This window comes from Streptacidiphilus melanogenes, from assembly GCF_000787835.1.
In the GTDB taxonomy this organism is placed as follows: Bacteria; Actinomycetota; Actinomycetes; order Streptomycetales; family Streptomycetaceae; genus Streptacidiphilus; species Streptacidiphilus melanogenes.
The window spans coordinates 120,158-162,225 of sequence record NZ_BBPP01000015.1 but is presented as its reverse complement, the minus strand read 5'-3'; the positions used below and the strand labels follow the sequence as shown (position 1 = coordinate 162,225).

Sequence of the window (42,068 nt, the reverse complement as noted above, 5' to 3'; positions counted from 1 at the left end):
GGCAGGACGCTCCTCATTCCACAACAACGTTCGGGTGCCAGGTCGCGAGCACCGTCCCGACCTGTTTGAGCGCGCGCAGCGCGCGAATACCGTGCGTGAGCGTGGCCGGGCGGACCAGCTCGTACTCGGGTGTGTCCACGACGACGCGGACGGACAGCACGGGCACGCCCGGCGCGGCGCGGCAGACGGCGGCGGTCTCCATGTCCACGCAGGTGATGCCCGCCTCGGCGAGGCGGGTGCGCTCGGCTCCGCGCACCACGTGGTCGCTGGAGTGGAGCACCCCCTGGTGCACGCTCAGCCCGGCCTCCACGAGCGACTGTTCGAGCAGCTTGGGGGTGCTTTCCGCGACCACGCCACGATCGTCGCGCACCTCGGTGGCGATCACGACGTCCCCTGGACGGATTCCCGTGACGACGGACGCACCGAGGCCCGCGAAGACCAGCGCGGAGGGCGCGTGCGCCCGCGCACGCAGTGTCTCCCGCATGGCGCGCTCCGCGCGCGCCGGTCCCATTCCGGTCCTGACCGGCCGCGCCTCTCGCAGCGCGAGCGCCTCGATCCCGAGTGCGCACGCCACAAGAGGCGCGGATCTATCGCCGGTCATCGAAGTCGCCTGCCCGCCAGGGAGGGCAGCAGCCGCCTGGGGGCCGGGGCGTCCGAGGCACCGCCGGTCGGGGCCGGGACGTTGCGCAGGGCATCGTGGTCCAGCTCGCTCGGCGTCAGGTGCGGTGTTCCGTACAGGTAGCGGCCCAGGGCCGTGACCGGGAAGACGAGCCGGTAGAGGTTGTAGTTGATGCTGAAGTCCCACGGGAAGCCCGTCCCGGTGAACTCCGGCTCGTCCCACGTGCCCTCGGGCAGCTGCGTCTCGGCCAGCCACCGCACGCCCCGGTCCACGACCTCGCCGGTCTCGCCGGCGGCCAGCAGCGCCATCAGCGCCCACGCCGTCTGCGAGGCCGTCGACGTGCCGCGGCCGGCCCAGGACTTGTCCTGGTACGAGCGCATGTCCTCGCCCCAGCCGCCGTCGGCGTTCTGCTTCTCCGTGAGCCACGCCACGGCCCGCCGGACGGAGCGGTGCTCCGTCGGCAGGCCCGCCGCCACCAGCGCCGGGACGACCGAACCCACGCCGTAGACGTAGTTGGTGCCCCAGCGGCCGAACCAGGAGCCGTCCTCCTCCTGCTCCTTCAGCAGCCAGTCGATGCCGCGGCGGGTGCGCGGGTCCCCGGCCTTGCCGTCGGCGGCGAGCATCTCGACGACGTGCGCGGTGACGTCCGCGCTCGGCGGGTCGACGACCTCGCCGAAGTCGCAGAAGGGCAGCTTGTTCGGCAGCGTCGAGGTGTTGTCGACGTCGAACGCCGCCCAGGCGCCGTTCTTGGACTGCATCCCCAGCACCCAGTCGATGCCGCGGCGGGTCGCCCCGGCGACCTTGCCCGGCTCGGGGTGGGCGACGCGGCGCAGCGCGAGGACGACCTCGGCGGTGTCGTCGATGTCGGGGTAGTTGTCGTTGTCGAACTCGAACGCCCAACCGCCGGCCGGGAGGTCGGGCCGCTGCACGGCCCAGTCGCCGCGGCGCAGCACCTCCTCGCCGAGCAGCCAGTCGGTGGCCCGCACGAGCGCCTCGTGGTCGGCCGGGAGGCCCGCGTCGGCGAGCGCGATCAGCGCCAGGCAGGTGTCCCAGACCGGCGACTGGCAGGCCTCGATCCAGCGGTGGCCCTCGTCCGTGTGGACGGTGAAGCGGTCGAAGGCGGCAAGGCCGGCCTTCATGACCGGGTGGTCCATGTCGTAGCCGAGCAGGTGCAGGGCGATCAGCGAGTAGACGGCCGGAGGCTGGATGCCGCCCCAGCAGCCGTCGGCCTCCTGCCGCTCGACGATCCACCGCGCGGCCTGCTGCAACGCCAGTCGGCGCAGCGACTTGACCGGCATCTTGTGGTAGTAGTGCAGCGCCTTGTCGAGGCGGTGGAAGAAGCCGTCCCAGGTGTAGGCGGGCGCGATCGGGCGGCTGCGGTACGGATTGGCCGGGTCGGTGTGCAGCTCGTCGAGGCCGAACGGCGCGGGCCGCACCGGGCGGTGTGCGGAGACGACCGTCAGCGGCACGATGGTCTGCCGGGCCCAGCAGCCGAACGAGTAGATGTTGAGCGGGAAGTTGCGCGGCAGGAAGATGACCTCCGGCGGCAGCTCCGGCAGCCGCTCCCAGGGCCACCAGCCGAACAGCGCCAGCCAGATCCGGGTGAAGACCCGGGTGGCGGCGATACCCCCCTGCTCGCGGATCCAGCGCGAGGCCCGCTTCATGTGCGGCGCCTCCGGGTCGTCACCGGCGAGCTTCAGCGCGACGTACGCCTCGACCGTCGTGGACAGCTCCGACGGGCCGCCGTAGAAGGTGGCCCAGGTGCCGTCCTCCCCCTGCTGCGAGCGGATCCAGTCCGCGGTCGCGCGCGTCTGCTCCTCCGTGCGGATCCCGAGGAACTGACGGAGCAGCAGGTCCTCGGCGTCCATGGTGACGTTGGTCTCCAGGTTGCCCTTCCACCAGCCGGTCCCGTCCTGGAGGCCGAGTAGGTGGGTGGTGGCCCTGGCGAGCGTCTCGCGCGCCAGGCGGGTCGTCTCCGACTCCGTGGTGGTGCCCTCCGCGGCCGGCTCTGCTTCGTACTGTGGGTCGAGCCGGCCGTCCGGGGATGCTGTCATCTCGTCACCTCTCCCTGACAACAACGAACTCCGCGAGTGCCGCGAACTGCGCGCGCACCTCCGTCGGCATCGCGACCTCGTCGAGGGCAGCCAGCGCCGTGCTGTGCTGCCGGCGGGCCTCCTCCGCCGTCCAGGCGCGGCCGCCCGCCTCCTCGATCAGCGCCGCGCGCACTGCGAGTTGTTCCTCGTCCTCGTCACCGCGGCCCTCCGGGTCGGCCAGCACCTCGGCCAGACGGCGCGAGGCCTTGCCGCCCTCGGCCAGCGCGGCGGAGACCGGCAGGGACTTCTTGCGGGCGCGCAGGTCGCCGAAGTTGGGCTTGCCGGTGACCTCGGTGTCGCCCCAGATGCCGAGCAGGTCGTCGACAGCCTGGAAGGCGAGCCCGAGGTGGTAGCCGTAGCGCTCCAGCGCGTCGGCGCCCTGGTCGTCCATGCCGGCCAGGACGGCGCCGATGGAGGCCGAGACGGCGAGCAGCGCGCCGGTCTTGTTGCCCTCCATCTCCAGGCACTCCTCCACGCTGACGCGGTCGCGGTGCTCGAAGGAGAGGTCCTGGGCCTGGCCGTCGATCAGCTTACGGGTGGCGACGGTCAGGCGGTGGACGGCGCGCCCGGCGTCGACGGCGGAGGCGGTGCCCTGGCCGGGGGCCTCCAGCAGGATCTCGCCTGCGAGCGCGAACATCGCGTCGCCGACCAGGATCGCCTGGGCGGGGCCGAACACCGTCCAGACGGTGGCGCGGTGGCGGCGGGTCTCGTCCCGGTCCATCAGGTCGTCGTGGAGCAGCGAGAAGTTGTGCACCAGCTCGACGGCCACTCCGCCGGGGACGCCGACGGAGGCCGGGGCGCCGGCCGCGCGGGCGGAGAGCAGCGCCAGGGCCGGGCGGACCGCCTTGCCGCTGTCGGCGTTGGTCGGGTTGCCCTCGGCGTCGGTCCAGCCGAAGTGGTAGGCGGAGACGGCGTCCATGGGCGCGGCGAGCCGGGAGACGGCCTCCCGGAGCACGGGGGTGCACAAGGTCCGGCCGTGGTCCAGCAGGGCGGGCACGTCTTCCGCCCGGGCCGTCGGTGCCTGATCGGGGCGCGCTACCACGCTCGTTCCCTCTCCGTTCGCTCGGCTGTATCTCGTGTCACTCGTGTCAGCGGTCTTGATGTCGGTCATCGCAGCTCCCTCAGGACGTTCCGGGCCGCTGCGGTCCCACTGCGCACGGCGCTCTCCATGGTGGCGGGCCACCCCGTGGCGGTCCACGCGCCGGCCAGGTGCACGCCGGGGGTGCCCGTGGCCGGGCCCGGCCGCAGCGCACCGTTGCCGGGCGTGGGCGCGAAGGTGGCGGTGCGCTCGCGGGTCACGAAGAACTCGGTGACCTCGGCCTCGCGGGCGCGCGGCAGCAGCCGCTCCAGGGCGGGCAGGTAACGCTGCCGCAGCACGGCCACGGGCTCGTCGATCTCGGTCCGGACGGCGGACTGGGACAGCGCCAGGTACTGGCCGGGCCCGCGCAGCCCGGAGTGCGCGGTGCGGTCGAAGACCCACTGGATCGGCGAGCCGAGCGCAGCCAGGAACGGCCCGTCGAGCACCGGTCGGTCGTAGACCACGTGCACGTTGAGGATCGGGGCGTAGCCGATCTTGAGCAGCGCCTCGGGCTCGTCCAGGCTGCCGGGGGGCAGCAGGTCGTGCGCGGCGTCCTGCGGGACGGCCAGCACGACGGCGTCGAGGTCGCGCAGGGTCTCGGCGCCGCCGTCGAGGCGCTCCCCTTCGAGCTGGACCTCGTGCCGGGCGTCCGGGCCCGGCGTGATCTGCGCCGCGCGGGTGCGCAGCAGGACCCGCACGCCGGCGCGGTTGAGCGCGGCGCGGGCCATGTCGTCGTGGATGCGGCCGAGCGGGACCTTGGCGAAGCCGATGTCGGAGGCGCCCGGATCGGTGAGCAGGCCGGTCTTGAAGACCATCGCGGCCAGCGCCAGCGAGGACTCCTCGGCGGTGGCGTTCAGGGTGGCGACGCCGACGAGGTCCCACAGCGCCTCGACGGCGCGGGCGGACTGGCCGTGCTCGCGCAGCCAGTCGGCGAAGGAGCGGCGGTCCAGTGCCGGGTCGGCCAGGTCGAGCCGCTTGAGCGCCAGCGCCGCGCGCCCGGTGGCGGCGCGCTCGGCGAGGCTGAGGTGCGGGTAGCGGAGCAGGCCGCGGCCCAGGTGCAGCGGGACGGGCAGCGGGTCGCGGCTGATGCTGCCCTCGCGGCCGGTGTTGACGTCGCGGACGGGCACGTCCAGGCGGGGCTGGATCATCACCTCGTCACGGACGCCGAGCCGCTGCAGCAGGCCGCGGTAGGCGGTGCAGCAGCGCAGGAAGACGTGCTGGCCGTTGTCGACGGTCAGCACGCCGCGCTGGAAGGAGAAGGCGAGGCCGCCGAGGCGCGGCCTGGCCTCGGCCAGGGTGACCTTGAGACCGGCGTCGGCCAGCCGCAGAGCGGCGGTGATGCCCGCGAGCCCACCGCCGATCACCAGGGCTCTGCCCTGACGCGTCCCGTTCATCGGAGCCATCCCCCCTTCCGGTCTCCTGTGGGCCGCGACGCGGCACGGCGTCGTGTGGTTCCCCGCCGGGTCGGGCGGGCAAACGGGTTCGACACGAACGGACGGTCCTTCAAGAGGAACGCCCTCCCACCAGCCCGGAGAGTGCTACGTAGGCCTTCTCCCAGCCGGGCAGCGAGACGCGGCCGCGCAGCACCGCCTCCGGCTCGGCGATGATCCGCTCGAGGACCCGGTGGTAGATGCCGGCCATGGCGCCGACGCAGGCGCGGCTGCGGCGGTCGAGCATCGGCAGCAGCCGCAGGCCCTCGTCGAAATAGCCCTGGGCGCGGCGGGCCTCGAAGAGGATCAGGCCGCGGAAGTCCTCGCCGGAGGCCGGGGAATCGGGCGCAGCCTGTCCCCCGGGCTGGACGGCGAGGCCGAAGCCCTCCGGCTTGCAGCCGAAGGTGGCCAGGTCCTCGGCCGGGAGGTAGATCCGGCCGTTGCCGGCGTCCTCGCGGACGTCGCGCAGGATGTTGGTGAGCTGGAGGGCGAGGCCGAGGGTGTCGGCGTACTCGGCGCCGCGCTTGGGGTCGGTGCAGCCGAAGACGGACAGCGACAGCATGCCGATGGTGCCGGCCACGCAGCGGCAGTAGTGGCGCAGCTCCTCGAAGGTGGCGTACCGCGCGCCGCGGACGTCCATCTCCATGCCGTCGATCAGCTCGTCGAAGCAGTCGAGCGGGATCGGGAACAGCGAGCAGGCGTGGGCCAGCGCGACCTTGACCGGGTCGGTGTCCTCGGGCTCGACCTTGCCCTCGCGGATCTCGTCCAGCAGCGCGCGGGTGCGGCCGAGCTCCGCGAACTTGCGCTCGTCCGACCAGCCGCCGTCGCCGATGTCGTCGATACGCCGGGCCAGGGCGTAGATCGCGGACATGGCGCGGCGCTTGGGCGCGGGCAGCAGCCGGATGCCGTACGAGAAGTTCTTGGCCTGGCTGCCCGTCACCGCCTCGCAGTACTGGTAGGCGGCCGCCACCTGCGGTGACGGTGCCTGCGCGGCCGTGCCGGACCCGATGCTCTGCGGACTCACCTCATGCCTTTCGAACGACTACCACGTGTGGCGGCGCGGCGGCCGCCGAGCGCCAGGGCGACGGCCGCCTCGCGGGCGAGGCGGCCCTTGCCGGCCTTGGGCGCGCCGGCCAGGACGTCGTAACCGGCGGCGGAGATCGCGCCGAGGGCGGCGTAGCCGCCCGCCGAGAAGCCGGTCAGCAGTACCCGCAGCCGCCCGCCGACGGAGTCGAGCAGTGGCGAGCCCTCGTCCAGCAACGCGCGGGCGCGCTCCGACTCGAACAACACCAGGCCGCGCAGGGGCGTCCCGGCGCGGGCCGCATCGAGGTCCCGCTCCGTCACCCCGAAGCGCCTCATGTCCTGCGCGGGCAGGTAGACGCGGTCGCGGGCGCGGTCCTCCGCGACGTCCTGCAGGTGCTCGACGACCTGCAGCGCGCTGCACACGGCGTCGGACCAGCGCACCCGTTCGGGCGTGGCCAGACCCGCGAGCTGGAGCACGAGCCGGCCCACCGGGTTGGCGGACAGCTCGCAGTAGGCCATCAGGTCGTCGAAGGTCTCGTAGCGGGAGACCCGCTGGTCCATCCGGTTGGCCTCGATCAGGCCGCGGAACGGCTCGACGGTGAGCCCGTGCCGCGCGATGACCGGGACCAGCGCGGCGATCAGCGGATGCCGCGGACCCCGCGCGCCGGGGGTGCCGAGGACGGCCTCGAAGGCGGCGTCCACGTCGGCGTCGAGGGCGTCCAGCAGCGCGAGCCGGAAAGCGGTGTCCTCCTCGCTGCCGGCCTGAGCCTCGACTGGCTCGACGCCGAGGAGTTCGGCGGTGCCGCGCGGGTCGGGGAGATCGCCGTCGCCCGCGTCGTCGACGAGGCGGGCGAACCCGTAGACGGCCATCAGGCCCGCACGCATGGCCGGCGGCAGGAAGAAGGGGGCGACGGGGAAGTTCTCCCGCGCCGCCTTGTCCAGAACCGCCCCCGATGATCCCCCATCGGACATCAGTTCACCCGACTGCTGCTCGCGCACCGCCATGACCGCCACCCCCCCGTTCTACACCGATCTTGACAGGCTGCCCACAGGGGACACGCCTGGGCACCCCGGGCTCCCTGACCCGCCGTACACACGATCTTGTTCATACCCTATGCCCGCAGCCTACGTCCCCGCACGGACAGCCGCCGGGGCGGGTGGCCCCGGCGGCTGCCGGATCGTTATGGACGGTGTGCGCACGGCTTCGGCAAGCGGGTGAAACCGGTCTGCGCCGGGCCCCCGGCTACTTCTTGTTGGTCCAGTCCTCGTACTCCTTGACGACGTCCTCGGTGGGACCGTCGGCGCGGATCAGACCGTGCTCCAGCCAGATGGTGCGGTTGCAGGTCTCGCGGATCGTCGAGTTGCTGTGCGAGACGAGGAAGACCGTTCCGGCCTCCTTGCGCAGCTCGCGGATGCGCTCCTCGCTGCGCTTGCGGAAGGCCATGTCACCGGTGGACAGCGCCTCGTCGATCATCAGCACGTCGTGGCTGCGGGCCGCGGAGATCGCGAAGCGCAGCCGCGCGCCCATGCCGGAGGAGTACGTGCGCATGGGCAGCGAGATGAAGTCGCCCTTGTCGTTGATGCCGGAGAAGTCGACGATGTCCTGGTACTTCTCGCGCACCTCGGCGTAGGTCATGCCCATCGCGAGGCAGCCGAGGACGACGTTGCGCTCGCCGGTGAGGTCGTTCATCAGCGCGGCGTTGACGCCCAGCAGCGCCGGCTGGCCGTCGGTGTAGACGGCGCCCTGGGCCGGCGGCAGCAGGCCGGCGATGGCGGCCAGCGTCGTGGACTTGCCACTGCCGTTGGAGCCGATCAGGCCGACCGCCTCGCCCTTGTAGGCGGTGAAGCTGATGCCCTTGACGGCGTGCACCTCGGTCAGCGCCGGGGAGGACTTGCGCCGGACGATCCGCGACAGCGCGGAGGTCGCGCTGCCCTTGCCCGCGCCGGCGCCGTAGACCTTGTACACGATGTGCATGTTGTCCACGATCACCGTGGGGATCTTCTCGGTGGGCGGCGGCGGGGGCCCCTCGGGCTCCAGCACGCTGTCCATCATCTCCTGGTCATCCACGGCCGTACTCCTCCTCTGCCTTCCAGAAGAAGACATAACCACCGAAGCCGCCAATCACGGCCCAGGCCGCGGCCATGATCCACACGTGGTGCGGCAGGCTGCTCGCGGGAACCGAGTCCATGAGCGAGTAGCGCATGAGCTCGATGTAGATCAATGCGGGGTTCGCCTCGATCAGCGTGCCGGCCCAGTGCGGCAGCTTCGCGGTGACGCTGTTGACGGCCCAGAACACGCCGGACAGGTACATCCAGGTGCGGATGATGAACGGCATCAGCTGGGCCATGTCGCTGGTCTTGGCGCCGATGCGGGCCATGAACATCGCCAGGCCCGCGTTGAAGGTCGACTGCAGCAGCAGGACCGGGATCATCAGCAGCCAGTTCATCGTCACCGGCAGACCGCTGACCAGGACGATCACGCCGAGGACGCCCATCGACACGATCAGCTGCTGGAGCTGGTTGACCGTGAAGGCGATCGGCAGCGAGGCGCGGGGGAAGTGCAGCGCCCGGATCAGGCCCAGGTTGTCGGAGATCGACCGGGTGCCGGAGAGCACAGCGGCCTGGGTGAACTGGAAGACGAAGACACCCGTGCACAGGTACGGGATGTAGTCCGGGATGCCCTTGCTGACGTGCAGCAGCAGGTCGAAGATCAGGTAGTAGACGGCCGCGTTGAGCAGCGGCGTCAGCACCTGCCAGACCTGGCCCAGCTTCGAGGAGGAGTACTGGACCATGAGCTTGGCGGTCGCGTACGCGCCGATGAAGAAGCGCCGCTGCCACACCTGCCGGGTGTACTCGGCCAGGCTGGGCCGGCGCCCGCTGATGGTCAGGCCGTACTTGGCGGCCAGTTCCGCGGGACTGAGGCCCGCGTCCGGGTCGGCCACGTCGGCCGCCCGCTGCTCAAACACCGTGGACACGCTACTCCCAAGCTTCGCCCCACTGGACAGGACGGAACGGTATCGTCTCATCCTGTGTAGGACGCTAACGGTGGCGACTGACGAAACGCAAGCGTTGCGTCGAAACGCTGGCGTATCGTCGGATCCGACAGGAGCCGCCGCACGCGCGCACCAATGCTGACAGGGGAGCATATGGGAACACAGTCCGGGCAGGCCGCCGTTGCCGAAACCCAGGTGGAGACGCCTGCGGGATCGGCCGCGCAGGCCGAGGGCAAACGCCCGCCCACGGGGGCCGCCCTGCTGCGCGACGATGTGACGGAGGCCATCCGCGCGGCCGTCTTCGAGGAGCTGGCCACCACCGGATACGCCCGCCTGTCGATCGAGGCCGTGGCCCGGCGCGCGGGCGTCGGCAAGACCGCCGTCTACCGCCGCTGGCGCTCCAAGCTGCCGATGGTGATCGATGTCGTCTCGGAGATCGTCAGCGCCGGGATCCTGCTGCCGGACACCGGCTCGCTCCACGAGGACCTGCGCCTGCTCATCCAGGTCGTCTACCGGCTGCTGCGCCACCCGCTGGCCGCGCAGATCGTGCCGGACCTGCTGGCCGAGGCCGCCCGCAACCCCGACATCGCCGGAACGCTGGCCCTGGCCCTGCGCGAGACGCAACGCGAGAGCAGCGCGGCGCTGGTGCGCCGCGCCGTCGCCCGCGGGGAGCTGCCCGCCTCCACCGACCCGGACCTCGCGCTGGACCTGATCGCCGGTCCCCTCTACTGGCACCTGCTCGTGACCCGTGAGCCGGTGACCCGCGACTACCTGGAGCGGCTGGCCCGCTCCACCGCCGCCGCCCTGGGCGCCTCGTGAGCGGGACGGGCGGCCCGACCGGGCCGACCGTCCGGGCGCTGCTGTTCGGCGTGCCGATGCTCGCGGGCGAACTGCCGGGCTTCGACGCGGAGGCGGCGCCCGAAGAACCGTTCCCGCTCTTCCTCGCCTGGCTGACCGAGGCCCTGGTCGCGGGCGTGCGCGAACCGCACGCCATGACGCTCGCCACCGTCGACGCGGACGGCTGTCCGGACCTGCGCGTCGTGGCCCTGCGGGACGCGACCGAGGCCGGCTGGACCTTCGCCACGAACGCGGACAGCCCCAAGGGCCGCCAGCTCGCCGGGCAGCCGCAGGCCGCCGTCCTCTTCCACTGGCGCGAGCAGGGCCGCCAGATCCGCGTCCGGGGCCCCGTCGTCCGGGCGGACGCGGAGACGACCACCCGGGACTTCCTCGACCGCCTGCCGGGATCACGGGCGGCCAGCCTGGTCGGGCGCCAGAGCGAGGTGCTCACGGATCCGGCCGCGCTCCCCCGTGCCTTCGAGGACGCCCTCGCCCGGGTCGAGGCCGACCCGGGCACGGTGGACCCGCTGCACGCGCTGTTCACGCTCAGCCCGCGCTCGGTGGAGTTCTGGCAGGGCGTGCCCGGTCGCGGGCACATCCGGCTGCGGTACCGCGCGGATCGGGCCGGCGGGCCGTGGCTGCGCGAGCGGCTCTGGCCGTAGTGACCGCAGCTCTCCGGCCGTCGTTATCGGATCGTCATCCGACGACGCCGACTGGAGAGCCCCATGCCCTCGCGCCACCGCTCCGCCCGACGCCTGACCGCTGCGGCGCTCGCCGCGGTCGCCCTGGCCGGACCGGGCGTGGCGGCACCGACGGCCACGGCCTCGCCCCTGGCGGACGTCGCCGCGGCCGCCCCGACCCTGCGGTTCGTCGACATCCCGGGCGCGGGCGGCGTCAGGCTCGAGGCGAACGTGATCGCACCGAGCGACGGCGCCGTGCGGCACCCCCTGGTCGTCATGCCGGCCAGCTGGGCCCTCGACGACCTCGAGTACCTGGTCCCGGCAGAGCAGTTGGCCGCCTCCGGCTACGTCGTCGTCAGCTACACCCCGCGCGGCTTCTGGGGCTCCGGCGGCACGATCGACGTCGCCGGCCCGCAGTCGAGGGCGGACCTGTCGAAGGTCATCGACTGGTCGCTCGTCCACACCGACGCCGATCCGGAGCACATCGGCACCGCGGGCATCTCCTACGGCGCGGGCATCGGGCTGCTGGGCTCGGCCTTCGACCCGCGGATCAAGGCCGTCGTCGCCATGAGCGGCTGGGCCGACCTCGTCGGCTCCCTCTACGGCGACGAGACCCAGCACCTGCAGAGCACGGCCGTGCTCGCCCTCCTCGGTGGCCTGACCGGGCGTCCGTCGAGCGGGTTCCGGCAGGTCCTGTCGGAGTTCTTCGGCAGCGACCGGCCGGCCGAACAGGCCGTCAAAGCGTGGGCGCGCGAACGTTCGCCACAGACGTACCTCGACCGGATCAACGCCAACCACCCCGCGGTCATGCTGGCCAACGCCTGGGGCGACAGCATCTTCCCGCCGAACCAGCTGATCCCGTTCTTCCAGCGGTTGCAGGGCCCCAAGCGTCTGGAGCTGCGCCCCGGCGACCATGCGACCGCCGAGCTGACGGGCCTGCTCGGCCTGCCGAACACCACCTGGTCCTCGGCGCGGGCCTGGCTGGACCACTACCTCAAGGGCGCGGACAACGGCGTCACGGGCGAGCCGCAGGTGCGGCTCCAGCCGCAACTGCAGGACTACACCGAGTCCTTCCCCAGCTGGTCGGCCGTCGGCTCGCACCCCACGACGCTGCACCCGGGCCCGGCCGACCGGTGGGGCACCGGCTCCCTGGGCCCGGCGCCCGCCGCCGGCTGGTCGAGGACCTTCGGCACCTGGGCCGACTCCGGTGCGGACGGCGGCATGGTCGTCGTCAGCGGGCTCTCCGAGCAGGTCCTGAAGCTACCGCCGCTCGTCTCGGTGCCGCTGCTCCCCCGCGCTCTCTGCGACGTGTGGCAGACCGGCCCGGAGCCCGTGGGGCAGCGAATCCGCGGCGAGGTGCGGCTGAGCCTGCGGCTCCGGTCGAACCGGGGCACGGGCAGCTTCGTCGCCTACCTGTACGACGTCGACCCGCTGGGGGTGGGCAGGCTGGTCACCCAGGCCCCGTACACCTTCCTGGACCGGACGCCGGGACAGGTCTTCGACGCGGACCTCGCCCTGCAGGCCACCGCCTACGACGTCCCGGCCGGCCACCGCCTCGCCCTGGTGGTCGACGGGGTCGACCCGCTCTACCTCACCCACGACAGCGCGGGCGAGCAGCTGACCTTCGAGGGCCCGTCGGCGGTCACCGTGCCGCTGGAGTAGGCGTCGACGTCACTGCACCGTCCAGCGGTTACGGCCGTCCGAGCCCGCCTTGCAGACCAGCTTCGCGCCGCCGCTCCCGGTCGCCGTCGCACCGGACGGGGAGCAGAACTGCCCGGCGGCCGCGCTCGCGGACGGGTTGGCCGCCGGGGTCCAGCGGTCCTTGCCCGCGGAGTCCTTCTTGCAGGTCATCGCCACACCGGCGCTGGTGGCACCCGATGCGCCGTCCGGCGCGCAGTAGGCGCCCTGTGTCACGTTCTTCTGCACCGCCCCGGCCGAGACGCTCGCCAGCACGCTCGCGGCCGCGCTGGACGCCTGCGCCGAGACGCTGGCCAGCGCGCTGGCGGCCGCGCTGGACGCCTTGGCCGCCGCGCTGGAGGCGACGCCCGCCGCCGCGCTCCTGGCCGCGGACGCGCCCTGGCTGACGACACCGGAGACGGCGTTCTTGGTGCCGCTGGAACAGGCCGCAGTCGACGCCAGGGTGGCGGCGGTCAGCGCGCACAGCAGGATCGTCGTCGGGCGTCGGGGAGTGAGCATGGGGTGGCGCCTCTCCTTCGGAGGAGCCCGCGACCGACGCGGGCCTCTGCCTCCGAACGTAGGATCGACGTTCGTGCACCGCCTGCCGCGCTAGACCGTTCGGGCGGGCACACGCCTTCTCTTCTCCCGGCCTCGCCCCCACACTGGCCCGCATGCTGACGCTGCAGGAGATGTCGGACCGTCTGGAGATCCAGGAGCTCTTCGCGCGGTACGCGCACGCCGTGGACAGCCGCGACTGGGCGGCCCTGAAGGACGTCTTCACCGAGGACGCCGTCGTCGACTACTCCGCGATGGGCGGCCCCAGGGGGACCGTGCCGGAGGTCTGCGCGTTCCTGGAGGAGGTGCTGCCGCTCTTCCCGGCCACGCAGCACCTGGTGGCCAACATGATCATCGAGCTGGACGGCGACCGCGCGACCGCGCGGACCATGTGCCACAACCCGATGCCGCTGCCGGACGACGGCGGACTGCTCCAGTGCGGGCTCTGGTACGTGGACCGGCTGGTGCGCACCGAGGCCGGCTGGCGGCTGGCGGAGCGGGGTGAGGAGAAGGCGTACCAGGTCGTGCTGAAGCAGGCCACGGCCGACTAGCGGACGTGGCCTGCCCGGAGAGGCGAGCGGGGTCTACCGACCCTTGCTGCCGAACAGCGAGCGCTTGAGCCGGCGCAGCGGCGCGAGGAGCACCGTGCGCGAGAAGCGGTTCGGACGGGCGGACGAGGACATCGAGGGGGCACCGACGCCACGCGGCGTCAGCTCCCTTATCAGCCCGACCGCCTCGGCGACCTCGATCTGGGTCAGCGCGGGCGCGCCCAGCACCGAGAGGTGCCGGTCGAGCCTGCGGCTCGCCGCACCCGTGCCGCACTGGACCGCGGGAATGCGCGGCCGACTGCGCACGTGTTGCATCTGTTCCATGTCCCACCCCTTGCAAGGCACCAGGGCCGTGGTGCGAAGCCTATCCGCCCCGTGAGGTCGGTGTGCAAGTATCTCCGGTTGCGAAGCCTACCCCGGACCACTGACACCTACTCAGGCGGGGTTGCCCGCACCGGTGGACGGGGTCGTGGAGGGGGCGTGCGAGGTCGGCGGCAGTGCTTCCGGGAGCGCCGCGGCCAGGCCCAGGCCGGCCAGGCCCATGCCCAGGAAGAGCATCAGCACCGCCACCACGCCCCAGGCGCCGACGGACGACCAGCGCACCTGGCCCGCGTAGCGGAACAGGCCGATCAGGCCGAGCAGACCGGTGACGACCATCGCGACCATGCCGTGGTTCACCCGGCGCAGCTCGCGTTCGCGGACCGTGCCGAGCATCGCCGCTCCGAACGTCAGCCCGAACGCCGCCAGGACCCGCACGTCGAGCGGGCTGACCGCCCACGGCCAGTGCCGGGCGGGCCCGTCGGGCGAGACGAAGAGCAGCACGCCGACGACCGTGAGGAAGAGGCCGGAGCAGAACGTCGGCAGCGCGATCCACCAGGGCATCGCCCCGGGGCGCTCCGGTGCCCCGCCCCTGGCGGCCAGCCACTGCGCCCCGAGTCCGACCGCACCGACCGGCGGCGCGACGAGATGCACCCCGAACCACCCGAACGCGGCCAGCACCCCGAAGACCTGACCGCCCCGGAGGTGCAGCGTGCCGTGGTCGAGCAGGAGCGCGGCCAGCATCAGCAGCATGAACAGCGAGGAGCTGAGCACGGTGACCCGGGCGTGGGTCCACTGCCGGGCACGGGCGCCGCAGAGCCAGAGCATCGCGCAGCTGCCGGCGTAGCCGGCGCCGATGAGGGCGGCGCTGACCGGCGACATGGTCCAGGCGAAGAGCGCACCGGTGTGCGAGGAGGCGAGCGTGAGCAGCAGGGCGGCGTAGACCGCTCCGAGCGTGAGCGGCACCACCATGGTGTAGCGCACGACCGGACTGAGCGGCCGACCGGTCGGCTCCTCCATCGATCCCCCGTCGCGGGTCGGCCCGAGCGGGCTGGTGACAGTGGCTTGTAAGACGTGGCGTCAGCATAGGTGCGCCATCCGTCGCTGTCAGCCCTGCGGCAGGTTCGGCGCTCGGCGATCTCTGTCGAGCCTGGACGGCGGCCACCCGCCGACGAACCCCCCGCCGGGCGCGCGGCCGACAGCGGTGCTGCGCCACCGGAGCGCAGGGCGGTGGGCGCGACCGGCGCGTCGCCTCAGGCTCGGCCCGCCTCGCGCAGGGCGGCGAGCTTGGGGGCGCGGCTCTTCGGGGAGTCGAGGCTGAAGCCGCGGGCATCGCCGAGTTCGTCGCGGACGAAGGCCAAGGTGCGCGCGAGCGCCTCGTCGAGGGCCGCGTCCCTGGGCACGAACAGGTCGTGGACCAGCTCGTCTGCGTCCGGGTCGAACTCCCAGAAGCCGACGATCCGGCCCCGGTCGACGACCAGGTGGCACTGCGGATCGGCGTCGCCACCGAAGACCCGGCCCGCCTGAGCGCCGGGCACCGGCCGCCCGGCGTCCGCCGGGTCGACCAGGCGCGCCAGGTCGCGGTGCAGCAGGTGCAGGCCGTCGATCCCGGCGAGCAGCGCGTACTCCGGCTCGTCTGGGCGGCGGAACGCCGCGAAGGCGTCGGCGAGCTCCGGCGGCAGCAGCAGGTCGGTCCCGGCGACGGGCAGCAGGCCGAGCGGGGCCAGGGCCGCCTTGGCACGGGCCGCGGTGAAGCCGGAGAACCAGCGGAAGTGCGCGAGCGAGGCGGGCGCCGCCCAGGCGACGTAGCGGCGGGCCAGCTCGACGTCGGCGTCGGCGAAGTCGGCTGTCGGCGGCGTCCACCGGACGTAGCCGTAACGCTGCTGGTCGAGGCGGCCGTTGACGGGCACGCGGCGGATCTCGCCGGACGCCTGGAGCAGCCCGAGGGAGAGCGGGAGCGTCGTCGAGACGCCGCGTTTGCGGCCTGCCTCGCCGAGGCTGCGGACGGCGTCGCCGACCAGGTCCTTGATCGCAGCGGGGTCCAGCGGCGCGGCGGCCCCGTCCAGCGCGGCCAGGACGGCCTTGCCCAGCGTCTCGATCTCCGCATCGGTGACGCCGAGGTGCTTGCGCGCGGAGGCGACCTCCCCGGCAGGAGCTCCGGCACCGGCGGCCAGGCCGAGGGCGAAGTCCTCGGCGGGCAGCACGTAGGTGCAGCCGCGGGCGGAGGGCAGCTCGTGGATCTCCACCGCGGCGACGGCCGCGTCCACGGCGTCACGCCCCAGCCCGGCCCGGGCGAAGAGCCCGAGGTACGGCGCGGCGCCGCCGACGGACCGGGCCCAGCCGGTGCGCCGGAGCACCTCGGCCGCGTCCGCGCCGCGCAGGGCGCCGTCGAGGCCCTGGCGGTGCGCCCACCAGGCGCGGAGGCGAGCAGGATCGAGGTCGACATCGAGTGCCCCGGCGGGCGCGGCTGGGCTCATGGCACGAGTATCGACGAGACTCGGCGAAAAATGAACATGAGTAATGCTCGCATTAGCCTTGCGGATGCGAGCTCCCCGGAGCATGATCGGCGGCCATCCGACCTCTTCCTCCGGAGGTGCCCTTGCGCGCCCGCTCCCGTTTCGTGGCGGCGACCATCGCCCTCTCCGCCGCCCTGTCCGCCGCGTTCTGCGCCGCCCCCGCGACGGCTTCGGCCGCGCCGACCGGCCGGGCCGCCGCCGCGCCCGTGTCCTTCACGGACGGCCACGGCCGCGTGCTCGGCCTGCGCGGCTTCAATGTCGACAAGTACGACGAGACGACCCCCGCCGACATCCGCGCCATCGCCGCCGAGGGCTTCGACCTCATCCGCCTCGACATCACCTGGGCCCGGCTGGAGCCGCAGCGCGGCCGCTACGACGAGGCCGAGTTCCGCAAGCTGCGGCAGCTGATGGACGCCGCCGACCGCTACGGGCTGCGTGTCGTCGTCGACTTCCACCAGGACGTCTTCGGCCCCAAGTACGGCGGCGGCCAGGACGGCGCACCGCTCTGGGCCACCCGCGACGACGGCCTCCCCTTCGTCGCCGACCCCGACGACTGGTTCGCCGGATACTTCCAGCCCGCCGTCCAGCGCGCCTTCCAGCACCTCTACGACGACCCCGACCTGCGGCGGGCCCAGGAGGACTTCTACGCCCACGTGGCCCGGGAACTGCGCGGCCACCGCTCGCTGCTGGGCTACGACCTGTTCAACGAGCCCTCTGGCCCCATCGCGGGCGACCCGACGGACCCGGCCGACCAGATCGCCGCGTCCGCCGCGCTGGAGCAGGGGCGGCTGGCCGCGATGTACCGGCGGCTGATCGGCGCGGTGCGCGGCGTGGACCCGTCCTCGTGGATCTTCGTCGAGCCCACGGTCCTGGTCGGTGAGGGGGTGCCGACCCGGCTCCCCGGCTTCGCCGACCCCCGCCACGGCGCAGCCCGGATCGGCTACGCGCCGCACTTCTACGACACCAGCGTCGAGAACGGCCAGGACTGGGACCCGTCGGACGGGTTCGTCCAGAACTACGTCGCGGCCATCACCGCCTACCCGCAGGCCCACAGGATGCCCGTCCTGGTCGGCGAGTGGGGCCCGCCGGACGCCGACCGGCCGGGCAACACCCAGCTGGTGGCCCAGCAGGTCGCGGCCATGCGGCAGTTCGCCGCCGGCTGGACCATGTGGTACTGGGGCAAGGGCACCGGCGGCTACACGCCGCTCGGCCCCGACGGGACTCCCCACCCGGGCGACGCGCCCGTGTTCGCCCCGTACGCACGGGAGTTGGCGGGATCCGCGCCCACCGAGTCCTACGATCCGGCGACACGGACCTACACCCTGCGCTACCGCGCCACCGGACACCTGCCCACCAGGATCGTGCTGCCCCCGAGCGTCTACGCGAGCGGCGCCTCCGTGGCCGTGACGGGCCCCCGGCACGCCAGGATCGAGCTGCGGCAGCCCCGGGCCGGCTGGTACGGCACGGCGGAGGTGACCGTGCCCGCCGGGGCGACGGTGACGGTCACCGTGACACCGGCGGGCTGAACAACGGGACAGGCCTTACGCGTTCACGGTCCACCCCGGGACGGGCACGGCCTCGCGCAGGGCCCGGGTGTAGTCCTCGGCGGGGTCGTCGAGCACCCGGTCGCACTCCCCCTGCTCCACGACGCGGCCGCGGCGCAGCACCAGGACGGTGTCGCAGAGCTGGCGGACCACGGCGAGATCGTGGGAGATGAGCAGGTAGGCGATCCCCGTCTCGGCCCGGATGTCGGCCAGCAGGTTGAGCACCTGGGCCTGGATGGAGACGTCCAGGGCCGAGACGGCCTCGTCGAGGATCAGCACCTTCGGCGAGGCCGCCAGAGCCCGCGCGATGGCGACGCGCTGACGCTGGCCGCCGGAGAGGTCGCGCGGGCGGGCGTGGGACTGGCGCTCGGTCAGGCCGACCTGGTCGACCAGGTCCTGCGCGAGGGAGAGGTCGCGTCCGTGGTGGCGCAGGACCTCCTCGACGGCCGCGCGGGCGGACTGACTGGGGTCAAGGGAGGTGTAGGGGTCCTGGAAGACGATCTGCAGCTCCCGCGCCCGGCGGCCGCGTTCCCTCGCGCCGCGGGCCGGGCGGCTGCGGTCGCGTCCCATCACGGTGATCGTGCCGCCGCTGGGCCGTTCCAGGCCGACGAGCATCCGGGCGATCGTGGTCTTGCCCGACCCGGACTCCCCCACGATGCCCAGTGACCCGCCTGCCGGGACGTCGAAGTCGACGTCCACAACGGCGTGGTGGGCCTTGAAGTGCTTGTTCAGGCCCCTTGCCGCGACGGCGTCACAGCCCTCGACGGCGTCCGTGTCCTCGACGCTGCCGGCGCCCTCGACCGCTTTCATGCCTTCGCCTCCATCCGTGCCGCGTGGATCTCCTCGACGCGCGCGCAGCGCACCAGCCCGCCGTCGAACTCCGTCGGCGCGGGCGGCTCGCTCTCGCATCCGGCCGTCGCGAAGGAGCAGCGCGGCGCGAACGCGCAGCCGGGCCCGGACTCGAAGGCGGAGACGGGACGGCCGGGGATGGCCGACAGCCGTTCGGCGCGCGCGTCGATCGACGGGCGGGAGCCGAGCAGCCCGAGCGTGTAGGGGTGCGCGGCCCGCTCGTGCAGGGTGTCCGCCGAGCGCAGTTCGACGATCCGGCCCGCGTACATCACCGCGACCCGGCCGCAGACCGCCAGGGCCAGGTCGAGGTCGTGGGTGATGAAGACCATGCCCATCCCCCGCTCCCGCCGCAGCCGGTCCAGGATCGCGACGACCTCGCGCTGGATGGTCACGTCGAGCGCGGTGGTGGGCTCGTCCGCCAGGATCAGGCGCGGCTCGGCCAGCAGCACGGATGCGATCATGACGCGTTGCAGCATGCCGCCGGACACCTCGTGCGGGTACTGGCCGAGTCGGCGCTGCGGGTCGTCGATGCCGACCTCGGCCAGTACTGCCGCGGCCCGCGCCAGCGCCTCGCGCCGGCCGACGCCGCGGTTGCGCACCAGCGCCTCGGTGAGGAACGCGCCGATGCGGCGGGTGGGGTTGATGTGGGCGCGCGGGTCCTGGAAGACCAGGCCGACCCCGCCGTCGCGGTAGCGGCGCAGCTCGCCGGCGTTCATGCCCAGCACGTCCGCGCCCTCGAAGCGGATCGAACCGGACGCGGAGGCGGCGCGCGGCAGCAGGCGGGTGACGGCGCGCATGGTCATCGACTTGCCCGAGCCGGACTCGCCGACCAGGCCGAGCGCCTCGCCGGGGGCGAGCGAGAGGTCGACGCCGTCCAGCAGGGTCCGGCTGCCGCCGTCCTCGGTGGCCACGTCCACGGTGAGCCCGGACAGTTCGAGCAGGGGTGCGGTCATGCGGCGGCTCCCACGGTGGTGCGGTCGTTCCCCGAGGCGTCTGCGGGGGCGGCGGTCTGCGCCGGGCGCTTCCGGCGCAGGTAGCCCGGCGGCTTCTCGCCGCTGATGCGGGCGCCGAGCACGGTCAGCGCGAGGACCGTGAGCACGATCAGCAGGCCGGGCGCCAGCACCTGGAACCAGTAGCCCTTGAGCAGCGCGTCGCTGTCGCTGACCATGACGCCCCAGTCGGCCGTCGGCGCCTGGACGGCCAGGCCCAGGTAGGAGAGCGAGGCGAGGTCCAGCAGCGCGTAGCCGAAGGCGATCGCGGCCTGGCCGACGACGACCGGCACGATGTTGCGCAGGATGTGCCGGACCGTGATCCGCAGCACCCCGAAGCCCTGTACCGCGAGGGCGTCCACGTACGGGCTGACCCGCTGCTGCCGGGCCGCCGCCCGCACGATCCGGGCCAGGAACGGGATGTAGGCGATCGAGAGGGCGACGACGGCCGGGGTGAGGCCGGGGCCGAACAGCGCGACCGTCAGCACCGCGAGCAGCAGGCCGGGCAGCGCGTAGACCAGGTCGAAGACCCGGGCGATCACGCCGTCCACCCAGCCGCCGTACCAACTCGCCAGCAGCGCCAGCGGGATGCCCAGCAGCAGCGAGACGCCGACGACGAGCGCGGGGCCGAGCAGCGAGGTGCGCGCGCCGAAGATCAGCCGGGAGAGCAGGTCGCGGCCGATGCCGTCCGCGCCGAGCAGGTGCGCGCCGGAGGGCCCGGCGTAGGCGTCCAGCAGGCTGGACTGGTTGGGGTCGGCGGGCGCGACCAGCGGGGCCAGGATCGCGGCGAGCAGGACGACGGCCAAGAAGGCCGCCGACAGCATCCCCGAGCGGCCCAGGGTCGTGTTCAGGCGCTTCCACAGGTGCTTCGTGCGGTTCATGACGTGCTCCCGGCCTCGCGCAGCCGCGGGTCGACCACGGCCTGGATCAGGTCGCTGGCGGCGTTGCAGACGACGAACGCGGCCACCAGCAGCAGGGCCACGGCCTGGACGACCGGGAAGTCCTTCTGCGCGACCGACTGGATGGTCAGCTGCCCGATCCCGGGCACCGCGAACGCGGACTCGACGACCAGGGTCGAGGCGAAGGTCCCGGCGGTCAGCAGGCCGACCGCGGTGACGATCGGCGGCAGGGCGTTGCGCAACACGTGACTGCGCAGCACCACGGCCCGGGGCAGGCCGCGCACCAGCGCGGTCTGCACGTGCTCGCGCTCCAGCTGGTCGCGGACCGCGTTGCGGGTGACCCGGGCCAGGAAACCGCAGGACAGGACTGCCAGTGCCACGGCCGGCAGCACGAGTCCGTCGACCTTGCCGCCGAACCCCTGACCGAGGCCGGAGGCGGGGAACCACCCCAGCTTGACCGCGAAGACGGAGATCAGCAGCGCGGAGGCGACGAACGAGGGGACGGTGACGGACACCGAGGTCAGCGCGTTGACCGCGCCGTCGACGCGGCCGGGCAGCAGCGCCGCGGTCAGGCCCATGGCCAGCCCGAACAGGACGACCAGGAGCATCGTCATGAGCACCAGCAGCAGCGTGGTGCCGAGCCCCGCGCCGACCCGGTCGGCGACGGGCTGGCCGGTCACCATCGAGGTGCCGAGGTCCCCGTGCAGGACGCCGGTGAGCCAGTCCCAGTAGCGGACCGGCAGCGGCTGGTCGAGGTGCAGCCGGTGCCGGACGGCCGCGCGGGCGGCGGCCGAGGGCGTGCGGGAGCCGAAGATGACGTTCTCGGGGCTGCCGGGGGCGAGGTAGAGGCTGCCGTAGATCACGATGCTGGAGAGGAACAGCGTGGTCAGCAGCCCGCCGAGGCGGTGGAGGAGCAGACGGGCCATCAGGGCGCCCCCACGGCGGTGACCCAGGCGTTGTCCATGTAGGAGAAGGTCAGCGGCGCGCCGGTGACGTCCTTGCTCTGGAACAGCAGGGCGCGCGGCTCGATGATCGGGATCCAGGGCAGGTCCTTGTCCAGGATCGCCTGGGCCTTCAGCACCGCCTCGGCGCGGGCCTGCGGGTCGTCCGTGGCCTGCGCGGCGTCCAGGTCGGCCTGCACCTGCGGGTTGGCGTAGCCGTTGAAGTTCTGCACGCCGCCCTTGGTGGCGTAGCTCTGGTACATGGTGGCGGCTTCGGGGAACTCCATGTAGTTGATGGTCAGGAAGCCGTCGTAGGCGCTGCGGGCCTTGGGGTCGGTGAAGAGGTTGCCGTACTGCTGGTCCGGCAGGCCGACGATCCGCACCTTGAGGCCGATCTGCTGCCCGGTCTGCTGGATCACGGCGGCCAGTTGGGCCTGGGCCGGGTTGCCGGCCGGATAGGCGATGCTGACCTGCTTGCCGGTCGCTCCGGCCGCCTGGACGAGCTTGGTGGCGCCCGCGATGTCCACGCCCTGGGCGGCCAGCCGGTCGTAGGCGGCCTTGTAGGTGGTGGCGGCCGGGCTGCTCTGCCAGAAGCCGGGACCGGCCACGGCGTAGAGCGGGTCGGCGGCGCCGCCGGCCAGGGTCTTGGCGATGCCGATCCGGTCCAGGGCCATGCTCAGCGCCTGCCGGGTACGGGCGTCGCCGAGCCCGCCGGTGAAGCTGGAGACGATGAGGTCGATGTTCTGCGTGGTCGACCCCGCGCCACCGATGTAGAGCTTGCCCGCGGCGCTCCTGCCGAGCTGCGGGATGACGGAGGCCTGGAGGTTGAACGCGCCCTGGAGCGCGCCGGAGGAGAGGGCGTTGGCGAGCGCGGAGGGGTCGGCCAGGAACTTGAAGGTGACCGTGTCGGCCTTGCCGGCGTGGCTCGGGTCCCAGTAGTTCGGGTTCTTCTTCAGCACCATCTGGTTGCTGCCGTCGAAGGAGGCGACGGTGTAGGGCCCGGTGCACATCACGCCGACGCCCGCGTTGCCGAAGTTCTGCCCGGCCTTGACGGCGAAGGCCTTCTCCACGATCGCCGCGCCGAGGATGCCGAGTTGGCGGTCGAAGATGTAGTCGGGCTTGGTGAGCGTGAAGGTCACCTCGGACGGCCCGGTGGCCTTGACGCTGCCGAGGTCGTTGTAGGAGTCGGCGTAGTTGCTGGCGACGTTCGGGTCCAGGTTGCGCATCACGCTGTACACCACGTCGTCCGTGGTGACGGGCTTGCCGTCGGCGAACCTGGCGCGCGGGTCGAGCTCGACCACGACGTGCTCGGCGTCCCGCTGCTTCCAGGACGTGGCGATGCCCGGCTGGAGGCTGTAGTCGGCGGCGACGCGGATCAGCGGCTCGCAGACGTTGCCGAGGATGGTCTCCTCGGGGTAGTCGGCGGTCTTCACCGGGTCCTCGGAGTAGGGCGCGCGGTAGTCGCCGGACCAGGTCAGGCTCGTCAGCGGCTTGGTGCCGGGCGCGGTGGTGACCTGGGCGGTGGAGAAGTTGCTCTTCGCGTCCGGGGTCTTCGCGCCGCCCGAGCCGCAGGCGGTGGCGAGCAGCGCGACGGACGTCCCGGCGAGGGCCGCGCGGAACAGTCTGCTTCTCATGTGGGGTCTCCTTCTCACTGCTCGGCGGCGGCGTGGACCAGCTCGCCCTGGACGTAGGTGCGCAGCACACGGGTCTCGGCGATGGCCTGCGCGGGCCCGTCGAAGGGGTTGCGGTCGAGGACGACGAGGTCGGCGTACTTGCCGGTCTGGATCGAGCCGGTGACGTCGTCGAGGTGGTTGATCCGCGCGGTACCGGCCGTGTAGGCGGCGAGCGCGGAGCCGAGGTCGAGGCGCTCCTCGGGGCCGAGGACGCGGTTCGGGTCCTCCTCGCCGGTGCGGTTGACGGCGACGTGGACGCCGGCCATCACGTCGGGCGTCGAGACCGACCAGTCGCTGCCCGCGGCGAGCATCGCCCCCGCGCGCAGCAGCGAGCCGAACGGGTACTGCCAGCCGGCGCGGCGCTCGCCGAGGAAGGGGATCGTCAGCTGGTCCATCTGCGGCTCGTGGCAGGCCCACAGCGGCTGCATGTTCGCCGTCGCGCCCAGCGCCCGGAAGCGGGCGATGTCGTCGGGGTGGACGACCTGGAGGTGGGCGAGGTGGTGCCGGTTGCCGCGGTCGCCGTTGCGGCTCAGCGCCTCCTCGACGGCGTCGAGGGCGTTGCGGACGGCGCGGTCGCCGAGGGCGTGGAAGTGCACCTGGAAGCCGGCGGCGTCGAGTTCGGCGACGTAGCCGCCGAGCTTCTCCGGGTCGACGAAGTCGAGGCCGGCCTTGCCGGTGGAGCAGCCGCAGCCGTCGAGGTAGGGCTCGAGCATCGCGGCCGTGTGGTTCTCCGCGACCCCGTCCAGCATGATCTTGACGGTCCCGGCGCGGAACCGGGATCCGCCGCGTTCGGCCTCGGCGCGGCGCTGCTCGAAGAAGGGCAGCTGCTCCAGGCCGCCCTCGCGGTCCCACCACTGCGCACCGCGCACGCGGGCGGTCAGCGTGCCCTCGGCGTCGGCGCGCAGGTAGGCGCCGTAGACGTCGCCGGGGCCGAAGTTGGGGCCCACGCCCGCGTCCTGCCAGCCGGTGATGCCGTAGGAGTGGAGGTAAGCCTGGCCCGCGAGCAGGCCCTGGTAGAAGTCCTCGTCGGTGGCGGCGGGCATGTGACGGGTGACCAGGTCGGCCGCGCCCTCCTGCAGCATGCCGTTGGGGGTGCCGTCCGGGTCGCGCTCGATCCGGCCGTCGGCCGGGTCCGGGGTGTCCTTGGTGATCCCGGCCAGTTCGAGCGCGCGGCTGTTGGCCCACAGGGCGTGGCCGTCGGCGACGGGCAGCGCGACGGGGCGGTCGCCGACGGCGGCGATCGCGTCGAGCAGCGAGCGGTGCGGCATCCCGCCGGGGAAGGCCTGGAAGGACCAGCCGCCGCCGGTGATCCACTCGGCCTCGGGGTGGGCGGCCGCGTAGTCGGCGACGGCGGTCAGGTACTCCTCGGCGGTGGCCAGGTCGTGCAGGTTGCAGCGGGCCAGGGTGGTCCCGGCGAGGACCGGGTGCACGTGCGCGTCCTGGAAGCCGGGGAGCAGCAGCTTTCCGGCCAGGTCGACGACCTCGGTGTCCGGGCCGATCAGCGGCCGGACGTCGTGGTCCCGGCCGACGGCGGCGATGCGGCCGTCGCGGACGGCGACGGCTCCCGCCCAGGAGCGGGCCGGGTCGACGGTGTAGACGGGTCCGCCGAGAAAGACCAGGTCGGCGGTGGGGCGATCAGGGTGCACGGGCGCTCCAGGACGTGTCCGAGGCGGGGGAAGGCATGAGGGGAGGCATGGGATGCGCGGAACCGGGGGACGTCGCCGCCCGATGTGCAGAGAAGAAAACCCCCTGACAACGCACCTGTCAATGGCATTGACAGTGGCGCCCCGTTACGATCGGATGAAGCAGGCCCCCGCGACGGGGCGCGTTCGAGTCGAAGCGATGAGGAGGGGCCCGCGTGGAGGCCCGAGTGGCAGGGCGGTCGACGGCCCCGGGGTCGGCGGCGCAACGGTCGGCGGCTCAGCGGTCGGCCGGAGAGCAGGCGACCGCCCCGCAGGCGGCACAGTCGGCGAGCAGGCGACGGGTGACGCTCACGCGCGAGTCGATCCTGGAGGCGGCCCTGCGCCTCTGCTCGCCCGAGGGCGGCGGCCAGCTCACCTTCAGCCGGCTCGGCAAGGAACTGGGCGCGGACCCGACCGCCGTCTACCGGCACTTCCGCGACAAGGACGAACTCGTCCTGGCCCTCACCGACCTGGTGATCCAGGAGGGCATCGAGCTGGCGCGGCAGACCCTGCCCGACGGCCCGTCGGACGACTGGCGCGCCTGGCTGGCCGTCACCGCGCACAGCGTGCGCACCTCCCACCTGGCCCGGCCGGCCCTCGCGGTCCTGGCCGCCGCGCGCACCACCGCGAGCCCCGCCGAGACGCACAGCGTCGAGCAGTTGATCTCGGTGCTGCACCGGGCCGGACTGCCGGTCATCGAGGCCGCCGAGTGCTACCGCGCCCTGCTCGACATGACCTTGGCGATGACGCAGTACACCGCTGCCTTCTCCATCCTGGACCGGCAGGCCCAGGAGCAGGACGAGGCCGCCTGGGCCGTCAAGTACGGGATGCTGCCCGAGGACGAGTTCCCACTGCTGCACCGCAGCGCGCCGCGCCTGACCGAGTTGTTCCGTGACGACGACACCGTTTTCGCACTGGTGCTGGACACCTTCCTGGACGGCGTCGCGGTCCGCATCGGGCGCGCAGGGGAGGCGTGAGCGGACGGTGACGGCTCCCACGACGGACGGGCGGGTGCAGAAGGGCAACGAGACCCGTCGGCTGGTGCTGGCCCGGGCCGTGCGGATCGCCTCGACCGAGGGTCTGACGGCGCTGTCGATCGGGCGTCTGGCAACGGAGTTGGATCTCAGCAAGAGCGGCGTCTTCGCCCTCTTCGGCTCCAAGGAGGAGCTGCAGCTGGCGACGGTGCGCGCCGCCGAACAGGTCTACCTCGACCGCGTGATCACGCCCGCCCAGCAGCGGCCCGCCGGCCTGGAACGCCTGTGGGCGCTCCTGGAGGGCTGGCTGGAGTACTCGCGCACCCGCGTCTTCCCTGGCGGCTGCTTCTTCTACGCGGTCGGCGCGGAGTTCGACGCCCAGCCGGGCCGCGTGCGCGACCGTCTGGTCGAAGGCAGCAGCCACTGGCACGAGCTGATCAACGGTCAGCTCGAAGCAGCCCGCGCAGGTGGGCAGTTGACAGCCGAGGCGGATGTGGAGCAGCTCGCCTTCGAGGTGCTCGCCCTGCTGGAGTACGCCAACGCGATGTCGCTGCTCCACGACGACGAGGCGCCCTACGCCCGCTCCCGCCGGGCGGTGCTGCGCCTGCTGCGAGCCGAGTCGACAGCGGCCGCGCCGCTGCCGCTTCCCGCCGAGTGAGCGACAACCGCAGTATTCTGACGCCTCCCAAAAACTACACGAACGGTCGTGCTACTTTTCTCCCATGACCCTCGCCACCCTGCATTCCAGGGCGCAGGCCCTGCTCTCCCCCTTGGTGGCCGCCGTGCGGCCGGAGGACCTCGATCGACCCACCCCCTGCACCGAGTGGACGGCGCTGCGCCTGCTGGAGCACATCGTCGGCCAGCAGGACGGCTTCGCCGAGGCCGCGTACGGCCGTGGCGACACGCCAGGCGCGTTCGACGACCGCCCGCTCCCGCCCGGCATCGACCTGTCGGCCGCCTACGTCCACTCCGCCAAGGCCCTGACCGAGGCGTTCACCGAGGCCGAGACGGAGGGCCGGGCCTTCGCGCTGCCCGAGGTCCTGCCCGGCCACGCCTTCCCGGCCGCCCAGGCGATCGGCTTCCAGCTGCTCGACACCGTGGTCCACGCCTGGGATCTGGCCGCCGCGCTCGGGCAGCCCTTCGACTGCCCGCAGGAACTGCTGGGCCCCGTGCTGGAGATCACCGAACTGGTCCCCGCCCACGAGGCGTTCCGCGGACCGGACCGCGCCTTCGGCCCGGTGCTGGCCGGCACGCCCGGGAGCGGGTTCGACCGCGTCCTGCTGCTGCTCGGGCGCGATCCTGGATGGAAGGCGCCCTCCTGACATCGGATCAGTTCCGGTCGCCGGGCGGTGGGGCGGTGTCCGTGGACGTCGTCCCACCCGGCTCTGCCTCCTCCTCGGGCTCCTCCCGCTGTGCGCGCTCTTCGCGCTCCCACAGCGGGTGTTCGCGTTTGGCCCAGGAACGGCCGACCCAGCCGGTGCGCATGCCGTGCCGGGACTCCGGGTCCTTGAAGGCCATCCGCAGGTGCCCGAGGACGAGGATTCCGATCACCAGGGCCAGCCAGTCGTGGACGAAGGTCGCCCCCGTCCGCACGTCCAGCGCGGCCAGGTGCGGGAACCACAGCACCAGGCCGGTCCCGACCATCACCAGCGTGGCACCCGCGATGAAGGCCGCGTAGAGCTTCTGCCCGGCGTTGAACTTGCCCGCCGGCCCGGCGTGCCTGGTTCCGTGCCGGACCGCCCGCCAGGCCCAGCCGCGGTCCTCGGGCCGGAATCGGTTGAGCCGCCGCAGATCCGAGCGCACCGAGCGGAATCCGAGCCCGACCGCGAGCGGCAGCGGCAGCAGCACCCCGCTCCACTCGTGCACCGTCACCAGCAGCCGCCGCCGTCCGACGAGCTCGGCGAGCTGCGGCAGGTAGAGGAAGGCCGCGGAGAGGATCGCGACGATCATCAACGTGGCCGTCGTCCGGTGCACCCAGCGCTCGGCGACGGTGAACCGGCGCAGCTCGTCGGGGCCGTGCGCCTGCTCAGTTCGAGGTCGGAGCATCGTCGCGCCCGTTGGAACGGCCGACCCAGGCCTCGACGTCATAGCCGTAGTGCTCCCAGTAGCCGGGTTCGACCTGGGACGTCACCGTGATGCCGGAGAGCCACTTGGCCGACTTGTAGAAGTACATCGGCGCGACGTACAGCCGCACCGGCCCGCCGTGAGCGCTCGTCACCGGCGCGCCGTTCATCTCGTGCGCGATCAGCACGTCGCTGCGCCTCGCCTCGTCGAGCGTGAGGCTCTCGCTGTAGACGCCGTCGAAGCAGGTGAACCTGATCGCGGTGCCCTGCCTCTGCACTCCGGCCATGTCGAGCAGGTCGCGCAGCAGTACGCCGGAGAACTCGGTGTTCGGCACCCGCCACCCGGTGACGCACTGGACGTCGCGGACCAGCCGGGTCTGCTGCATCGACTTCAGGTCGGCGAGCGTGTAGGTGGCCGGGCGGTCGACCAGGCCGTCGACGGTCAGCCGGTAGTCCGTGTCGCTGCGGTGCGGGATGGAGTCGGCGACGTTGTAGAACTGGAACCCGCCGCCGCCGGGCAGCAGCCCGGTGAGCCCGGTCGGGTCCTTGCTGCTGACCTCGGCGAGCACGTTGTCCAGCCCGTTCTGGATCCGCGCCCCGAACGCCACCCCCACCGCGCCGAGGCCGAGCACGCCGAGCACCACCCGCCGCCCGACGGGCTTGCCCGCGCTCTGCCGACCCCGCTGTTCCATGCCTCCATCCCACCACTCCGCGCATGCGCTGACCAGGGCGGACAGGGGCCTGTCACAATTCTCTAAGGAATCTGTCGCCTTGACCGGCGAGGTGCACCTCCCGTCGTCTCCGGGCGATCGTCTCCGGATCCCAGCCCGGTCTGGGGACGGAGTCGAGGAGCAGGCGGGTGTAGGGGTGGCCCGGGTCGTCGAGCAGGTCCGCGATCGGGCGGTGCTCGACGGGGCGGCCGCGGAGCAGCACCAGGGCCTCGTCGCAGACGTAGCGGACGACGGCGAGGTCGTGGCTGACGAAGACGAGACCGATGCCCGCCTCCCTGCGGATGTCCGTCAGGACGTTCAGCACCTGGGCCTGGACCGAGACGTCGAGCGCGGAGACCGCCTCGTCCAGCACGAGGACGGCCGGTTCGACCGCCAGGGCGCGGGCGATCGCGGCACGCTGGCGTTGACCTCCGGAGAGGTGGCGCGGCAGCGCGGCGGCCTCCCGCTCGCCGAGGCCGACCTGGGCGAGCAGCTCGCGGACGCGCGATGCGCGCGTGGCGCGATCGTGGCAGCCGTGCAGACGCAGCACACCGTCGAGGGTGGAGCCGACGGTGAGCCGGCCGTCCAGGGAGAGGTAGGGGTCCTGGAAGACCATCTGCACCGCCTTGGCCCGCGCCAGCCTTGCGGTCCGGCCCCGGAGGGTCGCGGCCGGCGCCTCCCCGAGCACCCTGATCGTTCCGCTGTCGGGCCGTTCCAGCCCGACCAGCATCCGGGCGGTGGTGGTCTTCCCGGATCCGGACTCCCCGACCAGCCCGAGCGCGCCGCCCGGCGGCAGGCTGAACGAGACACCGTCGACGGCGGTGGTCGCGCCGTAGGTCTTGCGCAGGTGGCTGACTTCCAGCAGGGCGGTCATGGGCGGGCCTCCGTGACAGCGGGGTTCGGAAGTTCTGCGACGCGGAAGCACGCCGCGCTGCGGTCGGGTGCGGCCGTCAGGGGGAGGAGCTCGGGGGCGGAGTGGTCGCAGCGGCCCGGCTCGGCGAAGGTGCAGCGGGCCGCGAAGGCGCAGCCGGGGGCGGACTCGGCGAGGCTCATGGGTGCGCCCGGCACCGGTCGCAGGCGCTCCAGCGGGCCGGTCAGCGGCGGTGTCGAGCCGAGCAGGCCGCGCGTGTACGGGTGGCGCGGCGAGCCGAACAGCTCGGCGGCCGGCGCCTGCTCGACGATCCGGCCCGCGTACATGACGTAGACGCGGTCGCAGGAGGCGGCCGCCAGCTCGATGTCGTGGGTGATCAGCAGCATGCCGAGGCCGCGTGCGCGTTGGAGGCCGCCGAGCAGGGCGAGGATCTCGGCCTGCGTGGAGACGTCGAGCGCGGTGGTCGGCTCGTCGCACAGCAGCAGCCGGGGCTCGCCGGCCAGCGCCCCCGCGATCATGACGCGCTGCAGCATGCCGCCGGAGAGCTGGTGCGGGTACTGCCGCAGGTGGCGGGGAGGATCGGGCAGGCCGACGGCGGCGAGCAGCTCCAGCGCCCGTGCCTCGGCCTCACGCCGGGACCAGCCCTTGGTGAGCCGCAGCGGCTCGGTGAGGAAGTCGCCGATGCGCCGCACAGGGTTGATGCCGGCCCGCGGGTCCTGGAAGACCATCGACGCCACACCGGTACGCACCTCGCGCAGCCGAGCGGCGTCCGCGCCGACCAGGTCCCTGCCCTCGACCAGGACCCGGCCGGTGACGCGGGCCCTCGCCGGGAGGAGGCCCAGCGCCGAGCGGGCGGTGACGGACTTGCCGGAGCCGGACTCGCCGACCAGACCGACCACCTCACCGGCCGCCAGGCGCAGGGTGACCGCGTCCAGCACAGGCCGGGCCGCGCCCGGCAGTTCGACGGTCAGCGCGTCGATCTCAAGGAGTGTCATCGGGCGTCCCTCCGGGCGAGGCGGTCGCCGAGCTGCTCGCCGACGACGTTGAAGGCCACGACCACCAGCACCACGGCCACCGCCGGGACGACGGCGGACAGCGGCTGTCCCTGGAGCACCGCCGCCTGCGCCTGGTTGATCATCGCGCCCCAGTCGGGCGTCGGCGGCTGGACGCCGAGGCCGAGGAACGACAGGGCAGCCAGATCCAGCAGCGCGTAGCCGAAGTTGACGGTGGACTGGGCCAGCACGGTCGGGCCGAGGTTCGGCAGCAGCCGGCGCACGGCGACGAACACCGGCGCGTGGCCCTGCACCAGGTAGGCGGACACGTAGGGGCGGGTCCGCTCCTGCGCGGTCAGCCCGCGCACCAGACGGGCGGTGTAGGGCATGTAGGCGATGGCCATGGCCAGCACCGGCCCACCGAGCCCCTTGCCGAACAGGGCTACCGCGAGGATCGCCAGCAGCAGCGAGGGGAACGCGAAGAGGATGTCCAGCACGCGGCCGATCACCGCGTCGACCCAGCCGCCGCGCCAACCGCTGAACAGGCCGACGCCGATCCCGGCCGCGCTGGAGAAGGCGACGACGCAGAGCGGGCCGAGCAGGCTGGTGCGCGTGCCCACCAGCAGGGCGGAGAAGGTGTCGTGGCCGCCCTGGTCGGTGCCGAGCAGGTGGGCGGCGCCGGGCCCGGCCATGGTGTCGGCGAAGTCGCCGACGGTCGGGTCCTGCGGCGCCAGCCACGGCGCGAACAGCGCGACGACCACGAAGGCGACGAGCAGCACCAGGCAGACCTGGAACAGCCGGCCGTGCGCGAGGAACCCGCCGCGCAGGCGGCCCAGCAGCGGGCGGCGAACGAGAACGGTCGTGCTCATCGGGCTCCTCCCCCGGCCGCGATACGCGGGTCGATCAGCGGATGGACCAGGTCCACCAGGGTGTTGACGACGACGAAGACCGCGACGACGAGCAGCACCAGCGCCTGCACGACCTGGAAGTCGAGCTCGTCGACGCACTGGACCAGCAAGGAGCCGATCCCGGACATCCCGAACGCGGTCTCCACGATCGCCGTGCTGACGAGCATCCCGGAGACCAGCAGCCCGGAGACGGTGAGGATCGGCCCGAGCGCGTTGCGGAACACGTGCCGGCGCAGCACGCTGCCGCGCGGCGCGCCCCGGCTGAGGGCCACCTCCACGTGCTCGCGGCCGAGTTCGTCCAGCATGGAGGCGCGGGTGACCCGGGTGACCAGGGCCATGAAGGTCACCGACAGCGCGACGGCGGGCAGCGCGACGTGGTGCAGCTCGTCCAGCAGTCCGGTGCCGTTGCCGATGGTCGGGAACCAGCCGAGCCGGACGCCGAAGACCGAGCGCAGCACGACCGCCGCCGCGAAGGACGGCACCGCCGCGCCGACGGTGACCAGCAGGAGCACGCTCTTGTCCGTCCGCGTGCCGTGCCGCAGCGCGCTGAACGCGCCCGCGCCGATGCCGACGACGGCGATCAGCACGGTGGAGACGCCGACCAGCAGCAACGAGGCGGGCAGCCGGGCCCAGATCACCGCGCCGACGCTCTCGTGGAACAGGTAGGACCGGCCGAAGTCGCCGTGCAGGACCGCGTCCAGCCAGTGCCAGTAGCGCGCCGGGAAGGGCTGGTCGAAGCCGAACTCCTTGCGGACGGCCACCAGTTCGGCCGGGCTCGGGCTACGCCCCTTGACCAGGAAGGAGACCGGATCGCCGGGCGCGAGGTAGAGCGAGGAGAACACCAGGAACGAGGTGACCAGCAGCGTCACGGCCATGCCGAGCAGCTTCCGGAACAGGGCGACGGCGACGCTCATCCCTTGGCCCCGCTGTCCTTGGCCCCGATCTCCGCGGCCCAGGGGTAGTACAGGTAGTCGATGGAGGGCTTGACGCCGGTGATCCGCCTGCCGAGGAAGACGCTGACCGGCTCGGTGTAGAGCGGCAGCCAGGGCAGCTGCTGCATGGCGATCTGCTGCGCCTGAGCCGCCGCCGCGGCGTGCGCGGCCGGGTCGTAGGCGCCGACGGCCTGGTTGACGGCGGCGTCGAACTGCGGGTCGGACCAGCCACCGTAGTTGCTGAACGCGCCGGTCTGGAGCGAGCCGTACATGTCCAGCGGGTCGGTGATGGAGGTGTACCAGAAGGTCAGGAAGAGGTCGATGCCCTTGCGCGCGGCCGGGTCGGTGAACAGGGCGGTGTACTTGTCCGCCGACACCGTGTCGATCTGCGGCTTCAGCCCGATCGCGGTGGCGGCCTGGGCGACGGCCTGGGTGATGATCGTCGTCTGCGAGTCCAGCGGGCTGGTCGCGATGACGACCGTCTGGCCGTGCACACCCGCCTCGGCGGCGAGCGCCTTGGCCTTCGCCGGGTCGTACGGGTACTGCGGCAGGTTCTTCAGCAGCGCGTCGACGCTCGCGGCCGAGCCGCTGCCGTCCCAGTTGTTGCGGGTGACCAGCGAGTCGGCGATGTCGCCGACGCCGCCCGCCCCGGCCGTGATGATGCCCTTCCGGTCGATCGCCATCAGCAGCGCCTGCCGCACCTGCGCGTTGCCGAGCACGCCCTTGAGGTTGCCGACGACCTCGTCGGCGACGGTGGTGTTGCGCCCGTAGTAGAGCGTCCCGGCGGCGCTGGTGGACAGCTGGCGGTAGGAGTCCGGCGGAACCATCCAGCCGCCGTCGACCTCGCCGGTCTGGAACGCGTTGACGCGGGCCGTCGCGTCGGACAGGAAGACGAACTTCACCTGGCCGGACCTGGCCTTGAGCTTCGGGTCCCAGTAGCCGTCGAAGCGCTTGAGGACGATGGACTGGCCGGGCGTCCAGGAGGAGAAGGAGAACGGGCCCGTGCAGTTGACGCCCTTGCCCGGATTGCCGTAGTCCTTGCCGTCCGCTTTCAGCGTGGCCGCGGACTCCACCGTGCCGGGGCTGGCGGCCAGGTACTTGTTGAAGGTCGAGTCGGGCCTCGACAGGGTGACGGTGACCTGCATCGGCCCCGTCCGGTCCACGGACTTGACGTTGCGGAACGGGTAGGCCCAGTCGCTGCCGACGTCCGGGTCGAGGTTGCGTCGCAGCGAGGCGACCACGTCGTCGGCGGTGAGCAGGGTGCCGTCATGGAAGTGCACGCCGCTGCGGATGGTGTAGACCCAGGTGGTGGGCGTCGGGTTGGCGTAGGAGGCGGCCAGCCCCGGCGAGACGGTGAGGTCCGGGTTCCAGCGCAGCAGGCTTTCGCAGACGTTGGCGAGGACGGTGTTCGGCGGGTAGTCGAAGGAGTAGGCGTAGTCGAGCGAGGTCGGTTCGGCGAACAGGGACCAGGTGAAGGAGGACAGGTCGCCCTTGGCCGCGGGCGTCGTGTCGGTCAACTGGTAGGCGGTGGCGGCGCCCTGGGGGCCGCCACCGTGGGCGGTCCCGCTGCACGAGGTGAGCGCGAGGGCGGTGAGCGGGACGAGGGCCAGGGCGAGGGTTCTGCGGCGGGTGCGGTGAGTGGACACGGGGAAACCTCCGGGCGGCGGGGGTGTGGTCAGTGGTCGGCGACGTGCACCGGGATGCCGTCGACGAAGGTCATCCGGACGCGGGTGGCGCCGATCTCCTCGGGCGGCCCGGCGAAGGGGTCGCGGTCGAGCACGACCAGGTCCGCGCACTTGCCGGGCTCGACCGTGCCGGTCTCCTGGTCCAGGTGGTTCACCCAGGCGCTGCCGGCCGTGTAGGCGGTCAAGGCCTGGGCGAGGCTGAGCGCCTGCTCGGGGAGGAAGGGCCGCCGCGGCCGGCGGTCCGCGGCGGCGTTGGGGGCCTCGGTCGGCACGGCGCGGTTGACGGCGACATGGATGCCCCAGAGCGGGTTGGGGCTGCTCACGGACCAGTCGCTGCCCGCGACCAGCCGCGCGCCGGCGCGCGCCAGATCCCCGAACGGGTACTGCAGTGCGGCGCGTTCGGGGCCGAGGAAGGGGATGGTCAGCTCGTCCATCTGCGGCTCGTGCGCGGCCCACAGCGCCTGGATGTTGGCCGCGGCGCCGACCTCGGCGAAGCGCTTGACGTCGTCGGGGTGGACGAGCTGGAGGTGGGCGAGGTGGTGGCGGTTGTCGTTCGCGCCGTTCCGGTCGCGGGCGGTCGTGAGCGCGTCCAGCACCTCGCGGACGGCCCGGTCGCCGAGCGCGTGGAAGTGCAACTGGAAGCCGAGCGCGTCCAGTTCGGTGACGGCGGCCTGCAGCACCTGCGGCGGCACGAAGCTGAGGCCCGAGTTGGCGGTGGCACAGCCGCAGCCGTCCAGGTAGGGGGCGAGCAGGCTCGCGGTGAAGTTCTCCGCGATGCCGTCCTGCATGATCTTGACGGTGGTGGCGTTGAACCGGCCGACCCGGCCGTGGAGGCGGCGTTCCACGAGGTCGGGGATCTGCTCGATGCCGCGCTCGCGGTCCCACCACAGCGCGCCGACGACACGGGCCTTGAGCGTGCCCGCGCGGGCGGCGTCGACGTAGACGGCGAAGTTGTCCGGGTTGCCGGGGAAGGCGCCGATCATCGCGTCCTGCCAGGCGGTGACCCCGAGCGAGAACAGGTGGCGCTGGGCGACCTCCAGGCCCGCGCGGGCCTCCTCGGCCGTGGCCACCGGGACCAGGTCGCCGACCAGGTTCATCGCGCCTTCCTGGAGCATCCCGACGGGCGTGCCGTCGGCCTCGCGCTCGATCCGGCCGTCCGCCGGGTCCGGGGTGTGCCGTCCGACGCCCGCGAGCTGCAGGGCCCGGGAGTTGACCCAGGCGCCGTGGCCGTCGCGGTTGGTGAGCAGCACCGGCCGGTCGGGGACGACCGAGTCGAGCATGGCGCGGGTCGGGATGCCGTCCGGGAAGACGTCCATGGACCAGCCCCCGCCGCGGATCCAGGCGGCCTCGGGGTGCGCGGCGGCGTAGGCGGCGACGGCGGCGAGGTAGCCGTCGATGCTGCGCTGCCCCGACAGGTCGCAGCGGAGCATCTGGACCCCGGCGACGGTCGGGTGGACGTGGGCGTCCTGGAAGCCGGGGGCGAGCAGCCCGCCGTCGAGGTCGACGACCTCGGTGGCCGGGCCGAGCAGGGGGCGCAGCTCGGCCTCCGGCCCGACGGCCGCGATCCGGCCGTCGCGGACGACGACGGCGGCCTCGACGGGTCCGGCGGGCTCCGCGCCGGTCGCGGTGAACACCCTGCCACCGCGAAAGAGCAGCTGAGCAGGGATTTCTGACGATCCATGGGACGCCATCGGCGATTCCTCCCCGAGTGATGGTGAGGAGGAGTGAAGCGCGGCGCAACGCTGTTGTCAACAGTGTTGCGCGCAGCTCGGGCCGCATCGTTACACTGACCGCACCATGTCGAATCCAGCGTCGAACCAAGCCTCCCCAGCGTCGAACCACGCCTCGAAGCCGACCACCACGGCTCCCGCCCCGCGCGGCCGCAGCAAGCGCTCGGGCAGCCAGCTGACCCCCGAGGCGATCGTCCAGGCCAGCCTGCGCATCGCCGCGCGCGGCAGCGCGGACGCCTTCACCGTCCGCCGCCTCGGCGAGGAGCTCGGCGCCGACCCCACCGCCGTCTACCGGCACTTCCGCGACAAGGACGAGCTGCTGCTGGAGGTCGCCGACCGTACCCTCGGCGAGGTCCTGGACAGCGTCCCGCCCGGCCTGGGCTGGCAGGACCGCATCCGCGCACTGGCGGACGGCTCGCTCGCGGTCGCGCTCAAGTACCCGGCGGTCGCCTCCGCGATGGCCAGCCGGACGACCCGCCGCGCCAACGAGTTCCGCGTCGTCGAGCTGATCCTGGGCGCCGTGACCGAGGCCGGCCTGCACGGCGCGGAGGCCGCCGTCCACTACCGCATGGTCGGCGACTCCCTGCTGGCCCTGGTCGGCCAGCGCGCCGCCTACCTGCTCTTCTCGAAGGAGGCACGGGCGGCGGACGAGTCGGCCTGGAACCGCGAGTACCGGCTGGTGGATCCGCAGGCGTTCCCGCAGATCACGGCCGCCGCGGAGGAGTTGGCGGGAGTCACCCAGGACGCGGTGTACCGGGTCCGGGTCGAGGCGCTGATCACGGCGATCGAACGACGGGTCGGGGAACTGCGAGCGCAACACCGTTGACAACAACGTTGCGCCAGCGCTTCACTCCCGGACATCACTGTTCGATCGATCCCCCAGAGAGGGGTTCTTCGTCATGGACCGGGAACCTGCCAGATCGAGCACCACCACCCGCACCGGCCACCCCGACGGACTCGGTCTCGCCTTCTCGCTCGAGGGCGAGGCCCGTCGGCGCGGTATGCCCGTCACCGAGGTCGCGGGCGAGCGTGCCGCACGTGCCGAACGGGAACTGAACAGGCGTCAACTGCTGGCGGCGGCAGGCGCGGCCACCGCCGTCGGCCTCGCCGGGGCGGCCCTGGCCGGCGCGAGCCGGGCGGCGGCCGCCCCCGTGGCCGGGACCGCCGGGGCGGCCGTGAATCCGGCCACCGCGCCGCGCGTCGTCATCGTCGGCGCGGGCCTGGCCGGACTGCGCTGCGCGCACCGGCTGTGGACCGGCGGGGCACCCGTCGCCTCGACCGTCTACGAGGCCGACACCACCCATGTGGGCGGCCGCTGCTGGACGTTGCGCGGCTTCTTCGCGGGCGGCACGGTCAGCGAGCACGGCGGTTCGTTCATCAGCTCCACCGACACCTCCGTGCTGGCTCTGGCCAAGTCCTTCGGCCTGAAGACCGAGTACGCGAACGGCGGTTCGCTCAACTCGGGCACCTACGCGGGCTGGATCAACGGCGCCCGCTACGACGGTCCGCAGCAGCAGAGCGACTGGGTCGCCGAGGCGTACAACGCCTTCGCGGCCTCCTACGCCGCGATGGGCACCCCGCGCTGGAACAGCTGCAACGCCACGGCGAAGCAACTGGACCAGCTCTCCTGCCTGGACTACCTGACCCAGATCGGCCTGCCCTCGGGCTCCGCCCTGAGCCAACTGATCCAGTCGATCCAGCTCCAGGCCGGCGGCGACCCCGCACAGTCCTCGGCGATCGGCATGATCGGCTTCCTGGGCAACTCCTCGACCTTCGACGGCGGCCCTGGCTTCGACGAGAAGTACCACCTGGTCGGCGGCAACGACCAGTTGGTCAGCGGCATGATCGGCCAACTTCCCGCCGGAACCGTGCAACAGGGCTACCAGCTCGTGGCGGTGGTGCGGAACAGCGACGGCAGCTACGCCTGCACGTTCCAGTGCGGCGGCACGACGACCACCGTCCAGGCCGACCACCTGGTCCTGGCCCTGCCGTTCAGCACGCTCCGGGACGTGGACCTCACCCGGGCCGGGCTGAGCGCGCTGAAGCTGCAGGCCATCCAGCAGCAGGGCATGGGCCAGAACGCGAAGCTGGTCACCAGGTGACCACGAAGACCTGGCCCTCCCTGGGCTATAACGGTGTCAGCAACACCGCGCCGAGCGGCTACCAGACCGCGTGGGACGGCTCCGTCCAGCTCGGCGCGAAGGGCGGCCCCGCCCTGCTGGTCAACTTCCCCGGCGGCGACCGGGCCCGCACCGGCCTCACCGGAGCAGCCCACGGCCCCGCCCCGGCGGCGGACGTGAGCGCCTTCCTGTCACAGATCGAGCAGGTCTTCCCCGGGACCACGGCGGCGTACAACGGGCTCGCGTACGAGGACCACTGGTCGCTGGACCCGTGGCACAAGGGCGCCTACCACTACTACGAGGTCGGCCAGTACACGGCCTTCGCCGGCTACGAGGCGGTCCAGGAGGGCCGCGTCCACTTCGCGGGCGAGCACACCGACGTGGACAACGCGACGCTGAACGCGGCGGTCGCGTCCGGGGAACGGGTCGCGGCCGAGATCGCCGGTCAGATCTAGACCCGCGGACCAGGGGCGCGGGGAACTGCGCGGGAAACCACCCTGGGCGGACGCTCCTCGACGAGCTTCATCCGCGCAGGGGGCCCACGCAAGTCCCGCGCCCCTGACCTCACGCCGTCACCGGCAGCTCCAGCGGACCGTGCATGATCCCGCCCGTGGTCCAGGTCAGATCGGCGTACTCCCCCATCAGCCGCAGGCCCGGCAGCCTGCGCAGCAGTGTGCCGAGCGCGACCACGCCCTCCAGGCGGGCCAGCGGCGCGCCGACGCAGTAGTGGATGCCGTGCCCGAAGGAGAGGTGGCGGCCGTCCGTGCGGGTGACGTCGAGCTCGCCCGGGTTGCCGTGCGTGGACGGGTCCCGGCCGACCGCGGCCAGGGAGACGGTGACCGCGCTGCCCTTGGGGATGAGGACACCGCCCAGCTCCACGTCCCGCGAGGCGAAGCGCAGCGGGGTCTGGTCGACGGGGGCGTCGAAGCGGAGGAACTCCTCCACCGCGCCGGACAGCAGCTCGGGCCGCTCCCGCAGGAGCGCGGCCTGCTCGGGGTGGTCGAGCAGCGCGGCCGTCGCGTTTCCCAGCAGGTTCACCGTGGTCTCGTGTCCGGCGACGAGGAGGATGACGGCCGTGCCGAGCAGTTCGTCCTCGTTGAGCGCGTCCTCGTCCTCGCGGTTGAGGCGGATCAGCGCGGCGAGGAGGTCGTCGCCCGGGTCGGCCCGGGCCTGCTTGGCCGCGATCAGCTCGATGAAGTACCGGTTCAGGGCGAGCATGCCCTGCTGCTGGTCGGCGGAGGGCGTCGCCGAGCCGCCGGACACGGCGGCCAGGGTCCAGCGGCGGAAGTCCTCCCGCGCGTCCAGCGGGACGCCCAGCAGCTCGCAGATGACCATGACCGGCAGCGGCGCGGTGAAGTCCTCGACGAGGTCGATCGGTTCACCCGCGGCAGCCTTCGCCTCGACGGCGTCGATCAGCTCGTCCGCGATCTGCTGGATGCGCGGCCGCAACGCCTCGACACGGCGCGGCGTGAAGGAGCGGGCGACGGGGCCGCGCAGCCGGGCGTGGTCCGGCGGGTCAGCCATCAGCATGTTGGCGCCCAGCCCCTGACCGCGCCCCTGGTAGGAGAGGACGCCCGCGGCGTCGAGCGCCTCCCGGCCGACCTCCGGATCCTTCAGCAGGTCGGGGTGGGTGAGCGCGACGCGGGCGAGCTCGTGGTCGAGGACCAGGAAGAGGTCCAGCCCGCTGGGCTGCGCCACCCGCTGGATCGGCCCGCGGTCGCGCAGGCCCACATAGCGCGCGTGCGCCTCGGCCTTGAACGTCGGGTCGTTGACGAGCGGCGTCTCGTACTCGGCGGTGGTCATCCGGTTCCCCCCATCCGCGGCCCTCCTGTGGGCCGGCCGTGCCTGTCGTGATCAGGTGCCACCAGTCTGCCGGGTCAGTGCTGTCGACGGACAGTCAACTCTCGGCTCAGTTGGACGTGCACGGCTCTGGACCAAGCCGCCGCACGGGCGGACGATTCCGCTCATGCGGATGGAGGGGACGGCGGCCGTGGTCACCGGCGGCTCGCGCGGAATCGGACTGGCGGTCGCACGGGAGCTGCTGGCCGCCGGGGCGTCGGTGCTGATCGGCGCGCGCGGCCGGGAGGGCCTGTCACAGGCGCTGACCTCGCTCGGCCCGGCCCCGGGGCGCCTGATCGCCGCGGCCGGGGACGCGGGCGACGAGGTGGACGTCCGACGCTGGGCCGGGCTCGCGCTGGAGACCTTCGGGCGGCTCGACCACGTCGTCTGCAACGCGGGCGCCAACCGGCCGCTCGGCCCGGCGGTGACCGGCGACCCCCAGGCGTGGCGTGACACCTTCGCGGTCAACGTGCACGGCCCCCTGGCGCTGGTGCGCGCGGCATGGGAGGGCTGGATGCGCGACCACGGCGGCTCCGTCGTCACCGTGGTGACGGAGGGCGTCCACGGCGTCGGCCCAGGGCTCGCGGCCTACGAGACCAGCAAGGCCGCCCTGCTGCAGCTGACGAAGCACCTGGCCGCCGAACTGGCCCCGGGCGTCCGCGTGAACGCCGTCTCCCCGGGCCTGGTCCGCACCGAGCTGGCGCGCTTCTGGTGGGAACGCGACGAGCCCGCCCTCGCCGCGGACACCCCGCTGCGGCGCCTCGGCGAACCGGAGGACGTGGCCCGCGCGGTCTGCTGGCTCCTCTCCGACGAGGCAGCCTGGGTGACGGGCGCGGACCTGCTGGTGGACGGCGGCAGGCGGGTGCGCGCGGGGATGCTCCGGCTCACAGACCCGGGCCCGGCGGAGGTACCGCGCCCCTGACCGATCTCGCAGGTCCGAGCGGATAGGCTGAGCGGGCACCCGAGGAGGGACCTGGTGAGCATCGACCCCAAGCATCTCGAGATGATCGAGGAAGTCCGCCGCCAGATCCCCTCCGACTGGAAAGTCGAGTTCTCCGGCGACACCATCGTCATGCAGGCATCCTCCACCGACATCCATCAGCGGAACCTCGCGGTGATCCAGCGCCAGTTCGAGCGGTTCGCGCCCGAGGGGTACCTGTTCTCTAACAACACCGACCTGTACTCACCCCAGGTCGCGAAGCTGCGGAACCCCGATCTGACCTGCCTCCCGGACGACGCGATGACGACCGGACGGAGCACCACACCCGCGGAGCTCGCGCTGATCGCCGTAGAGGTCGTCTCCCCCACGAACCCGGAGAACGACTGGACGGGAAAGCTGAGGGACTACCCCGACATGGGAATCCCGCTCTACCTCATCGTGGACGCCAGGCAGGAGACCGTCACCTTGTTCCAGGAGATCGACGGGGGCCGCTACCGCATGCGGGAGGACGCCGACTTCGGCCAGACGATCCACGTTCCCGCCCCCTTCGACTTCGCACTCGACACCGCTCGGCTCATCAGCTACTGACGCGGCTGGGGGCCGGCCACTGGCCGCCGGGCGGCGGTGCTGGGAGCATCCAGGGGTCCGCGCCCGATGGAGGAGACGAACGTGCCGAGCACCGAACTGACCCGTGCCTACGAGGTCCCCGCCGCGCCCGTCGAGGTGCTGGCGCACCTGGCCGAGCCGGAGAACTACGTCGGGCTGTCACCGCTGCTGGTCGAGGTGCGGGACGTACGGCGCGAAGAGGAGATCACGCACTACCTGGCGGTCGAACGCTTCCGCTTTCTCGGGCTGATCACACACGACAACCTGATCCGGGTCAGCCTGCACGCCGAGCGTGATGGGCTGCCGGAGGAGGGGTCCGTCAGCGGGGACGTGGTGAGTCCCGGCGGCGTACGGATGGGCTACCGGTTCGCGATCCACGCGCACGACGCGGGCTCGCGCGTCGTGGACACATTGCAGCTCTCCGCGCCGTTCGGCCTGCTCCGCTTCGCGGCCGGGAAGGCCGCCGAGGTGCAGGCCGCGCGCGGGCGGGTGCTGGCCCAGCGCCTCGCCCGGCCGTCGGGCGACCGCTGACGGATTCGCCGACCAGACGGTCAGTCAAATCGCCCACAGAGGCCCTGGGCCCGCAGTACGCTGCAGGGAAACCGGGGGCGGGTGCGGCATTCCGCCCACGGATGACCGGCCGGACCCTGGGGGGGACCATGTTGGAACCGGAGCTGATCGCGCTCGCGACATCGGCGGGAACGGCCGTGGCGAAGGCCGCCGGCACCGATGCCTGGAACGGACTGCGCGAAGG

Annotated in this window: 41 protein-coding genes; 14 read left to right on the top strand and 27 right to left on the bottom strand. The window is 72.8% G+C overall.

The features are described from left to right. Nucleotides 1-13 precede the first annotated feature (13 nt). The 8 genes from TR49_RS18585 to TR49_RS18550 form a co-directional block, all read right to left on the bottom strand. Nucleotides 14-511: a phosphorylase family protein gene (locus tag TR49_RS18585; RefSeq protein ID WP_052434408.1), complete on the bottom strand. Its 498-nt coding sequence runs from the start codon at nucleotides 509-511 to the stop codon at nucleotides 14-16. Nucleotides 512-597: 86 nt separating this feature from the next. After that, entirely contained in the window at nucleotides 598-2,673 is a 2,076-nt protein-coding gene (shc, locus tag TR49_RS18580) for a squalene--hopene cyclase (RefSeq protein ID WP_084724999.1), read from the bottom strand. Nucleotides 2,674-2,677: 4 nt separating this feature from the next. Next, nucleotides 2,678-3,823: a polyprenyl synthetase family protein gene (locus tag TR49_RS18575; RefSeq protein WP_084724998.1), complete on the bottom strand. Its 1,146-nt coding sequence runs from the start codon at nucleotides 3,821-3,823 to the stop codon at nucleotides 2,678-2,680. Next, nucleotides 3,820-5,193 (bottom strand): hydroxysqualene dehydroxylase HpnE, encoded by a 1,374-nt coding sequence (hpnE, locus tag TR49_RS18570; protein WP_042383009.1) that lies wholly within the window; start codon nucleotides 5,191-5,193, stop codon nucleotides 3,820-3,822. The genes TR49_RS18575 and hpnE overlap by 4 nt, the downstream gene beginning before the upstream one ends. Before the next feature lie 100 nt (nucleotides 5,194-5,293). Then, on the bottom strand, nucleotides 5,294-6,244 hold the full coding sequence (hpnD, locus tag TR49_RS18565; RefSeq protein ID WP_236653425.1) for a presqualene diphosphate synthase HpnD: 951 nt from the start codon (nucleotides 6,242-6,244) through the stop codon (nucleotides 5,294-5,296). Then, a complete protein-coding gene (hpnC, locus tag TR49_RS18560) occupies nucleotides 6,241-7,248 on the bottom strand; it encodes a squalene synthase HpnC (protein WP_236653428.1) in 1,008 nt (335 codons plus the stop codon). The genes hpnD and hpnC overlap by 4 nt, the downstream gene beginning before the upstream one ends. Before the next feature lie 238 nt (nucleotides 7,249-7,486). Then, nucleotides 7,487-8,293 (bottom strand): ABC transporter ATP-binding protein, encoded by an 807-nt coding sequence (locus tag TR49_RS18555; RefSeq protein WP_152627336.1) that lies wholly within the window; start codon nucleotides 8,291-8,293, stop codon nucleotides 7,487-7,489. A gap of 10 nt (nucleotides 8,294-8,303) precedes the next feature. After that, nucleotides 8,304-9,218, bottom strand: a complete 915-nt coding sequence (locus TR49_RS18550; RefSeq protein ID WP_439654110.1) for an ABC transporter permease — start codon at nucleotides 9,216-9,218, stop codon at nucleotides 8,304-8,306. A gap of 171 nt (nucleotides 9,219-9,389) precedes the next feature. Between TR49_RS18550 and TR49_RS18545 the strand changes: the two genes are divergently transcribed. The 3 genes from TR49_RS18545 (at nucleotide 9,390) to TR49_RS18535 (ending at nucleotide 12,415) form a co-directional block, all read left to right on the top strand. Next, the gene (locus tag TR49_RS18545) at nucleotides 9,390-10,055 is read left to right on the top strand and encodes a TetR/AcrR family transcriptional regulator (RefSeq protein WP_084724996.1); all 666 of its coding nucleotides are present in this window, start codon (nucleotides 9,390-9,392) and stop codon (nucleotides 10,053-10,055) included. Further along, the gene (locus tag TR49_RS18540) at nucleotides 10,052-10,735 is read left to right on the top strand and encodes a pyridoxine/pyridoxamine 5'-phosphate oxidase (RefSeq protein WP_236653424.1); all 684 of its coding nucleotides are present in this window, start codon (nucleotides 10,052-10,054) and stop codon (nucleotides 10,733-10,735) included. The genes TR49_RS18545 and TR49_RS18540 overlap by 4 nt, the downstream gene beginning before the upstream one ends. A 63-nt stretch (nucleotides 10,736-10,798) precedes the next feature. Next, nucleotides 10,799-12,415 carry a CocE/NonD family hydrolase gene (locus TR49_RS18535; protein ID WP_042383006.1) on the top strand — a complete coding sequence of 539 codons (1,617 nt, stop codon included), beginning with the start codon at nucleotides 10,799-10,801 and terminating at the stop codon, nucleotides 12,413-12,415. Nucleotides 12,416-12,424: 9 nt separating this feature from the next. Here TR49_RS18535 and TR49_RS40075 read toward each other — a convergent pair whose 3' ends face one another. Beyond that, nucleotides 12,425-12,949 carry a hypothetical protein gene (locus TR49_RS40075; protein ID WP_052434407.1) on the bottom strand — a complete coding sequence of 175 codons (525 nt, stop codon included), beginning with the start codon at nucleotides 12,947-12,949 and terminating at the stop codon, nucleotides 12,425-12,427. Between the two features lie 152 nt (nucleotides 12,950-13,101). Here TR49_RS40075 and TR49_RS18525 point away from each other — a divergent pair, with 152 nt between their 5' ends. Further along, nucleotides 13,102-13,536 carry a nuclear transport factor 2 family protein gene (locus TR49_RS18525; RefSeq protein WP_042383005.1) on the top strand — a complete coding sequence of 145 codons (435 nt, stop codon included), beginning with the start codon at nucleotides 13,102-13,104 and terminating at the stop codon, nucleotides 13,534-13,536. Between the two features lie 33 nt (nucleotides 13,537-13,569). Here the strand turns inward: TR49_RS18525 and TR49_RS18520 are convergent, their stop codons facing one another. The 3 genes from TR49_RS18520 to TR49_RS18510 all read right to left on the bottom strand — a co-directional run bounded on the left by TR49_RS18520 (nucleotide 13,570) and on the right by TR49_RS18510 (nucleotide 16,328). Then, the gene (locus TR49_RS18520) at nucleotides 13,570-13,857 is read right to left on the bottom strand and encodes a hypothetical protein (RefSeq protein WP_042383004.1); all 288 of its coding nucleotides are present in this window, start codon (nucleotides 13,855-13,857) and stop codon (nucleotides 13,570-13,572) included. A gap of 111 nt (nucleotides 13,858-13,968) precedes the next feature. After that, nucleotides 13,969-14,871: a hypothetical protein gene (locus tag TR49_RS18515; protein ID WP_042383003.1), complete on the bottom strand. Its 903-nt coding sequence runs from the start codon at nucleotides 14,869-14,871 to the stop codon at nucleotides 13,969-13,971. A 233-nt stretch (nucleotides 14,872-15,104) separates the two neighbouring features. After that, nucleotides 15,105-16,328, bottom strand: a complete 1,224-nt coding sequence (locus TR49_RS18510; RefSeq protein ID WP_042383002.1) for a DNA glycosylase AlkZ-like family protein — start codon at nucleotides 16,326-16,328, stop codon at nucleotides 15,105-15,107. 122 nt (nucleotides 16,329-16,450) lie between these two features. Between TR49_RS18510 and TR49_RS18505 the strand changes: the two genes are divergently transcribed. Then, nucleotides 16,451-17,893 carry a glycoside hydrolase family 5 protein gene (locus tag TR49_RS18505; protein WP_236653423.1) on the top strand — a complete coding sequence of 481 codons (1,443 nt, stop codon included), beginning with the start codon at nucleotides 16,451-16,453 and terminating at the stop codon, nucleotides 17,891-17,893. Nucleotides 17,894-17,908: 15 nt separating this feature from the next. Here the strand turns inward: TR49_RS18505 and TR49_RS18500 are convergent, their stop codons facing one another. Genes TR49_RS18500 through TR49_RS18475 form a run of 6 tightly spaced genes read right to left on the bottom strand, consistent with a single transcriptional unit; the run spans nucleotide 17,909 to nucleotide 24,908 of the window. Then, entirely contained in the window at nucleotides 17,909-18,721 is an 813-nt protein-coding gene (locus TR49_RS18500; protein ID WP_084724995.1) for an ABC transporter ATP-binding protein, read from the bottom strand. Next, nucleotides 18,718-19,713, bottom strand: a complete 996-nt coding sequence (locus TR49_RS18495) for an ABC transporter ATP-binding protein (RefSeq protein WP_042383000.1) — start codon at nucleotides 19,711-19,713, stop codon at nucleotides 18,718-18,720. Before TR49_RS18495 ends, TR49_RS18500 begins: the two co-directional genes overlap by 4 nt. Beyond that, nucleotides 19,710-20,630 carry an ABC transporter permease gene (locus TR49_RS18490; RefSeq protein ID WP_063770121.1) on the bottom strand — a complete coding sequence of 307 codons (921 nt, stop codon included), beginning with the start codon at nucleotides 20,628-20,630 and terminating at the stop codon, nucleotides 19,710-19,712. Before TR49_RS18490 ends, TR49_RS18495 begins: the two co-directional genes overlap by 4 nt. Next, nucleotides 20,627-21,574 carry an ABC transporter permease gene (locus TR49_RS18485; protein WP_042382999.1) on the bottom strand — a complete coding sequence of 316 codons (948 nt, stop codon included), beginning with the start codon at nucleotides 21,572-21,574 and terminating at the stop codon, nucleotides 20,627-20,629. The genes TR49_RS18490 and TR49_RS18485 overlap by 4 nt, the downstream gene beginning before the upstream one ends. Continuing rightward, a complete protein-coding gene (locus TR49_RS18480; protein ID WP_042382998.1) occupies nucleotides 21,574-23,223 on the bottom strand; it encodes an ABC transporter substrate-binding protein in 1,650 nt (549 codons plus the stop codon). Before TR49_RS18480 ends, TR49_RS18485 begins: the two co-directional genes overlap by 1 nt. A gap of 14 nt (nucleotides 23,224-23,237) precedes the next feature. Beyond that, a complete protein-coding gene (locus tag TR49_RS18475) occupies nucleotides 23,238-24,908 on the bottom strand; it encodes an amidohydrolase (RefSeq protein WP_042382997.1) in 1,671 nt (556 codons plus the stop codon). Between the two features lie 338 nt (nucleotides 24,909-25,246). On the opposite strand from TR49_RS18475, the gene TR49_RS18470 reads away from it, so the two are divergent. The 3 genes from TR49_RS18470 to TR49_RS18460 all read left to right on the top strand — a co-directional run bounded on the left by TR49_RS18470 (nucleotide 25,247) and on the right by TR49_RS18460 (nucleotide 27,240). After that, on the top strand, nucleotides 25,247-25,921 hold the full coding sequence (locus TR49_RS18470; protein ID WP_042382996.1) for a TetR/AcrR family transcriptional regulator: 675 nt from the start codon (nucleotides 25,247-25,249) through the stop codon (nucleotides 25,919-25,921). Between the two features lie 7 nt (nucleotides 25,922-25,928). After that, nucleotides 25,929-26,576 carry a TetR/AcrR family transcriptional regulator gene (locus TR49_RS18465; RefSeq protein ID WP_042382995.1) on the top strand — a complete coding sequence of 216 codons (648 nt, stop codon included), beginning with the start codon at nucleotides 25,929-25,931 and terminating at the stop codon, nucleotides 26,574-26,576. A gap of 64 nt (nucleotides 26,577-26,640) precedes the next feature. Further along, complete coding sequence (locus TR49_RS18460; RefSeq protein WP_042382994.1) at nucleotides 26,641-27,240, top strand: TIGR03086 family metal-binding protein; 600 nt, start codon at nucleotides 26,641-26,643, stop codon at nucleotides 27,238-27,240. A gap of 7 nt (nucleotides 27,241-27,247) precedes the next feature. On the opposite strand, the gene TR49_RS18455 is transcribed toward TR49_RS18460, so the two are convergent. From TR49_RS18455 to TR49_RS18420, 8 genes are read right to left on the bottom strand one after another with little or no spacing between them, the layout of a single operon-like run. Beyond that, nucleotides 27,248-27,964: a cytochrome b/b6 domain-containing protein gene (locus TR49_RS18455; protein WP_063770120.1), complete on the bottom strand. Its 717-nt coding sequence runs from the start codon at nucleotides 27,962-27,964 to the stop codon at nucleotides 27,248-27,250. Further along, a complete protein-coding gene (locus TR49_RS18450) occupies nucleotides 27,945-28,673 on the bottom strand; it encodes a molybdopterin-dependent oxidoreductase (protein WP_042382993.1) in 729 nt (242 codons plus the stop codon). Before TR49_RS18450 ends, TR49_RS18455 begins: the two co-directional genes overlap by 20 nt. 52 nt (nucleotides 28,674-28,725) lie before the next feature. Further along, nucleotides 28,726-29,565: an ATP-binding cassette domain-containing protein gene (locus TR49_RS18445; protein ID WP_042382992.1), complete on the bottom strand. Its 840-nt coding sequence runs from the start codon at nucleotides 29,563-29,565 to the stop codon at nucleotides 28,726-28,728. Continuing rightward, complete coding sequence (locus TR49_RS18440; protein WP_042382991.1) at nucleotides 29,562-30,557, bottom strand: ABC transporter ATP-binding protein; 996 nt, start codon at nucleotides 30,555-30,557, stop codon at nucleotides 29,562-29,564. The genes TR49_RS18445 and TR49_RS18440 overlap by 4 nt, the downstream gene beginning before the upstream one ends. Beyond that, on the bottom strand, nucleotides 30,554-31,423 hold the full coding sequence (locus TR49_RS18435; protein ID WP_042382990.1) for an ABC transporter permease: 870 nt from the start codon (nucleotides 31,421-31,423) through the stop codon (nucleotides 30,554-30,556). Before TR49_RS18435 ends, TR49_RS18440 begins: the two co-directional genes overlap by 4 nt. Next, on the bottom strand, nucleotides 31,420-32,376 hold the full coding sequence (locus TR49_RS18430) for an ABC transporter permease (protein ID WP_084724992.1): 957 nt from the start codon (nucleotides 32,374-32,376) through the stop codon (nucleotides 31,420-31,422). The genes TR49_RS18435 and TR49_RS18430 overlap by 4 nt, the downstream gene beginning before the upstream one ends. Further along, entirely contained in the window at nucleotides 32,373-34,040 is a 1,668-nt protein-coding gene (locus TR49_RS18425; protein WP_042382988.1) for an ABC transporter substrate-binding protein, read from the bottom strand. The genes TR49_RS18430 and TR49_RS18425 overlap by 4 nt, the downstream gene beginning before the upstream one ends. A 29-nt stretch (nucleotides 34,041-34,069) precedes the next feature. Next, the gene (locus tag TR49_RS18420; RefSeq protein WP_042382987.1) at nucleotides 34,070-35,770 is read right to left on the bottom strand and encodes an amidohydrolase; all 1,701 of its coding nucleotides are present in this window, start codon (nucleotides 35,768-35,770) and stop codon (nucleotides 34,070-34,072) included. 106 nt (nucleotides 35,771-35,876) lie between these two features. Between TR49_RS18420 and TR49_RS18415 the strand changes: the two genes are divergently transcribed. The 3 genes from TR49_RS18415 (at nucleotide 35,877) to TR49_RS46425 (ending at nucleotide 38,384) form a co-directional block, all read left to right on the top strand. Beyond that, complete coding sequence (locus TR49_RS18415) at nucleotides 35,877-36,635, top strand: TetR/AcrR family transcriptional regulator (RefSeq protein WP_052434406.1); 759 nt, start codon at nucleotides 35,877-35,879, stop codon at nucleotides 36,633-36,635. A 73-nt stretch (nucleotides 36,636-36,708) separates the two neighbouring features. Next, nucleotides 36,709-37,911 carry a flavin monoamine oxidase family protein gene (locus TR49_RS18410; protein ID WP_042382986.1) on the top strand — a complete coding sequence of 401 codons (1,203 nt, stop codon included), beginning with the start codon at nucleotides 36,709-36,711 and terminating at the stop codon, nucleotides 37,909-37,911. Continuing rightward, complete coding sequence (locus TR49_RS46425) at nucleotides 37,908-38,384, top strand: FAD-dependent oxidoreductase (protein WP_042382985.1); 477 nt, start codon at nucleotides 37,908-37,910, stop codon at nucleotides 38,382-38,384. Before TR49_RS18410 ends, TR49_RS46425 begins: the two co-directional genes overlap by 4 nt. 109 nt (nucleotides 38,385-38,493) lie before the next feature. Here TR49_RS46425 and TR49_RS18400 read toward each other — a convergent pair whose 3' ends face one another. Further along, nucleotides 38,494-39,732, bottom strand: coding sequence for a cytochrome P450 family protein (locus tag TR49_RS18400; protein WP_042382984.1), 1,239 nt, complete (start codon nucleotides 39,730-39,732; stop codon nucleotides 38,494-38,496). Between the two features lie 163 nt (nucleotides 39,733-39,895). Here TR49_RS18400 and TR49_RS18395 point away from each other — a divergent pair, with 163 nt between their 5' ends. From TR49_RS18395 to TR49_RS18385, 3 genes are all read left to right on the top strand, one after another. Beyond that, the gene (locus tag TR49_RS18395) at nucleotides 39,896-40,690 is read left to right on the top strand and encodes an SDR family oxidoreductase (RefSeq protein ID WP_042382983.1); all 795 of its coding nucleotides are present in this window, start codon (nucleotides 39,896-39,898) and stop codon (nucleotides 40,688-40,690) included. A gap of 54 nt (nucleotides 40,691-40,744) precedes the next feature. Then, the gene (locus TR49_RS18390) at nucleotides 40,745-41,296 is read left to right on the top strand and encodes a Uma2 family endonuclease (protein WP_236653422.1); all 552 of its coding nucleotides are present in this window, start codon (nucleotides 40,745-40,747) and stop codon (nucleotides 41,294-41,296) included. Nucleotides 41,297-41,377: 81 nt separating this feature from the next. Beyond that, nucleotides 41,378-41,845, top strand: coding sequence for a hypothetical protein (locus TR49_RS18385; RefSeq protein WP_042383040.1), 468 nt, complete (start codon nucleotides 41,378-41,380; stop codon nucleotides 41,843-41,845). Nucleotides 41,846-42,068 lie beyond the last annotated feature (223 nt).

Excerpts from the sequence above, each read along its gene's own strand:
- TR49_RS18445 (WP_042382992.1), bottom strand. The coding sequence starts at position 29,565 with ATGACCGCCCTGCTGGAAGTCAGCCACCTGCGCAAGACCTACGGCGCG.
- TR49_RS18525 (WP_042383005.1), top strand. The coding sequence starts at position 13,102 with ATGCTGACGCTGCAGGAGATGTCGGACCGTCTGGAGATCCAGGAGCTC.
- TR49_RS40075 (WP_052434407.1), bottom strand. The coding sequence starts at position 12,949 with ATGCTCACTCCCCGACGCCCGACGACGATCCTGCTGTGCGCGCTGACC.
- TR49_RS18435 (WP_042382990.1), bottom strand. The coding sequence starts at position 31,423 with ATGAGCACGACCGTTCTCGTTCGCCGCCCGCTGCTGGGCCGCCTGCGC.
- TR49_RS18545 (WP_084724996.1), top strand. The coding sequence starts at position 9,390 with ATGGGAACACAGTCCGGGCAGGCCGCCGTTGCCGAAACCCAGGTGGAG.
- TR49_RS18495 (WP_042383000.1), bottom strand. The coding sequence starts at position 19,713 with ATGACCGCACCCCTGCTCGAACTGTCCGGGCTCACCGTGGACGTGGCC.
- TR49_RS18515 (WP_042383003.1), bottom strand. The coding sequence starts at position 14,871 with ATGGAGGAGCCGACCGGTCGGCCGCTCAGTCCGGTCGTGCGCTACACC.
- TR49_RS18440 (WP_042382991.1), bottom strand. The coding sequence starts at position 30,557 with ATGACACTCCTTGAGATCGACGCGCTGACCGTCGAACTGCCGGGCGCG.
- TR49_RS18400 (WP_042382984.1), bottom strand. The coding sequence starts at position 39,732 with ATGACCACCGCCGAGTACGAGACGCCGCTCGTCAACGACCCGACGTTC.
- TR49_RS18575 (WP_084724998.1), bottom strand. The coding sequence starts at position 3,823 with ATGACCGACATCAAGACCGCTGACACGAGTGACACGAGATACAGCCGA.
- TR49_RS18420 (WP_042382987.1), bottom strand. The coding sequence starts at position 35,770 with ATGGCGTCCCATGGATCGTCAGAAATCCCTGCTCAGCTGCTCTTTCGC.
- TR49_RS18480 (WP_042382998.1), bottom strand. The coding sequence starts at position 23,223 with ATGAGAAGCAGACTGTTCCGCGCGGCCCTCGCCGGGACGTCCGTCGCG.
- TR49_RS18485 (WP_042382999.1), bottom strand. The coding sequence starts at position 21,574 with ATGGCCCGTCTGCTCCTCCACCGCCTCGGCGGGCTGCTGACCACGCTG.
- TR49_RS18410 (WP_042382986.1), top strand. The coding sequence starts at position 36,709 with ATGGACCGGGAACCTGCCAGATCGAGCACCACCACCCGCACCGGCCAC.
- TR49_RS18585 (WP_052434408.1), bottom strand. The coding sequence starts at position 511 with ATGGGACCGGCGCGCGCGGAGCGCGCCATGCGGGAGACACTGCGTGCG.
- TR49_RS18500 (WP_084724995.1), bottom strand. The coding sequence starts at position 18,721 with ATGAAAGCGGTCGAGGGCGCCGGCAGCGTCGAGGACACGGACGCCGTC.
- hpnC (WP_236653428.1), bottom strand. The coding sequence starts at position 7,248 with ATGGCGGTGCGCGAGCAGCAGTCGGGTGAACTGATGTCCGATGGGGGA.
- TR49_RS18395 (WP_042382983.1), top strand. The coding sequence starts at position 39,896 with ATGCGGATGGAGGGGACGGCGGCCGTGGTCACCGGCGGCTCGCGCGGA.
- shc (WP_084724999.1), bottom strand. The coding sequence starts at position 2,673 with ATGACAGCATCCCCGGACGGCCGGCTCGACCCACAGTACGAAGCAGAG.
- TR49_RS18510 (WP_042383002.1), bottom strand. The coding sequence starts at position 16,328 with ATGAGCCCAGCCGCGCCCGCCGGGGCACTCGATGTCGACCTCGATCCT.
- TR49_RS18490 (WP_063770121.1), bottom strand. The coding sequence starts at position 20,630 with ATGAACCGCACGAAGCACCTGTGGAAGCGCCTGAACACGACCCTGGGC.
- hpnE (WP_042383009.1), bottom strand. The coding sequence starts at position 5,193 with ATGGCTCCGATGAACGGGACGCGTCAGGGCAGAGCCCTGGTGATCGGC.
- TR49_RS18555 (WP_152627336.1), bottom strand. The coding sequence starts at position 8,293 with ATGGACAGCGTGCTGGAGCCCGAGGGGCCCCCGCCGCCGCCCACCGAG.
- TR49_RS18455 (WP_063770120.1), bottom strand. The coding sequence starts at position 27,964 with ATGCTCCGACCTCGAACTGAGCAGGCGCACGGCCCCGACGAGCTGCGC.
- TR49_RS18520 (WP_042383004.1), bottom strand. The coding sequence starts at position 13,857 with ATGGAACAGATGCAACACGTGCGCAGTCGGCCGCGCATTCCCGCGGTC.
- TR49_RS18535 (WP_042383006.1), top strand. The coding sequence starts at position 10,799 with ATGCCCTCGCGCCACCGCTCCGCCCGACGCCTGACCGCTGCGGCGCTC.
- TR49_RS18430 (WP_084724992.1), bottom strand. The coding sequence starts at position 32,376 with ATGAGCGTCGCCGTCGCCCTGTTCCGGAAGCTGCTCGGCATGGCCGTG.
- TR49_RS18450 (WP_042382993.1), bottom strand. The coding sequence starts at position 28,673 with ATGGAACAGCGGGGTCGGCAGAGCGCGGGCAAGCCCGTCGGGCGGCGG.
- TR49_RS18415 (WP_052434406.1), top strand. The coding sequence starts at position 35,877 with ATGTCGAATCCAGCGTCGAACCAAGCCTCCCCAGCGTCGAACCACGCC.
- TR49_RS18460 (WP_042382994.1), top strand. The coding sequence starts at position 26,641 with ATGACCCTCGCCACCCTGCATTCCAGGGCGCAGGCCCTGCTCTCCCCC.